38 protein-coding genes and 1 tRNA gene (1 of these 39 running past the window's edge) are annotated in these 57,671 nt (G+C 54.4%); 9 read left to right on the top strand and 30 right to left on the bottom strand.

What is annotated here, in order from left to right:
* Positions 1-80 precede the first annotated feature (80 nt).
* From FHS27_RS18935 to ftsY, 6 genes are all read right to left on the bottom strand, one after another.
* Positions 81-1,049, bottom strand: coding sequence for a type I-G CRISPR-associated protein, Cas3-extension family (locus FHS27_RS18935; protein ID WP_184306444.1), 969 nt, complete (start codon positions 1,047-1,049; stop codon positions 81-83).
* Positions 1,046-4,240: a type I-G CRISPR-associated helicase/endonuclease Cas3g gene (gene cas3g, locus FHS27_RS18940; RefSeq protein WP_184306445.1), complete on the bottom strand. Its 3,195-nt coding sequence runs from the start codon at positions 4,238-4,240 to the stop codon at positions 1,046-1,048. Before cas3g ends, FHS27_RS18935 begins: the two co-directional genes overlap by 4 nt.
* Positions 4,237-5,886, bottom strand: a complete 1,650-nt coding sequence (gene csb2, locus FHS27_RS18945; protein ID WP_184306446.1) for a type I-G CRISPR-associated protein Csb2 — start codon at positions 5,884-5,886, stop codon at positions 4,237-4,239. Before csb2 ends, cas3g begins: the two co-directional genes overlap by 4 nt.
* Complete coding sequence (cas7g, locus tag FHS27_RS18950) at positions 5,883-7,154, bottom strand: type I-G CRISPR-associated RAMP protein Csb1/Cas7g (RefSeq protein ID WP_221225213.1); 1,272 nt, start codon at positions 7,152-7,154, stop codon at positions 5,883-5,885. The genes csb2 and cas7g overlap by 4 nt, the downstream gene beginning before the upstream one ends.
* A gap of 78 nt (positions 7,155-7,232) precedes the next feature.
* On the bottom strand, positions 7,233-8,219 hold the full coding sequence (locus FHS27_RS18955) for a helix-turn-helix transcriptional regulator (RefSeq protein ID WP_184306447.1): 987 nt from the start codon (positions 8,217-8,219) through the stop codon (positions 7,233-7,235).
* Between the two features lie 481 nt (positions 8,220-8,700).
* Positions 8,701-9,726, bottom strand: coding sequence for a signal recognition particle-docking protein FtsY (gene ftsY / locus FHS27_RS18960; RefSeq protein ID WP_184306448.1), 1,026 nt, complete (start codon positions 9,724-9,726; stop codon positions 8,701-8,703).
* Between the two features lie 207 nt (positions 9,727-9,933).
* Between ftsY and FHS27_RS18965 the strand changes: the two genes are divergently transcribed.
* From FHS27_RS18965 to FHS27_RS18990, 6 genes are all read left to right on the top strand, one after another.
* The gene (locus FHS27_RS18965; RefSeq protein WP_184306449.1) at positions 9,934-10,608 is read left to right on the top strand and encodes a DUF6882 domain-containing protein; all 675 of its coding nucleotides are present in this window, start codon (positions 9,934-9,936) and stop codon (positions 10,606-10,608) included.
* A 34-nt stretch (positions 10,609-10,642) separates the two neighbouring features.
* Positions 10,643-11,155, top strand: coding sequence for a hypothetical protein (locus FHS27_RS18970; protein WP_184306450.1), 513 nt, complete (start codon positions 10,643-10,645; stop codon positions 11,153-11,155).
* Between the two features lie 165 nt (positions 11,156-11,320).
* Positions 11,321-11,830, top strand: a complete 510-nt coding sequence (locus FHS27_RS18975; protein ID WP_184306451.1) for a hypothetical protein — start codon at positions 11,321-11,323, stop codon at positions 11,828-11,830.
* Positions 11,831-11,993: 163 nt separating this feature from the next.
* Positions 11,994-13,259 carry a serine hydroxymethyltransferase gene (locus FHS27_RS18980; RefSeq protein WP_184306452.1) on the top strand — a complete coding sequence of 422 codons (1,266 nt, stop codon included), beginning with the start codon at positions 11,994-11,996 and terminating at the stop codon, positions 13,257-13,259.
* Positions 13,259-13,687 (top strand): response regulator, encoded by a 429-nt coding sequence (locus FHS27_RS18985; RefSeq protein ID WP_009099335.1) that lies wholly within the window; start codon positions 13,259-13,261, stop codon positions 13,685-13,687. Before FHS27_RS18980 ends, FHS27_RS18985 begins: the two co-directional genes overlap by 1 nt.
* A complete protein-coding gene (locus FHS27_RS18990; RefSeq protein WP_246420156.1) occupies positions 13,638-14,813 on the top strand; it encodes a hypothetical protein in 1,176 nt (391 codons plus the stop codon). The genes FHS27_RS18985 and FHS27_RS18990 overlap by 50 nt, the downstream gene beginning before the upstream one ends.
* A gap of 144 nt (positions 14,814-14,957) precedes the next feature.
* On the opposite strand, the gene FHS27_RS18995 is transcribed toward FHS27_RS18990, so the two are convergent.
* The 5 genes from FHS27_RS18995 to FHS27_RS19015 form a co-directional block, all read right to left on the bottom strand.
* Positions 14,958-16,520, bottom strand: a complete 1,563-nt coding sequence (locus FHS27_RS18995) for a sulfatase family protein (RefSeq protein WP_390853954.1) — start codon at positions 16,518-16,520, stop codon at positions 14,958-14,960.
* Positions 16,521-17,595: 1,075 nt separating this feature from the next.
* Complete coding sequence (locus FHS27_RS19000; protein WP_184306453.1) at positions 17,596-17,802, bottom strand: hypothetical protein; 207 nt, start codon at positions 17,800-17,802, stop codon at positions 17,596-17,598.
* A 125-nt stretch (positions 17,803-17,927) separates the two neighbouring features.
* A complete protein-coding gene (locus tag FHS27_RS19005) occupies positions 17,928-19,220 on the bottom strand; it encodes a DUF1559 domain-containing protein (RefSeq protein WP_184306454.1) in 1,293 nt (430 codons plus the stop codon).
* 207 nt (positions 19,221-19,427) lie between these two features.
* Positions 19,428-21,590, bottom strand: a complete 2,163-nt coding sequence (locus tag FHS27_RS19010) for a serine/threonine protein kinase (protein WP_184306455.1) — start codon at positions 21,588-21,590, stop codon at positions 19,428-19,430.
* Positions 21,591-21,650: 60 nt separating this feature from the next.
* The gene (locus FHS27_RS19015) at positions 21,651-22,271 is read right to left on the bottom strand and encodes an RNA polymerase sigma factor (protein WP_184306456.1); all 621 of its coding nucleotides are present in this window, start codon (positions 22,269-22,271) and stop codon (positions 21,651-21,653) included.
* A gap of 411 nt (positions 22,272-22,682) precedes the next feature.
* Between FHS27_RS19015 and FHS27_RS19020 the strand changes: the two genes are divergently transcribed.
* A complete protein-coding gene (locus FHS27_RS19020; RefSeq protein WP_246420159.1) occupies positions 22,683-23,741 on the top strand; it encodes a glycoside hydrolase family protein in 1,059 nt (352 codons plus the stop codon).
* A gap of 273 nt (positions 23,742-24,014) precedes the next feature.
* On the opposite strand, the gene FHS27_RS19025 is transcribed toward FHS27_RS19020, so the two are convergent.
* The 19 genes from FHS27_RS19025 to FHS27_RS19120 all read right to left on the bottom strand — a co-directional run bounded on the left by FHS27_RS19025 (position 24,015) and on the right by FHS27_RS19120 (position 56,624).
* Positions 24,015-25,367: a putative glycoside hydrolase gene (locus FHS27_RS19025; protein ID WP_246420161.1), complete on the bottom strand. Its 1,353-nt coding sequence runs from the start codon at positions 25,365-25,367 to the stop codon at positions 24,015-24,017.
* Positions 25,368-25,378: 11 nt separating this feature from the next.
* Complete coding sequence (locus FHS27_RS19030) at positions 25,379-26,992, bottom strand: sulfatase-like hydrolase/transferase (RefSeq protein WP_184306458.1); 1,614 nt, start codon at positions 26,990-26,992, stop codon at positions 25,379-25,381.
* 149 nt (positions 26,993-27,141) lie between these two features.
* Positions 27,142-30,864, bottom strand: coding sequence for an alpha-L-fucosidase (locus FHS27_RS31785; protein WP_246420164.1), 3,723 nt, complete (start codon positions 30,862-30,864; stop codon positions 27,142-27,144).
* A gap of 125 nt (positions 30,865-30,989) precedes the next feature.
* Entirely contained in the window at positions 30,990-32,846 is a 1,857-nt protein-coding gene (locus FHS27_RS19045) for a sulfatase (protein WP_184306459.1), read from the bottom strand.
* 177 nt (positions 32,847-33,023) lie between these two features.
* A complete protein-coding gene (locus tag FHS27_RS19055; protein ID WP_246420167.1) occupies positions 33,024-35,168 on the bottom strand; it encodes a sulfatase-like hydrolase/transferase in 2,145 nt (714 codons plus the stop codon).
* 1 nt (position 35,169) lies between these two features.
* Complete coding sequence (locus tag FHS27_RS19060) at positions 35,170-36,588, bottom strand: sulfatase family protein (RefSeq protein ID WP_246420170.1); 1,419 nt, start codon at positions 36,586-36,588, stop codon at positions 35,170-35,172.
* Positions 36,589-36,813: 225 nt separating this feature from the next.
* The gene (locus FHS27_RS19065; protein ID WP_221225214.1) at positions 36,814-40,152 is read right to left on the bottom strand and encodes a putative glycoside hydrolase; all 3,339 of its coding nucleotides are present in this window, start codon (positions 40,150-40,152) and stop codon (positions 36,814-36,816) included.
* A complete protein-coding gene (locus tag FHS27_RS19070; RefSeq protein ID WP_184306460.1) occupies positions 40,149-41,900 on the bottom strand; it encodes an alpha-L-fucosidase in 1,752 nt (583 codons plus the stop codon). Before FHS27_RS19070 ends, FHS27_RS19065 begins: the two co-directional genes overlap by 4 nt.
* A 221-nt stretch (positions 41,901-42,121) precedes the next feature.
* A complete protein-coding gene (locus FHS27_RS19075) occupies positions 42,122-43,705 on the bottom strand; it encodes an alpha-L-fucosidase (RefSeq protein ID WP_221225215.1) in 1,584 nt (527 codons plus the stop codon).
* A gap of 53 nt (positions 43,706-43,758) precedes the next feature.
* Positions 43,759-45,660 carry a sulfatase gene (locus tag FHS27_RS19080; RefSeq protein ID WP_184306462.1) on the bottom strand — a complete coding sequence of 634 codons (1,902 nt, stop codon included), beginning with the start codon at positions 45,658-45,660 and terminating at the stop codon, positions 43,759-43,761.
* A gap of 446 nt (positions 45,661-46,106) precedes the next feature.
* Entirely contained in the window at positions 46,107-48,020 is a 1,914-nt protein-coding gene (locus FHS27_RS19085; RefSeq protein ID WP_184306463.1) for a sulfatase, read from the bottom strand.
* A 480-nt stretch (positions 48,021-48,500) separates the two neighbouring features.
* Positions 48,501-48,644, bottom strand: a complete 144-nt coding sequence (locus FHS27_RS19090) for a hypothetical protein (protein ID WP_184306464.1) — start codon at positions 48,642-48,644, stop codon at positions 48,501-48,503.
* 290 nt (positions 48,645-48,934) lie between these two features.
* The gene (locus FHS27_RS19095) at positions 48,935-49,339 is read right to left on the bottom strand and encodes a DUF2513 domain-containing protein (protein ID WP_184306465.1); all 405 of its coding nucleotides are present in this window, start codon (positions 49,337-49,339) and stop codon (positions 48,935-48,937) included.
* A 225-nt stretch (positions 49,340-49,564) separates the two neighbouring features.
* Positions 49,565-50,800 carry a DUF2971 domain-containing protein gene (locus FHS27_RS19100; protein WP_184306466.1) on the bottom strand — a complete coding sequence of 412 codons (1,236 nt, stop codon included), beginning with the start codon at positions 50,798-50,800 and terminating at the stop codon, positions 49,565-49,567.
* Positions 50,801-51,282: 482 nt separating this feature from the next.
* Positions 51,283-51,606: a hypothetical protein gene (locus FHS27_RS19105; RefSeq protein ID WP_184306467.1), complete on the bottom strand. Its 324-nt coding sequence runs from the start codon at positions 51,604-51,606 to the stop codon at positions 51,283-51,285.
* Positions 51,596-52,228, bottom strand: a complete 633-nt coding sequence (locus tag FHS27_RS31675; protein WP_390853964.1) for a nucleotidyltransferase domain-containing protein — start codon at positions 52,226-52,228, stop codon at positions 51,596-51,598. Before FHS27_RS31675 ends, FHS27_RS19105 begins: the two co-directional genes overlap by 11 nt.
* Positions 52,229-52,230: 2 nt before the next feature.
* Positions 52,231-53,070 carry a pentapeptide repeat-containing protein gene (locus FHS27_RS19110; protein WP_184306468.1) on the bottom strand — a complete coding sequence of 280 codons (840 nt, stop codon included), beginning with the start codon at positions 53,068-53,070 and terminating at the stop codon, positions 52,231-52,233.
* Positions 53,071-54,408: 1,338 nt separating this feature from the next.
* Positions 54,409-54,492, bottom strand: a tRNA-Leu gene (locus FHS27_RS19115).
* Positions 54,493-54,746: 254 nt separating this feature from the next.
* Positions 54,747-56,624, bottom strand: coding sequence for a TolC family protein (locus FHS27_RS19120; protein ID WP_315854625.1), 1,878 nt, complete (start codon positions 56,622-56,624; stop codon positions 54,747-54,749).
* 99 nt (positions 56,625-56,723) lie between these two features.
* Here FHS27_RS19120 and FHS27_RS19125 point away from each other — a divergent pair, with 99 nt between their 5' ends.
* Entirely contained in the window at positions 56,724-56,915 is a 192-nt protein-coding gene (locus tag FHS27_RS19125; RefSeq protein WP_184306469.1) for a hypothetical protein, read from the top strand.
* A gap of 137 nt (positions 56,916-57,052) precedes the next feature.
* Positions 57,053-57,671: the 5' portion of a peptidase domain-containing ABC transporter gene (locus tag FHS27_RS19130; protein ID WP_184306470.1), read on the top strand. The gene runs 1,625 nt beyond the window's last position; the window shows 619 of its 2,244 coding nt (coding positions 1-619); its start codon is at positions 57,053-57,055; the stop codon falls past the right edge of the window.

Genomic DNA, 57,671 nt, shown 5'->3' on the forward strand with positions numbered 1-57,671 from the left:
CCCAAACCTGCACCACGAGGCCAGGAAAAATAGAACGAAACAACCGACTTGAGAAAAAACGTGGACGTGGGCGGTCGCGGCTACTCCGAGTTAATGGATACTGCGACTGCTGGCGTCATGTTTCGGAACTTGCCAACAGTGATGCGTTGAGATCTGAATACTGTCGCGATGCCGCGAGATTTCAGTGCTTGAAACTTCGTTGGGTCAGATTCTGAAAACAGATCGGACAACTGCAATGTGCTTTGCACTGCAGGTAAACTTGCATCGACACTCCAAATTGGCCATGACCAGAACGTGCCACGATGAGACCGGAATCCAGTTGTTTGCAAGTTTCCGTACATGGGCGCCGTTGTAAACATTGGGATTGCCTCGATCGCCAAACGGTTCGCACCACGCATCGCCTTTGACGGATCTTTGCTAGGCTCCTTCCAACGCAATGCATGGCGACGGTCGTCACTTGGGTCCCACCGTAAATTCAGCCCGCGTCCTTCGTCGGTATATCGCCACAAATCAAACAGTGACGATCGCAAGTGCTTCACCGACGTTTGTGAAATGATCTTTCGCATGGACTTAAGGAAGTGCTGATTTCCCGCTCCGCTCATCGTGCGAAGCGCGGTGTCCTGCATCAACTGGCGATTTTTGGAGTGCGATTGGTGTGTCGCATCCGTTCCAAAGGCCGCAAGAAATGCCAGCGAGACAAGTGCAGCAGCATCACCCTCTTGCGCTTTCATTAGTTCCGTTCTTGAGAATCCGGAAAACGACTTCGGCGATATTGTTAGGTTATCCCCGAGAAGTTCTAGCAATGGGATCTGAGGTGCTTCCGAGAGCCAATCATCAAGTCGTTCGCAAAGACTGTCTTTAGTGAATCCCGGTTCTGAAGACGCGAGGATCGGTGTCCATGATCCCCCGACGATTTCCCAACGCATCGTTGTGTGGGAATTGGGAGAAATTATCGTCCAACTTCTTAACGCTCCAATTGCCGCCAGAAACGCGAGCGGATTCGATCCGTCGAGACCACGTAGTGCGATTTCACTTCGATCAACGGTCATCTTGTGACTCCGGTTGGTTCTGCGGGGGTGCGTTGGTGGGAATCATTGGATTGGATCCAAGACTCCATTTGGCTGACCTGTTGATCAGCGAGTCGAAGAGATGTTTCAAGACAAGCCAGCCCCCACCATCCATACTTTCGTGTTAGTCTCCAGAACCGATCAACAATGGGCGAGTCGACTCGGTGGTAAGCAACCTCGGATCGCGTTTGCTCGTCAATTTCCACGTCGGACAGACCGATGCGATGCAACGAAACCAGCTGTGGCGAGGTGTCCTCGCATACGGGAGCCCAAGGCCTTGCATGACCATGATGACTAGCGACGAGATGCAGAAGCAATTCCGCGTCCTCGACCTCTGACACTTCGGTCATGTTGTGTTCCACTATGGCAACGCTTAGTAGCTCGTGTCTGAAATGCCGCGGCAATTTACTCTGATCGTGGAGACGCTTCCGCGCGCGGGCACCACTGATCAGCGAAGCTGATTTTGCATACAAGCGATCTTCCCAGTGAGCAGCGAGCAAATCTCCACCAATCAGCATGGCTTGGAATCGCGGATCCGCCTTGCCCCAATCGTGAACCTCGGCGGAGCGAACGATCGTCTTCTCAAACGCGGACGCCGGAAAGATGGTTGCGTTCCACTGCGCCATGCGAGCAACACGGTTCAGGTGGGCTTTCAGTTCGATTGGTTTGCCCGCATGAATTTGTGACAGCGAATCGTCTCCGTCGTCAGTCAAACCAGGCGGGAAGGAGGTCGAAGCCGTGCTTGCAGCCAACGCCGTTACGGCCAATCGCGGGACGGATCCATATACTTCGCATCTCAGCTGGGATGGACGAACATTTTCAAAGCTAGCTGCAACGCCTATAGGGAGCTGGCAAATCAGTTCGTGAAGTTCTCCACGAGTGATGTGGAACTCACTCCCTTTTTTCATTTGATCAGAGTAGAGCGAGGTTAAGGCCGCGTCATTGAGCAAGTTCGGATGCAATCGAACGCAGGCCTGGTCCCGCGACTGGGCGAAGGCACTCGAGCCGATATCGATTTTGGCCAAAAGGTCAAAGTCGTCGCGATCCATTTTGACTTGGCTTTCGTCGCTTAACGCAGCGTCAAGCAGTTGCTGCCGCACAGAGCGTCCCAGTTCCGCGTGATCGCCATCTTCACCAGTGGACGGGATGTAGCCCAATTCATTCCAGCCTCCTGCAGTCACGGGGAAAACGAGTGTGTCACCCGGTTTGATTTCACTTAATCGCTGGACGACGACGCTATCGCTTGGGCCCCGCCACGCGACTGGACGCAACGGCACTGGGATCGCGTCCCGAGAGACCTTCGCTTCATCAGCAATCGATGGGATGTCTGCGGATTGATCGTTCTCCAGCTTTTTCGTACTGATCAAAGAGCCCAGCCAGGCAAAAAGTCTTCGCATCGACACGCTCAGGCATTCCGGCGATGACGGCGGGCAAACACTAATTGCATGAACCCGGTCGTTTTGTGCTTTGGGTGAACCGAGGCGTGGAACCGACAGCATGGCTGCTCCTCCGGCCGACGTGACCACAGAATCCAAGTCTGCACGCCAGCAAACCTGAACGTCGGGTTCGTTGCGTTGCGGTCCATGAAGCCAATATGAAACATCTGGGCTCGGCCAAGGGTCAGTGGATGTTTGGCAAAGCAAGTCAAGGTGTGCGGGCAACAACACAGGCGCATCCTCCGACGACGTTGACATGCGATTGCGCTGATCCGAATCAAGACGCGATACATGCTGCTTGAAAGCAGAAATACCAAAGTCAATCTTCTGATCGACCGCGATGGACTGAAGCCAATTCCACGCAAAACTCATCGCGTTTCCGTAGATCGGATCTTGGTACTTGAATGCCTTTTCGTCGGATTCCAACAGTTTGTCCGCTTTAATGCGGTCTTCTCGCATCACGACATGTGCTGTCGCGGTGATCGATCGCCCTCCGCGATTAAGACGCCCAAACCTCTGAGTCAACGCATCAACAGGGGCGGCTTCGGTGATAAGCACGTCAAAGTCGTAGTCAGCGCCAACCTCGATGCACTGAGTTGCCACCACAAAGATGGGCTCGTCTGTCGGGTGCCTTTCAACGCCGGTGGCAATTTTGTCACCAATTACTTTGGCTTGGTGATCCCGATCGATTGGGCGCATCGCACCGATGACAAGATGAACCTGTTGTCGTGAAATTCGCTTGTCCTTCAACAATCCTTCAACGGTTCGTTTAGCGGTGTCCACCATGTTGCACATGATGCCAATCGCGAGAGCTTTGCTGTCCTCCGAGAACACTTCATTCGTTGCCTTCTCCACAAGGACTTTGGCAAGTTGTGACGTCGCTTGGGTCCCTTTCGCCTTCGTGGCAACATCGAGTGTTGTCAACTTAGACGTATTTACCAGATGCCCCATGCGGGTGGTCTTGTCTGCCAACTCTTTTTCGCTGATCTCGAGCCTGACGGCACCGGGGGCGTCGGGTGGAGTGGCCGTCATTTGGACCACATTCATTGGCAACGAAAGAGGAATCTCGCTCCATTGCTTCGCTTGATAATTGCGGACCGCCGTGAGTGTCTGCGAGAACGGCTTCGATATGTGTGCTTCGTCCAAAATAACCAAGCTGTCATGCGCGACCGCCGTCGCCTGAATCGGACGTGCCGACCGAGAAACACCGTAACCCCGAAACAGTAAACGCGAACCCACTTGATCAACGGTGCTAGTCACAATCATCGGTTGCGTTAGCGACTGAAACCAAGCTGGATCTCGAAAGATTCCGCCTCTCAACTCGACGACCCTGAGCGGAGCACAATGTATTGAATCTGGACTGTAGTAACACAGGCGTTCAGCGACAGTTTTGAGGATGCCGTCCGTTGCGGTGTAAAGCCTGTCTCTCAAACGCTTCGCTCGCAAAAAGGCTTCGCTGACGACCGTTCGTCGATCAACGACCAGGAAAGTTCGCATCGGTGCGGTGCGTTTATCAGGAGACAATGTTGCCTGAACCGCCAACGCAAATACCGCAATTTCTATGGCTGATGTTTTCCCGGCGCCAGTGGGAACCGAAATATGCGTTGGCCACTGGCCTTCGCATGCAGCGGCTGCCAGCCTGGTCTGCCATTTCATGGGAGCAAAGGGCGTTCCCTCGTGATCGTGGTACAACGCACCAAAATAATCGTTGAAATCGCTGAAAGTGAGCTCGTTCATTTCGCACCTCGACATTCACTACCACGGGAATGATTAGGGCGACAGAATCCGTACCCGACAAACCGTCCCGCGCCGATCGAGACAGGCCCCTGGACCAATGTGTCAAATTCGATTCTTGCGTGCACCTGATATCGACTCGCCTTGCCATCTCTCGCACGCATTGTTGGGAACCCGCCGCCACTGGGCCTCGCTTTCAAAGTGCCGTTGATAAACGGGTTGTGGTGCACGTCGATGCCGATTGGATCCGGCAAGCCGATGTTACGACAACTCGACGCGATGATGCCGGAAACTTCTTCGTTCCACTCCTCGCGGTTGGCCAGGCGATCAGTCTTTGGAAACCGATCCAATGCCACTGGAGTCACGGTTTCCCAAACAGAACTGGCCTCTGTCCACGTCATTGCGAGAAGAGTTCGTGGCGGATTGAGCCTCATTTCCCGCACCAAGCGAATCGGAAGAGACGCAACCGTTCCGCCGGTAAGTTTCCGGAAGTGGTTCAGATTAAGGTTCAGCACCCATTCGTCAGTATCAGGGTCTCTCTCGAAAATCTCGCGAATGGCAACAGCTCTCTCACGCTCGTCGATACTCCGTGGAAATGCGATTGCGATTCCCATTAGATGACCGTCCGCATGTTGATGCGCGACGAATGGCAATGGCAGAACCGCTACATGCGCCTCGACAGCGGGGGCGCCATTGGCTTGGTGGCCTCCGAGCCACTCAGGGCTATGGCGACCTACAAAATTGTCATGGATCTTTTTCCGCACGGCGCCCGCCAACTGAAGCGTCGACTCAAGATGAATTGTGGGCGTGTCATCAAACGCCAGCACCATCATGTTCTCGTCGAATACTGTTTGCCGAACGTCTCGTTCTGCCGCCATTTTCTTTGCGTACCCTCGGGAGACCGCCCCGCGAGGACGAAGCGACTTTGGCCTTCCCTCAGGGAACTTCTCTTCGAGTTGTTGTTTCAGTGTTTTCGTTGCCTTTCCCTTGCTCTCAAGGATTTCCGTTTCTAAGTGAACGAATTCTTCGACAGCGTCAGAATTGAACCGCAATTCCATCGACTCCAAATCCCCAACCGAAATAATCCGCATCTGACATGTCGAGACCTCTGTGTTCGCCGACGGAGCCCAGTAGTTGAGTCTGCCACGATGTGATTCCAACTCGAAGTTCCGCTGGATCCAGACCCGCACAAGTGAGCTTGAGTGGCCGAGTCTCGACACGTGAAACGCGATGCTCTCTAGTTGCTCAGCCACTTTGTCGGGGATCGTTCCCTGCCATGCAAAGTGAATCACTTCGTCCTCAGGAATCGACGTTGGGAAAAAGCGTGGCTGTCGACTTCGGCTGGTTGCCAACAACTGATCTGCCTTAACTGAATCATTCACAGGAACAAACACCGTGACGGGAGTTCGCGAAGACGCATCCGAGGCCAGGATCTCTGGATCCTGCTGAGCTTCCAACCAATGCATCGCGTCGCGACGCGAGGCTAGCAATTCTTCGGAATCTTCTGGGTGGGATGATTCAAAAAACGCGGCGACCATCGCCATGTAAAGTCGAGCCGGATGAGGTGGCCATTCAGGCTTGTCCCATTTGCCGGTGTCTGTCGCAACGCAAACGCCGCGTAAGAATTCAACGCTGATGGACCACATCATTCGTTGCCCTCCGAACCGACCGAAGCGGCAATTTCTTGACTTCTCTGCAGCAGTTCGACCAACTGCTTGCCGGGAGTCAGCTCGATTGGATCGGTGTTGTAAGGGAGACCAACATCGACAGCTGATATGACGGCAGCTTCGTAGAGGCTGATGGCTTCGTCGGCCGAAATTTCAAACTTCTCTGTATCAGTACCGGGTTTGCCAAGTAACTCCCAGGTCGGGGCCTCACTTGGCCAAAGCAGACAGCGGCTGCGAAGATCTTGCCCACTTTCCGCCGCAAGCGTGACTGCGACAAGACCAAGTGAAAGCAGCACTGCTTGGGCGGCGTGATCGTATTCAACCTTGTACTGACCGTCGATGGGGAATTTCAGTTTCCTAAGTGCGGGCACCGAAATCACAGTTGTTTGTTCCGCGCGGCTGACGGTCACACCGCCAGCATTTGAGTCAATGGTTGGTGGAATATTTCCATGATTAACTTCACTGGGTGACTTGCCGTCTTTTGCACCCGCCTTTGCAAGCGTCCATGTACTGTCCTTTTTATTGATTTTCACTTTCGCCCCTGCGCGAATTTGCAACGGGTCGATGCGGCTACCCGTTTTGACGCCGGGCTTGACGTCGTAGCCAATGATCTCCGACACCAACGCTCGAGCGAACTTTGCGCCGAGGCCGCCCTTGGGCCCAGTGGAGTCCCAAACGCCAAAAACGAGAGCCGTGGGACAAAGCGAAAACAACGGTGTCGCATTGCGGATGCTCACGTTGTCGATTTGCTTACCCAATTCGGACTTGCGAAATGGAACTCCCTGGAACTCCGAATCTCGCAAAATTGCATCGGCGATCCTGTGCGGCGCCTGCAAGCTCGTGATTTTTCCAATCGGATCGATTAACGTAACGTCGGAGAAATCGACGGCGACGATAGGCAGTTGAATTTTCCCGTAATCGAGTGCATCTTGAAGTGCGTCTTCCATTCTGTTGGCCTGCGACTGAACCGAATCCAGCAATACGCAGGGAACCGATTTTGCCTCGCCATCGACCACAACGGTACGGTCTTCGCACGCATACTTAGCATCAAGGTAAGTCGGCGGAAACACTTTGTCGCCTTCTCCTCCCGCTGGCTGCAAAGTGAAGCGGCACCGCAGTGCAGCGGACGAGGTGATGATTTCGGTAATTTTAGACGCAGTTAGTTTCGTCATGTTTGATATGCTCTCGAAGGGCGCAGAATTGAAAAAGAAGTCGGAATAGTCAGTGGAAATGACGACACCAGGCTTCAACGTAATGTGGCTTGCAAATTTTTTTGTTCAGGGTGGAAGCGGGTTGCATCGCATTTGATCTGGCGAAGATTTAGATACTCACTTCGTCGCCTCGGCGGATTCGTATTGGGCGAGGGATTGCTTGAGTTCTTCGATGATTTCTTGTTGGAGCTCTTCGGGCTCGAGGACTTCGGCGGCCGGGCCGAAGGATTGGATCCAACTTTTGATTTCCAGTGTGCTGGTCAGTCGGAAGGTGGCTACCGCCGTGCCGTCTGTGGCGGTGACGACTTGTTGGCTCGGGTGCATCAGCTTTTCGGCCGCATATCGGGCGGCTGAGCCGGTGAATCGCACGCGGACCGTGACGGGGGTTTGGCCGCTGACTACCCCGAAGGCGCCTTTCATGTGTGTCTTGATGTCGAAGCCGGCCGGACGCACGAAGGGAACAGGCGTGACTTCCGCGTCGCTGATCCGTTCGACTTTCCATGTTCGGATTTCGTGATGCTCGCACGAATGGCCTACGACGTAGAGCGTGCCCTGGTGCTCGGCCACCGCGTAAGGGTGGATGTCGTACGTGACCGGTTCTGTGGATCGGGCACTGTGGTAGCTGATGAAGGTGGCTTTGCGGGACTCCATCCCGATCATCAACGCGTCCACAATCTCACCGTGCTGCGTGTAGTCGCCGCCGACTGAACGTTGGTGCACTTTGGGGAGCATCGTGGCTAGGTAGTCGGCGGCGACGGTTCCCAAAGAAGCCTCGATTTTCTCGAACGCGGCGTCTGCTGCCTGGCCGAGGGAGGTGCCCTCAAACGCGGTCGCGGTGCCGCGACATAGCATGATCGCAAACGCTTCGTCGTAACAAAAGTTCACGCGTTGTAGAGCATCTACCGCAATTGAGTACGTCTTGCGTCCGTGCGCGTGGACTTGATCGGTGATCGGAATGCCGAGACGGCGCGCCGCCTCGATGTCCCGCCTGACCGTCTTGACGCTAGACGACGTCTCGGCCGCGATTGCAGCAACGTCGCATTCGCCTCGGCCCAGGCCGATTATTCGTGATAGTGTGATGATTCTTTCGATCTGATTTGGCATCTTGCCTGCCCCTAGTTCTATCGCCCTTTAACCGTTGCCACCCAGTCGTTTAATCAACTGATGATTGCAAAGCGAGTCTAACAGCAGGTGATAACATCTTGTCAGTAGATGGGCACCCCCCGTCCAATCTGGAGGAAATTATTGGAAATAGTTTCGTGCCGAATCGGGGCGAGGGCAAACGGAAGCCGACCTCAGACCTAACGGGAGGAAATGTTCACCGAAGCTGAGTTGAAAAACGAAGCCGAAGAGGAGGCGGTGATGAACGGTTCGACCGCTCCCGCTTTTGTGCGTCCCTTTTGATGAGCAAAGTGATGATCCAATAGCGCACGCCAGCGAAGTACGTGGAGCTCAAAGCAGAAAAAGGGGGCAAGCAAATTTTGAGTCTGTAGAACCTGGACGTTTCGGATCACTGACGCCAGACACGCAGCGATGTTGGTCCGCGAACGCTGGCGAACTCGGCTGCATTGTCACGAGGATCTCGCTAGCCCTTCAGCAGCGCGTCGGCGAAGGAGTCAGGGTCGAAGGCCGCCATGTCCTGCATGCCTTCGCCGAGTCCCACGAACTTGACGGGTAATTGGAACTGCTCGCGGATCGGCAACACGACGCCGCCCTTGGCAGACCCGTCCAGTTTCGCCAACACGATTCCGGTGCATCCGGCTGCTGCGCTGAAACCTTTCGCTTGGCTGATCGCGTTTTGGCCGGCGGTCGCGTCGAGCACCAACAGCACTTCGTGTGGCGATCCCGGCAATCGTTTGTCGATGACCTTGCGAATCTTTTCCAACTCTTGCATCAGGTTGCTTTGCGTTTGCAACCGTCCGGCGGTATCAATGATCGCGTAGTCCGCACCGACTTCGATCGCCTTGTCCACGGTTTGGTAGGCAACACTCGCCGGGTCCGCGCCGCTTTTGCCGGTCACGATTTCACATCCGATCCGTCCCGCCCAAATCGTCAACTGTTCCACCGCCGCGGCACGAAACGTGTCGCCCGCGCCGAGCACGAGGCTGTGTCCGTTGGCATGCAGGTGGTGGGAGAGTTTCCCGATCGACGTTGTCTTGCCACTGCCGTTGACGCCCACGACGAGGATCACCGTGGGTGGCGAATCGGACTTTGTCAAACCGCCGTGATCTTGCCGCAGTTGCGATCGAATTTCCTCGGTGATCGTTTGGATCACTTCATCGAGATGCACGACGCGGCCGCGATATTGACGTCCGACCTCTTCACGGATTTTGTTCGCCGGTCCCGTGCCCATGTCCGTGCGAATCAATCGTGCGAAGAGTTCACCGAGGAAATCCTCATCGACGAGTCGCCCTTCGCTTTTGAAGAGGTCACGGATGTCGGTTCCGAGCACACGGCGTGTTTTTTGCAGACCACCGGTGATTTTCGAGAAAATCCCGCCACCTGCGGCCTTGTCGGTTGCGGGCTCTGCTGCAGGTTCGCTCGTCGCGGGATCGAGGCCTTCGTTCTCAGGGCCGGATTCGTTCGTCTTTTTTGATCGCCAAAACGCCATCGTGATTCGTTTCCGCAGGTGAATGTTGGTGATTGCGTGAGTCGGTATTTTGCACCGATTGTGTCCTGCGAAGGCCAAAACTACCACCGGGTATCGAGGCCGATTGTGGTGACGCGGGTTCGGGTCTGTTAGTTTGGATGAATCACCCGCGAGTCGTGCTGGGCGACTCTGCGCCGATCAGGCTTCCGACGTTTTGGCGAGGGCACCATGTCAGTGACGTTCGATTCACTCTTTTCCGATCACGTTCTCGCTTCGTTCGACAAGCAACTGCGACTGGCCGACGCTCACGGCGACGACGATTGGGGATTTGACATGACCAGCGGCGTGATCACGTTCAACGGTTCGGTCGACTACCAGATCCAAATCCTCGGAACTGAAGACCACACGGCCGAAACATGGATGTGGGGGTGGGCCAATCACGCGAGCGGCATTCCGGAAAATTTGCTGGTCGCCAGCAACCAGCTTCTCGCGATCGGCGAAGAACACGGCGTCGATGAATTGACCACGTCGGTGTTACCGATGGACGATCTCGAAGGCCATCGCGTGGGACTGATCGCCAGTGGCATCGCTGGGGCCGAAGCGTACTATCGATGCCCGTACGAGGGCGGGGCTCTGTTCGTGCTGATTACCGATTCGAGTCTGGAACTCTCGGTGGACGACGAACTCGTGCGAGCGACCCGTGTCATCCCGCAGGGGATCTCGACTTTCGAAATTTCGGATCATCGCCGCGCCATCGCCCCGTATTTGACTCATCTCGGATTCGAAATCAAAGACGTCGGCGTGAATCTGGAAGCGCAGACGGAAGGCCGCTCGGTGATGACAGCGAAATTCGATCGGATGAATCGGCTGACGAAACTCGAGTCGGCGATCGGGCCGCGTTAGCAAACCAAGCCGGGTGAACGAAAGGAGACTGCAGATGGCTGGAAATGCATCCACCGACGAAAGTAACTCACACGCGGAGCACGCGTCCCACGGCGAGATCGCAACCAGCGGCGAGATCGGGCTGACTTACCAGGGCCGTCCGCGAACGCACGGATTTCGGCTTTCGCTCGTTGATGCGTTTGTCGTGTTGTTGGCGGCGGTGGTGACGTTGGCAACGATCGACGCAACGGGTGGATTTTCGTGGTTGTTGCTGTTCGTCGTGCTGCATTTTTTCTTGTTCTGCAACGTGTTCCGCGTTCGTCGGGCGCCCGAATTGGTGTGGGCGTTTACGTTTCTCGCGAATTGCGGAGTTTGGATCGCGACCGGTCATGTGGATCTGCTCGGGATCGTCGGTTCGCAGTGTTTGATCACGCTGGGGATTTTGATCAACGAGATGCGTTCGCCGAATTATCACGGGATCTTTGCTCGCAGAATCAACTCGCGGTTGGACGATTATTTGGCCGGTCGGGCCGACGTCGTTGAGCGAAACTCGTTGTCGAAATCGTGACGCTCGCCGGTCGTATTCGGCACAATCCTCACAGGCGTCTGTTTTTAGTGGGCAGAGTGCCGCGCGGGTGAAATTTTCTCGTCCTCGTAGGTGCAATTGAGCTACCTATTTCGATGCGAAACTACTTTTCTCCACCTTTTCTCTTCGCCCCGGGGAATGTACCAAATGGTCGCTAACGCTTCCGATTCCGAATTTTTCCGCTGTCCGATCACGGCTGAAAACAGCTCCGCATGGCTGCGAATTCGTCGCCGCCGAGTGAACGTTCAATTGCAGGAAGCGTCGATTGATGGGTTCACGATTTTGGTTCGAGCACTCGATTCCACCCAGCTCCGGATCGGTGAGCCCTGGTTGTTGTTGCATGACGGCGCGACGCTGGAGGTGCAGGCGCAGTGGTTCTTCCAGGCGGCCGATGGTCGCGTGCAGATCGGATTGCGACGGCTGCGGGATCTGACCCCTCCGCCGGTGATTGGTGGCTGGCTCCCGAACATTTTCGCGCGGCCGAAGATGCCGGATTATTCGTCGAGTTCGCTGGTTCTGACGTGCGGCATTTTGCTCATGTTGCTAAGTTTGGCGTTGCCCGGCGTGGGCGACAAACTGGGCACGTCGACCAGGATCAGTGCGGCGATCAACAGCGTGTTTGGGGGGATTCGCAGCGCGTTTGGAAATTGGTTGTAGGGAATAGGACGACGGCAATTCGCCGGGCGGGCCAGCAAATCACGGGACACGCGGTTTGTTGTCATTGACGCTCAGGGGCGTGGGACCGACAATCGGGCATTCGATTCGCGTTGGCCGAACCGTCTGACCAGCCCATCCCCTCAAAAAAGATCCAAAACCTTCGATGAGTACGATCCAGTCGCAAGATCCCGTCCTGTGGGAAGCCATGCAAGCCGAAGCCGCCCGCCAGCAAGACGGGTTGGAAATGATCGCCAGCGAGAACTACACGAGTCCCGCGATCATGGAAGCAGCCGGCAGCGTGCTGACGAATAAGTACGCCGAAGGTTACCCGGGACGTCGCTACTATGGCGGCTGTGAACATGTCGACGTCGTCGAGCAATTGGCGATCGATCGGGCCAAAGAACTGTTCGGCGCCGAGGCCGCTAATGTGCAACCTCACAGCGGATCGCAGGCCAACACGGCCGTCTACCTCGCCGCTCTGGAAGTCGGCGACACCGTCATGGGGCTCGACCTCGCCCAAGGTGGTCACCTGACCCACGGGATGAAACTGAACATCAGCGGTCGTCTGTACAACTTCATCAGCTACGGCGTCGACGAGAAAGAACACCGTCTCGACTTCGACCAAATCGCGAAATTGGCGCGTGAGAACAAACCGAAACTGATCGTTGCCGGAGCCAGTGCCTACCCCCGCGAAATCCCGCACGCGAAGTTCAAAGAGATTGCCGACGAAGTGGGCGCGAAACTGCTCGTCGACATGGCCCACTACGCGGGTCTCGTCGCGGCGAAGATCCACAACAGCCCCGTCCCGTTCGCCGACTACGTCACGACCACGACCCACAAAACCCTTCGCGGCCCGCGAAGTGGTTTGATCATGTGCAAACAAGAGCACTTGAAATTGGTCAACCGCAACGTGTTCCCGGGCACCCAAGGCGGACCGTTGATGCACGTCATCGCGGGCAAAGCGATTTGTTTCGCCGAGGCAATGACCGCGGACTATCAAGCCTACGGACGTTCGGTCGTCGAGAACGCCAAGACGCTCGCCGAAACACTGATGGCCAACGGCCTGCGATTGGTCAGCGGTGGTACCGACAATCACTTGATGTTGGTCGATGTCACGACCGTTGGGCTGGGCGGCAAACGTGCCGAAGCCGTGCTCGACGCGTGTGGCATCACCGTCAACATGAACATGATTCCGTTCGACAAACGCAAACCGATGGACCCATCCGGTGTCCGGATCGGAACGCCCGCTCTGACGACACGCGGAATGGGCGTCGATGAGATGAAACGGATCGGCAATTGGATTCATCAGTCGTTGTCGAATCCTGACGATTCGGCGTTGCACGAATCCATCCGCGGCGAAATTCGCGACATGTGCTCGAGCTTCCCCGTACCCGCTGCTGCGTCCGGACAAGCCTGTGGTGTTGCCTGATGAGTAATCGCATTTTGATCGCCGACGACAACGTCGCAAACCGAGAACTTCTCGAAGCGTATCTCGCCACGGTGGACTGCGAAATGGAAACCGCGGTCGATGGCGCCGACACGCTCGAGAAAGTCGAATCGTTCAAGCCGGATTTGATCCTGCTCGATGTCATGATGCCGAAACTCAGCGGGTTTGAGGTGTGCAAACAACTCAAGGAAAACGCCGCGACCAGCAACATCATGATTTTGATGGTGACGGCGCTTAGCGAATTGGGCGACATCGAACGTGGCGTTGCCGCAGGTACGGACGACTTCCTCAGCAAACCGGTTAACCGGATCGAATTGACCAAACGCGTCGAAAACATGCTCAAGCTCAAAGGCACGACGGATGAGCTCGAGCGTTTGCGTCAATACATTCAAGAAATGGAAGAACGCTAAGTTGCTCGAATCGCTCTGCCTGATGCCCCCACGAATCGGGCAAGTACGTCGTGGAATTTCACCGGCACCGACGGAAACGTTGCTGCAACGCACCGAAGGCGTGCCGGTTCTCTTACCCGTCCCCTTGTTTTGGGACGCGCCACCCTGGCACACGTGGCAACCGATCATCGCCCAATCCATCTTCTTGGCGATGCAGTCGCGTGGTGTGCTCGTCTCGGCCCTCGAGAGCGAACTCGGACGAACGCTTGCGACCTCGGATGCGGCACCCACCGCCGCAGACGGTTCGTCGCCGGCCAGCGATCCACCGGACAGCGAATTGGGGATTCCTCGTTTGCTGCCGTATCGAAACGAGCGATATGGGTTATCGGATGTCGACTTTGATCACGCGATGGTCGTGGACATGCACCTCTCGCCACTCCGCGACGCGTCAGGGCGATTTGCCTACTCGGCCGCTCGGCTAGGACGCTGGGAAGCCACCCCCGAGGACCAGCCACTTTCAGGTGGTGGATGGATTCCGGCGATGACCCTGCCACCGGATGTCAGCGAATTGAAAACGCTGAGTTCCAAAGTCGAACAACTTCGCGTTCTGGCACCCCATGCCGCCGTGGTAATCAGTGTCACGCCGGAGTGGATCGACGAACATCTCAACGATCTAATTGCCGCCGGGCCCGATGCGATCCTGATTCGATTGGGACAAATCAGAATGACGGGAATCGCGTTCGCGCAGTTCACCCAGCGTTTGTCGCACCGAGTCGAATCGATCAAGAAGATTCCGATTTGGTTGGTTCCACCGAAATCGCTCGCAAAGAAACCACTCGGGGTCTCGGACTCGATCAAGACAATCGCGTTGGGCGTGTCCGCGATCGCGATCGACAGTTGGCTCGATGGGGTGATCGAAGAGTTCAACGAGATTTCGCACCCGGCCTCGTATGTGTCCGATCCGATGCAAACGGTGACGATCGAGGTCGAGGAGATTCTGCAGCGACGGTTCGATCCCGACCTCGAAAACTTCCTGGGGCTTTTCTCGACTCTCGTGCACGACCGGCCCAGTGATTTGTTGGGAACGTTCGATCCCGAAATCGCCGAGATCCTCAACCTGCCTTGCGTCGGCCGACTGTCAACCTAACCCCGATCGCATCAAGCAATGATCACGGGGCCGCAGATTCCGAGGTCACTCCGTGGCTCAAAACAGAGTTCGTCCGACGCAGTGGTGTGCAACGTTCCTCCCAACGAGCAAGTTGAGTTCGGACGAGCGTTGCGTTCGGCGTTCTCACTTCGCTTTGAAAAGGACGTTGGGTCTCTTCTCGTGTGACGACGGATCACGGAAAACGTACGGTGTCCAAATCGCGAGTGCTTTTTCCCATTCTTCTAACGTGCGTGTGGGATACCAACTCGGGTATCCGTGTTTCTTGAAATCGTATTTCGATTCGTTCAACGCAACCCATTCGCCGACGGTGGTCGTTGGGCAATTTGCAGGAAACACTTCCGTGGCGCGAAAGTCATCCGTGACGCCTTGATCATCAATCACGTCCGTTCGCCAACGCTCGAGTTCTGCCATTAGCTTTGCTTTCACCGTGGCGTATTGTGGATCGTCGGCGACATTGTTGATCTCGTGTGGATCGTCTCGGAGATTAAACAGTTCGACGTCCGCTTTTTTCGGAGCCATGAAGATCGCTTGCTCAGGCGTCAACATGCCTTTCATGTTCAACACGTTCATTTCTGCCATCATCGGATACGCACCCTCCTTGTAACTGCTGTATTGGCAGTAAGCCCGTTCCGGCATCAGGTTCAATATCAGCTTGAATTCCTTCGAACGGATGGACCGCATCGCATCGTGTGTGTTACCCATCCGGTCTCTCGCCGCGAAGACATACTCGCGATCCTTCACACCTTCGCCGAAAAGACTTCTGCCGTGAAGCGGCACCGGCGGGGTGATGCCGGCGACGTCCAAAATCGTTGCACAGATATCCAGCGAGGATACAAGATCCTCATTCACTTGGCCCGCCTCAACTTTTCCAGGCCAACGCATCACCATCGGAATGCGCAACCCTTCGTCGTAAAGAAATTGTTTTCCGCGAACATGACAACGTCCGTGGTCACCGATGAAGAACACGAGCGTGTTATCGGCCAGGCCCTCATTCTCGAGACGGGCTAGCAGTTCACCGATTTTGCGATCGACGACTTGCATCGATTCTAACCCGTTCGCCCAATCACGCCGCACGAACGGAGTGTCCGGATAGTACGGGGGCAGTTCGACATCTTCAATCGCGATCGGGCGGACGGGATCACGATGAAAGGAGCGGTGTGTTTCTCCGTAGGTGATTCGCGCAAAGAACGGTTGTCCGGCTTCACGTTCCGACCAATCCCCGCCCATGAACAAATCCGGTTTGGAATCGGGTAAGAAGTTGCAGTCCGTCTTCCAACTCAATAGTGCGGTGTAGTAGCCCGCCTCCGCAAACAAGTGTGGGATCGGTTTGATGCCGTGCGGCAACGGTTGTTTGTCGTACTCACGATGTTGCTGAGCGTTGATATAGTTCTGATGGAAGCCGGTCATCATCGCCGAGCGTGACGTCGAGCATACTGGCGACGTTGTGAATGCACGCTCGAAACGAACGCCTTCGGCCGCGAGGCGATCCACGTGCGGTGTCTCGATCCCTTTCGTCCCATAGCACGATAAATCGGGTGACCAGTCCTCGATCGTAATCAACAAAATATTGGGACGGGAATCGGCGGTATCCTCTGCCCCCATCGTGGTAAGGCATGGAAATAGAAACAGAGCGGCAAGGCAAGCCCGCAAAGCCACTGCGACGGAATCGCACTTCGTCATAGTCATCAGCAATCGAAAGGAAATGAGTCATCCGTGATCGCGGAACGGCGGATGCAGTCCGGAATTCGGTGTCAAACAGCGGCACGCCCGCGAAGTCTCGTGGACGAAAAGCGCTCCGCGTAATCGATGAACAGCAACGATCCGAGCACGCGGTTGCACTACCAAAGGATGTTGCCTGTGTTCTCAGACGATCTCTCGAGCGGAGCAATCGAATGTCCCGAACACATGTTCGACATTGTAGCTAATCACGCAGACACGATTAGCCATTCTTGCTGGCAACGCCGATCCGTTTTCGAAACTTCAGCGAGCGGTTCGTCGCTCGAAGTCTGTGGACTTGCGAGTCTGCGTGCCAAGAGGGTTTGCAGGCGAAGGAATCGTATCAACCATACGCCAACGCGTTCCTCTCACCAAAACGATAGGCTGTATCAATCCAATCGCACGCCGTTACAACTCCCCAAGTTCATCGGCACTTTCGACGTTGGTTCCGTTGCGAATTCGATTCACGCTACTCGGAGACGGTGGGCGGTTCGGAGATCGACCGTTCAGCGAACTTTCCGTGGAGGGGCGAGCTTTCCGTGGAGGGCAAACGTCAACTTAGCAAACTCGTTGAAAATCGTTTCCCATCCGCCCTTAGCAATGCGAGAGACGAACGCAGGTTGCTCGCGTCTGCTGCTCGGCAAATTGACCGATACGTGATCGATCTACACAACTACTATCAAAACGCATTTATCCTAAACCGTTGCCTGTTGCACATCGAGGCAACCACGAATGGCATCAGGGCTTTTCGGCAGGTTCGCTCAACTCGAAAAACGGAACTTGCGGTTGGAAAGCTGAACGCGAGAAGAAGGCGGACGTCGTGGCCGCCGGCCGAGTCATTCACAACCCACCAGACCGCATTGTGATTGTTGATTCAGTCACAATACGCGTGTTCATGCGGGCATACCAAGTTTGACGCGAACGAGGGCGGATCCACGAAATGCATTGCTGCGTCGCGGGCTAGTCAAGCAACTGCCCGCGTTCCACATGGAGTGCCTAAACGCTGAACCGCGTAGTTCAGGCAGTCGCGGCAAGTCGGTCAGGATTACAGACCCGAGTCGACCTCTTCTTCCTTGACCTTTTCTCCTGCATCTTCTGCTTGTCGCGCCAAACCTTTGGCTTGCATCTCTTGCAGTTCTTCAAATGTCATCGTGCCTTGATCCGTCACGAGTCCACCCTGAGGGGAATCGCAAGCGGTGAAACCGACCAGACAACACAGAAGGCAGAGAAGAGGGAAGATTCGTTTTGTCATTTGTCGTTAGTCCAAAGAGAGTGTTTTCAATCGGGGAGATTTCCGCAGAGTCCTCCCTCACATCGGATCGATATGGGGGAGGCTTACGCGCGGGGTAGCTTGCTCGACGGAGTGCCGAGCGGTTTCTAGAATTCCTCTTCGATGGTTTCCTTCGCGGCCCGGGTTCCGAGGGCTCCCCAGAGACCGTAAGGGCTCTTCGAGCCGGGGGCACTGATTCCGGTACCGAGCTGAGCAACTGGAGTCGCGTTCTGGTTGCCCGCTTCGATCGAGTCGGTAATGAACTTCACCGCACCGTCGCCCATCAGCACGTGGCATCCACCCTGGTGCCGACTGCTCGCCGAAAACACGCCGGATCGGTTGTAGACATTGTTGGTTCCCTGTTCATTCGCAAACTGAAAACAAACGGCAGTATTTGGCGGCGACATCGTATTGATCTGACTGAACACGGGGAAACCACTCGCCCATCGATAGCCGCGAAGATTGTCCAGAACAATTCCGCCCCAGATCACCGAGAGAGGAGTGGAGGCGCTGCTGCTCCAAAACTGTGGCCGTTCCGGGTCGACACCCGCGTTGCCTGAACACTGAGCAGGCGATCCTACCGGTGCTTGGGCATTACCACCCGACTCGGCGCGAAGCGTCACGGCACTGTTGTTGGCCAAGGGATCCGTTCGCGTGTCTCGGTCACCCAGGTCAGTGGCAATCTCGCCAGCCATGACGGTATTTGCCAAGCCGTCAAGGATGTCGCGAAACGCCGTCTTTTGACGAGGCACGTACACACCTCGCTGGCTAGCACGAACCATTTGGGCGCGAGCCGCGTTTCGGTTTAGGTTTTGATCGGCTGCACCAACACCGCCGCGGAACGGGCTGTCTCCGGTGCAGGCTGCGTAATTGGTTCGACCGTAGGCAGGAAGTCCCACACCTGGATCGCTCGGGCACCGCAGGGCGGGCACGGAAGTCAAGTAAGGAGGGTAGTTCGCTACGTTGGGCGATGGCCCGAATGCAACCCACGGTTGCCCCACCGATCCCCAACCAGAGTTCCCGCCATCAGTACGACCAACCAACGGATTTGAGATCTGCTCCCACAACGCTTGCTGTTCGAAGAACGGCAAAAGTCCTACAAAGATGCTGTGCCTCTCTCCGTTGCCGTTGGTTCGGTTCGGGTGCGAGCCGGAATTGGTTCCGTGACCCGTTCCGGACATCTGAGTCGGCAATTGGTTGTAGGCTGAATGATAATTGTGAACGGCCAGCCCAATTTGTTTGAAATTGTTGCTGCAGCTCATCCGTCGTGCTGCTTCACGGGCGGCTTGGACGGCGGGCAACAACAGGCCCACCAGCACACCAATGATTGCAATCACGACTAACAATTCCACTAATGTGAACCCCTGTGCAGATCGTGAGGGGCGACTCAATTTGGGCATCTCTGTACCTCGGTTTCGAAGGAATGCGGTCAATAACGAGAGAGTTGGAAATTTCCCTCAATGACTTCTAACCGAGGTCTATGCGCTGAATCTGAACACTTCGCGGAAAGAATGTTCGATTTTTTTGTATTCGCGTCGCCTTCACCTCACAAAACACACGGAAAACGAGGCATTCGAGACCCGGAAATTTTTCACAACCACGTTCACCTAATCAGATGCTGGCCCGAGGTGTGTGTCACGGTCCCCCCGGATTACCTCGATCGACTCTGGCAGGCTTGCGATCTGAGATTCCGGAATCGCGTCAGGATCCAGATAGAGCCGCCGCAGTGTTCGGTTGTTGAGCAACGGAGAGAGGTCCTTGACCGGCGTTTGGCGAATATCGAGCTCCAGGAGTTGCAAACTGCGCAGCTCGGACAAGTCGCGAATACTCGTCTCCCGGAGATCCAGCACTTTCGGCTTGAGCACGTGTAGCAGGCAAAATCGATTCGGGTGACGTTTGGATGCAGCGGCGAAGGTGCGGTTGAGATGCTTTACGCCGATGCCCCGTAATCGCACCGTTGCGGAATCGGGATCATAAGACAGCTCTTCACCTTGCCAATTCGGGTTGTTGAGTTGCACCCATGCCCGTGTGATCGCGAGTTTGTCTTCGTGCGTGCGGTCATGGATTCCGTCGTAGAGCATCATTTTTTCAGCGAGAGGTGCACGCCAGCGATCGATCGTCACCAAGTCTTGCATCAAGGAAATGAAGTGAGCGGTGTCTACGAACCCGTCCGCATTGCGATGCGGTAGATACCGTTCGGCGAGCATGACGAGTTCGGGCGTAATTTCCTTCCCGGCTGCGCTCAGATCCAGCGCGGCTTCAAAATCCTGAATCAGGAAAAGATTCCAGAACTTTTGATTCCACGCAAACGAATTGGGCGGCGGATCAAAATCGAGGATCGAATCTAGCTGCACGAGTGCGAACTGCAGAGCAGATCGCATCTCGTCGTCGCGCTGCATGGCGGCGTCAATGACAAATTCCGAATGTCTCGCCGCGGCAACGATTTGGGAGTAACGGCGTCGGTCGGATTCTCTCTTTTCTGCCAGGTACTTGGCCAAAGATGCTTCCGCTTGGCGTTGTGCTTCCTCTGCACGCTCCAACGCGGCAGCGGTTTTCTGTTGAGCATCCTCCGCGACTTGCTTCGCATCGATCGCTCTACTCTGTGCTTCCTGTGCGTGCGCGCGTGCGTCGACGGCGACGGCTTTGGCGGTCAATGCTCTTTCACGGCTTTCACTAAGCTGCCAAATGAAAAACGTGACACACATTGTTAAAATAGCGAGCGATCCTAATGCGATTGAACATGCGTCGCGGTGCCTACGATAGAACAACGCTGCCTCGCGGCGCAAACTCGCTCGCTCGACCGAGGTGCTGTATCCGAGTAGGAAACGCGAGATGTCTTGCCGCAGCAAGGCGACCTCTTGATAGCGATCGCTCGGATGCATCGCCATCGCCTTGGCAATCGTCGCCGCCAGCGGTGGATCAATTCCGGAATTCGCGGACTTTGATTGTGAGGGGGCTTTCAGTGTCAACAGTTCCTGCAACAGACAGCCAAGAGCATAGATATCCATCTGAGGCGTTTTGTGCTGCCGCGTGTCCTTTTGTTCGGGAGCCATGTAGATCGGCGTCCCACTGACCGATTGCAGGAGCGACCCATAGAGGTCAGGATCGAGAAGGACAGCGGACTCGCTTTCACCTTGCTCGCGAGCCATCACGACGCCCATGCCCCAATCACAAACCTTTACCTCGCCGTAATCGCCTACAAAAATGTTCTCGGGCTTGATATCCAGATGCAGAACGCGGCGTGAATGAGCGTAGGCGACCGCATCGCAAACTCGCAGGAATAGCTCCAAACGTTGATGCAGCGGAATTTCGTTCTTAGCCGGATCGTCTCGCAATGACCGGATCACATCGAGAAGCGACTGACCGTGCCTCAATTCCATCGTGAAAAACGGCCGACCTTGCTGGTCGATGTCCATGTCGAACAGGTCGATGATGTTCGGGTGGTTCAACCGCGCCGTCAGATGTGCTTCTCGCAAGAAAGCGTCGTACTGATCGCTAGAAAACTTCGGCAGGGGTTTGGCCATCGCAACGTGACGCACTGCTCTCGCGTCATAAACCCGATAGACCTCTTTCATCCCACCCCGGCCAATCAACTCGGGGTCCTGGTAACGTTGTTTGATTCGTGAAATCGAACAGTACAGAGGACAGATATCGTCGTCTGACTCCAGATTATCGTCGTACGCCTGTGAGGGATCACCCTGATCGAACAAGTCACTCAATATTGGCTTGATTCGCTGTAGATCTTCGTTTCGTCCGCGGCTGTTGTTCATCAGGTTGTTGATGTTGCTGAAATTTGGTGAATCAAAAGTGCTTCCTTCGCGGAACGAAAATCAAGGCGTGCCATCGGGGAGTTCCAGTTCTCGTCGCAACTCGCACACGGCACGAACAAGGCGTTTCTTAACACGATGTTTCAACACGTACACGCTTTCCTCACTGATGTTCAATTGTTTGCTAATCTCGGCGACCGACTCTCCCTCGACGCTGCGAACAAAGACATCCACGGCGTTTCCCGAGAAAATCGATTTCAATCGTTCAAGAGCCAAATCAACAATATGCTCTTTCCACTCCGCTTCGATCCTTTCCTCGAGTTCAGACTGATCAATCATCGCTTGCTCGAATAAGAACGAATCCGAGCCGACGACGAGTCGATCACGCTGTTGTTGCCGGTGCCAATCCACCAACGTGCTGTGAATCAGATAAGACAGCCACGTGCGAAATCTGGCTTGGTGTGGTTTGCGTTGGTAGTTCACCAGATCTTTCCATAAACGCATCAGCACCAATTGGCAGACGTCATCGACATCCGATCGCGGAACCCCCATCTGCGACAGAATCCGGCTGATGAACGGTTCGTAATAGCCGAGGAATTCCTCCCAAGCCGGGTGATCTTTCCCCGACTGGGCAAGCTCCAGCAACGAAATCCGAGTAAGCAAGTTCTGTGATTGACTGTTCATCAGGAGTTAAGGCGAGTTTGCTGAAACGGCGATGGAGTTGGCGTTGGCGAGTTGATTCACGTCATTGAAATAGTTTTCCACGTTCCGCCACCGACGCAAGACGCGAAACATCGCTATCCGGTCAGTTTCGACAGACGCCCGTTTTGATCGCCAAATCCACGACGCCTTCGTTCCTATGAGGCAAAATCGAGTGGGAATCGGCGCGGCCGCGTGCTGGGCTCTATCGGCGTGACTGTTATGCAATGTTGTTTATTTCCAACGGACGTCGAGTTCAAAAGGAACTCCAAATGAACGTTGTCTCCAGAAATACCGTAGCGTTTGTGTCGCAGGTTGCGTTGATTTGACGGATGCCTGATTATGCTAAAGTTCCTCGTTGAGGGAGTCCTATTTTCTGAGTTTGGGAAGAAAGCAATGAAAATTCTGTGGTTGGCGCTATTGGGGTGCGTCCTTTCAATTCGCTGCCTGGCACAACCCTGCGATTTTCAATTCGAATACGTCGGCCGCGCTGTGCAAACCGCAGGCATGCATGTTTGGGGCTCTTCGCCCGTCATCGGGCCGGACGGGAAAGTGCACCTCTACGTAGCCCGATGGTCGATGACAACGCGGAACGATTTCAACGGGTGGTATCGGGAATGCGAGATTGCTCACTACGTCGGCGAGCAACCGGAGGGGCCGTTTGAGTTCGTTCGCGTGGCCGTACCCGATCAAGATGGCAATTTTAATTCGCCGCACAATCCGTCGATCAAGAAAATCGATGGGAAATACGTGCTCTGTTTCATCGTCAACGAAAACGACGATTTGAAAACACAGCGGATTGTCATGTATGTCGCCGACGATCTTTCCGATAACTGGACGCCAGCCGCGGGTGCCGAGTCCGACGGAACGATGGTGCGAAAATCTAACAAACGCACGGATTGGAATTACACAGCCCGATTGGGCGTCTCCAATCCCTCGTTGATCAAGCACAACGGAAAATATTTGTTGTACGTTAAATCCGTCGTCTTCCCATGGGCCAACTCAAAGAAACGCAAATACATGTACGGTGTCACGGTCTCAGACACTCTCGAAGGTCCGTACGTGAATCACGCAAAATACGTTACCCCAGCAACGATGCCGCTCGAAGACGCCTACGCGTTCAGTTCGGGTGACTCGGTTTATATGCTCAGTCGAGACTTTGGTGCGTCCAAAGGCTCCAGTGGCGGCGGGCTGTTGTGGAAATCAAAGGATGGATTTCATTTCGACAAGAAAGACGTCGCGCGTGCCTACGAAGATCTCGCACATTACGTCGGTGAAGACTCCTTGCAAGATGGCACTGCCTATCGGGGGAAGCTCGACGGCCATCTCGAACGTGCTCAGGTGCTGGCGATCGACGGCCAACCGGCGTATCTGTACTTGGCAACCGGAGTCAACACGACTCCCGGACACGGCAGTTGCTCGCACGTCTTCCGGATGAAGAAGCGGGACGACTGATCGAACGGGAAGTTGTTCGAAGGTGATGGGAGTCGCTTCCGAAAAACCAGCCGGTACGTCGGAGTGAGTGATCCGATTCGATTTCGATTCATTCAACAATCGCCGACAATTTTCGCTTCGACGCTCACCGAACGAAACGGTAAAGCAGTAGGCCGGAGCGGCGTCGCTATGCTCCTTGATCCGACCTACTTCTGCGAAGGGCCGTTGGCAACTTGGCGGCCTACCGGCATTCGGCCGATGCTTACAAAGTGAGATCCGCTGGAATGAAGGGTGTCAATTCCACTGGACCTTACCTTCACTCTTTTCGACGTCGATCCACACCGATGCGTGCTCGAATTCGCGGGTATAGCGATAGCCCTCTTTCACGGCGGGACCCTTGGGAGGACCGAGTCGCTTGCTGTATTCGGGCAGAGACTTTAACCAGAGACCGCTCTGGCAGATTTCGCTTTTGCCTCGCGTGTCGACGCAGTAGCCGTCGTTCAAAAACAAGTAGCTGTATTTCTCCGCACATATTAAAAAGAGGGCGAGCTTGAAGTTGAGTTCGTCCTGTTGGATCTTTGAAACGTCGTCGATTCGGGCGTGTACTTCATCGACACCGTCCGACACGCTGCTTTCGCCCATGGCCATCGTCATCGCGATGATCTTTCCCTGCCGTGCAGCCTGCTGCGTTGCGTTGATTCCTCTGACGAGATAGTCAGCCCTACTCAGGTTCGTCCCCGCGGGCGTGGTAAAGCACTCCAGATACGAACCGTCGAAATAGTTCGTGAACTCAAGTCCCCCGTCTTCAAACCGGGCTCGGATGATATTCGCGAGCATCAATTTTTCGGGGCCCAGTGCTGTGCGTGTTTCCGTCATCATCTCGTGGAAACCGTCGACGGTCTGTTGTTTCTTATTCGGCGGCAATTGCCGCTCCAAGAATGAAGACAACACTTTGATGTTGCCGTCGAGAAACAAACCGTCGACGTAAGGGCTTTTGCAAACGTCCGTCGCGGCCGTTACCCACCAATCGCGAAGCTCGGCGTTGGAGGTGTCGTAAGCCCGACTTTTGCCCCGGATCAATTTGTCGTTTCCGCGTTTGTCTACCAAATACCAATTGGGAATGTCGGCAAGTTGCTTGTCGAAGCTGTACGTTCCGTAGTGGACGATGACGTTGCGATAGAACAACACTTTCGCCACCGGGTTGATTTGCTTGATCGCTTTGGCCGCTTCGATCGTTCCCTCGTCGGTGGAACCGTACGCTCGAGATCCTGTGGTCTTCTCCAAAGTGATCAGCGGGAAATCGGCGAGGTAGTTCAACTCCTGGTCGGTAAACGCATCCACTTTCCGAATGTGCATGTAAAGAGGAATCGTGTCCCAACTAAAAGCGGGCATTCGCGATGAGGTGTCACTCTGATTGACGTCATTGAGGGCGTCCACGGCCAATTTCTGTGATGCTTCGGAGAGCATTCTGATCGGAAACGTGAATTGTCGCCCATCCGACCTTTTGACGGTGAGTTCGTCGGCGTTCAGTTCGAGCACATCGACTTGAATGGTTCGGCCGAGTTTGTCCACCAAGTCGACCGCGGCAACAGACTGCACCAGGCTGAACACGAGAACCCATGCCGTGAAAATTGCTTTGAAGGTCATCACACTATCCTCTACTTGGCTAGCTCGGTGACGAGTTCCTGGCAACGGTTACGATATCTCGCAAGCACTGCTTCGTACTCTGGATTGGACGCGAGGTTGGTCTGCTCCTTGGGATCGTCCTTGATATGGAAAAGCTCCTCGAACACGGGCTGTTCTCCGTTGATCGATGCGTCGGGGAGGTATTCCAGCCGATCGTTTTCTTTCGAAAAGTATCGGATGTACTTCCACTCGCTGCTTCGAACAGCTTCCATTCGAGGGTAGCCCTGGTCGGTAAAAAGATTCTCGCAAAAGACCTCCTTCCGCCATGAGATCGCATTGCCTTGCATCAGTGGAACCATGCTCTTGCCCTGGTAGGTGTCCGGCACGCTTAGACCGCACATTTGCAAGATGGTCGCCGGCAAATCTTGACCGACCACCAATTCATCCACCGTTGTGCCACGCTGCCGTTCGGTGAGAAACGGAGAATAGAAGATCATCGGAATGCGGACGCACTCGTCGTACAGAAACGTTTTTCCGCCGAGCCCGTGCTCACCGAGCAATAAACCGTGATCGGAGGCAAAGACGATGATGGTGTTGTCTGCAATCCCCATGTCGTCCAATTGTTTTCGTAGTTTGCCGAGCATCATGTCGATTGCGGTGACGGCGCGTGCCATCTTGGTCTTCTTACTTAACAACGCGGATGGATTGGTCGTGCGATAATAGCCCATCAACTCGTCCTGGCGAAAAACCGTCTGCGGCAGCGGCACGTTGATGTTCGGATAACCTTCAGGGAAAACGAAATCGTCTTTCCGGTCGCTGTACAACGTGCGGTACATCTCAGGGTCGGTGTCCTTTGCTCCCATGCCACCGATGCTGGAGGCGTGAGGTAAATTGACGTTCAGTGAGAGTGCGAACGGTTTGGTCTGATCCCGGCGGTGCAGGAAATCTGTCACGGACTGGTGAGCGGTATCGAAAAAGTAGTCTTTGTCTTTCCCTGGTCGCATGAATGCTTCGGTCGCCTCGAAAATGCCTTCGATCTGAGAACTCTGCTTGAGGTTTTGGAACTCTTTGTGATTCATCAAATCAAAACCAAGGTGGCCTCCCTTCATGTAGCAGAAGTCGATGTTCTCTTTCATGTAGCGATTGCGTTCCTTCGCCGGACCAATCGTCGCGTGATGCTTTCCGATGTAACCGGTGAAATAGCCTGCGGACTTCAACTGCATGATCCAACTGCGGTCGAACACGTCGTGCGGAATATGGTTCTTGGAAACGTGATAGAACCCCTGCCGGTTTTTACGCTCCCATTGGCCGGTGAAGAAGTTGCTACGACTCGGCCCACAGATTGGGCTGGTGATGAAGGCGTTGCGGAAGAAAACACCTTCCGCCGCCAACTGATCAATATTCGGCGTCTTCGTCACCGGATGCCCGGTCATGCTAAGCGAATCGAATCGTTGGTCATCGGTTTTAATGAAGATGACGTTGGGCTGGATCGATTGGCTGGGGGTGGTCGACGCGACCAACGTGTCAGCTTCTTCAATCGGTGCTTTTCCTGAAAGCCCGGACGATCGATTCGGCCGTTCGGCCGCGAAGCACTGGGCCGAGATCACAACGAACAAGAGCAGCCATCGACTATAAAACGAATTCATGTTTCTTTGGTCTCCGTCGGCATTTGATCGTTCACCCGTAGTGCAGGCTGCCAGCCTGCAAGCTAACTAAAAAATGCGTCATTTGTGTCGGACGCTGCAGGCTGGCAGCCTGCACTACGTCGGTGTTGAAATTTACGAAGTCGGCAGCGCTAGTTGGCGGGTTGTTTGCGTTTTTGTTCTTTCGCTTCATTGCTGCTGATGTCTTGCGATTTCGAAACGTTCGTTTTTTCCAAGCCATCATTCGGCTGATCAGAGAAACGATAGGGATCAAAGTGTTTGCGCATCTCGTCGAGTAAGAGCTGCTTCATTTCGTCGAGTTTGTCAGCATACGTCGGATCATTCGCGAGATTGGTCTGATTCGGGTTAGGCGTATGCCCGGCTAACGCGATCACCTCCGGATCGTGGTGCTCGGCCAACAGTTCATCTGGGTTCTCGGCCAAGTTGAATAGTTGCGTTTCACTCACGCCGTCTTCGGTGGATTCGTATCGAATGAGTTTCCAATCGCCATTCTTAACGCAGCGCATGCCAGGTTTGGCACCACCGCAATACGCGCCATAGAGCACGTCGCGAACCGCGTTTTGCTTTCCTTCGAGAACCGGTTTGAAGCTAATGCCTTCGCTGGTTTTCGGTGCTTCGATCCCGGCGAGGTCGCACAGGGTCGCGAGCGCGTCGAGATGATAGATGTTCCCGGCAACACGAGATCCAGGTTTGATGCCCGGCCCTTTCACGATGTAGGGGACACGGAAGGTGTGTTCGTAGAGGTTCTGTTTGCCTTGCAGGCCGTGCCTGCCGATCGCCATTCCGTGGTCCGACGTGTAGATGATGTAGGTGTTCTTCAGTTCGCCCATCTGTTTGAGCTTTTCCAAAACGGCACCGATCTGGATGTCAATATTCTCGCTACACGCAAACTCGCGACCCAGCTCATTGCGAATCGTGCGTTCATCGCGATTGGCCCACACCCCGCTAACGTTCACCTCGTCGCGTACGTTCATGTCAGAATTGTTGAAGGGATGCTTCGGAAGATAGTTAATTGGCAGCTTCGGCTGTTTCGGATTGGCAGGCGGCAGGGTCTTTCGGTCCCGATGATTCACCGCGCCATATTTGCCTAACAACTCCGGCTTGCCATCCCGCGTGTCGTGGGGATGCGAAAAGCCGAAATAGATCAAGAAGGGATCTTGGTCGTCGGCTTCTTCGCGTTGATCGAGATAGGTGAGGACCTGCTTCGCGTGCCATGCGCTACCTGACTCGTCCGTGCCGCCTCGTTTGGTGGAATCATGAACCACCGTGAACTTTGCGTTCGCGGCCGCGTAACTATTCCCCTTCTTGCAGGTTCGCATCGTGTCATAACCTGCCGCGTTGAAGACCGCTGCTAAGGTATGGTCCGCAAGATCTCGTGGCACATGATTCGGATCCGACTCCAGCGGATTGCGGCCTTGTTTTGGTTTATCCGGCACATGCCAAACCGTACGGCCGGACATGATCATATGTCGCGATGGGGTGCACACGCCGCCACACCACGCACCCATCTGATGGGCTCCATCAAACACCAAACCCTCGGCGGCCAGACGGTCGATCACTGGCGTATTGAGCGTCGATTCTGGATTGTAAATTTTGAGGTCAAAGGGTGCTTGGTCATCAGCGACGATGAACAAAAAATTTGGTTTGTTGGATGCCGCGGCGTTTCTCGATTTGACAACCTCGACGGCGAGTTCCTGGAACGCCGTGTTTTCTCCACCCTGAGTTTCGGTAACCGGGGACACGGCCCAGACGATCCAGCGAAATTGACCGAGCGACTGACCCGGCGATGCTCGCAAAGATGCTGCCGTGAACGCCTTCTTCGTTTTACCTTTCGTATCAATCGTGCCCAGCGGCGTGAAATCGGAGAGATCCCAACCCGGATCAGTCGCCACGTCACTGCCGTACAGAACGAGTTTCTGAGCACCGCGGATTCCTTTCCAATTGTGGGACCAACTGGTGATGGCCGAAACGGACTGCACCGAGCCCAGATCCATTTTGTACGCTCCGCCACGAACGCCATTTCCGAACACCGGCCCGATTCCTGTGGCAACGTTTCCGTCTGTCAGTGATTTCAGCGGATCATTGCGAGTTGCCTGATTCGCGGTGACCTTCGCGACGGATGCCCGGGTGGGCGGCAGCTCTTGAAAGCCATCTGCACTCGATGCGGTTTCAATTACCACGGTTGATCCCGGCAGCACGAAAGGTTTCATCGCGGGATGCGCAGGGCCCATCGGAACGACACGGCTCGTCGTATCATGCCCTTCCAAGTTGACTTTCTGTGTGCCTTTCAAAGCCTTGGAGGCGTCCTTCTGAATCGCGTTGCGAACGTGCTGTTCGCGATCCGTAACGATTTCAAACGTCCATGCATGTTTGCTCTGGCCGAGCATTTTCGGTGGCGTGATTTGCACGCCTTGCGGAGTCATTTCCCACGCTGGCTTCGAGTCGGAACCGAGCAGCCGAACCGACGTTACCTGACTCGCGTTCCATCCCGCCGTGCCGGTGATCGTAAAGGGCTCGAGTGGCTGCGTCATCTTGATCACATACAGATTCTTGCCCTTGGTCGTAAAGACAAGGTGCTCGTCCGTCTGGTCGCTCAGTTTCCAATATCGAGATCCGTAAATCGCATCGCCGTTGATCCGCAGCCAATCGCCCATCGCGTGCAATCGTTCCAACTGCTCGGGAACAATCGTGCCGTCAGCCTTGGGGCCAATGTTGATCAGGAAATTTCCATTACGGCTGATGACTTCCACCATCTCGTGGATTACTCCCTCGACGGTCTTGTAGCTGTCGCCTTCGAGGTAGCCGAATGATGTTCCGAACGTCGTGCAGCTTTGCCATTTCGGTCCGATGACCTTGAGCTTCAGGTTGTCCTTTTCCAAACATCCGACACCATCGGGCCAATTGCGGTTTGCACCTTTGTTGTTGACATAGACATCCTGTCCACGCGAGGCACCGTCATTCATGAAATCCGTAATCATGCCACGCAGCGAATCGTCCAGGTACTGGATCTCTGGCTGCATCTGGCCTTCCCGCACACGATTGCCATCGCGGGTGTAGATCGGAAAGTCGTCCATCCAAAGAAAATCAGGTTGGTACTTTGTTTGAATCTCTTTCCAGCGAGCGACGTAGTCATCAACAAACGCTTTGTCATAGCTGAAGGGACCGTATAGCGAGGCGGCTTCGGGAACTCGATTGATCTCTTCGACGATATCCGGTCGCGGCTCACTGTGAACGACGTACTTTTCTTTCGCGAAGAAGCCGGTGTGGCGTTCACGGTGAAACGACGGCGCGTACTTGAGTCCTTGCTTCCGAACTGCCTCGCCTAGGTCGCCAACCAAATCCCGCTTCGGCCCCATGTCGACCGCGTTCCAGGGCGTCAGTTCAGAATCCCAGTTGGCCCAGCCGTCGTGATGCTCGGCCGTCAACACGATATATTTTGCACCGATGTCCGCGAACAGTTTCGCCCACGCGTCAGGATCCCAATTCTCGGCCTTGAATTCGGGGATGATGTCTTTGTAGCCGAACTCAGGTGGATGCGCTCCCCAACGCTGGTCCATGTACGGATAATAGTGCTGTGCATCGTCGTAGAGCAATTTCGGCACATGTTCTGAGTAACCGCGGCCGCCCTTTTTGTATCCGATCGTACTGTACGGTCCCCAGTGAATGAAAATCCCGATCTTGCCGTCATCAAACCAAGCCGGCACTGGCATTTTCTGCAACGATTCCCAACTGCCATCGTAGGGCGGAGTCGCGGGGGCTTGGCCAGTGGCAGTGTTGCCGGCATGCATCAAGGACGCGACGATTGTCAGCACAACCATCAGTCGTGCAGTCTTGATCGCTATGAAACGTGACATTAGATCGGAGGTCATTGTTTTCTTTTTCGCGTTGGGATGGCAGTGGTGTAGAAGCAGTAGTGGGCTGCGGTCGTTTTTGGAATGTTCTGTTGCCCCGAAAGATGAGAGCAACAGTTGTCATGCGACTACCGAGCGATCTGAATGTCGCTGAACGTTTGGTAGTCGTTTTCGTCGATCAACAGAAAGCAATAGGCGTCGATATCGTCTGGGATTTGGGCGCTGACCAAATGGCCCGAGGCGGCGATCGTAGCGGGGGTTTTCATGCCGAGACGCACATCAAATGATCCCTCACCGCGTCTTGCTTTCTTACCGTCGCCCCCCGGCGGTTGGCGATAAATCACGTAGGCGGTTTTGATGGCTGGGCTGTCGTTTCTCAGTCTCACGCTCGCCCGACGGCTTTCCTCTTTGAACGCCAGCTTTTGGATGTCGGCGGATGGCTTTGTTTTGCCCTTGAACGCTGGGTTGAGGTATGGGCCCTCGACCTGGTTTTCAACGAGATGCTGTTCGAGGTTTTCTGAAAGTCGCTTGAGGACGGGAGCGTATTCGGGCTCTGCTGCGAGATCGTTCATCTCTTCGAGGTCGTATCGTTCGCCATCCTGATAGAGTCGATACAAACTGTAGTCACGAGTTTCGTAGTTTTTATAGAGCTTGAAATCCCCCTCACGGATCGCGGCTTTCATCGCGTCGATGCCGTGCGGAAAGTGCCAAAAAAGGTTCTCTCGTTGCGTGCCGTTCGAATCAACAATCTGCTGGGCACCGTCCAGCAGGACGGGAGTGATGTCCAAACCACTCAACTCTTTTTTCGCGGCCGAATCGATCTGAGAGCGAGTGAGGTTCAGGATTGTCGGGAAAAAATCAAGTTGGTTTACCAAACCAACAAACTGTGTTTCCTGCGGAATTCCTGGCCCCGTGATCACCATTGGGACCCGGATCCCGCCTTCTTCGTCATGAGCTTTCCCGTACTTCAATGGATAGTTGTCGGAGATGATTTCATTGGCATGCTTTTCGGCACCACCGTTGTCCGAAGTGAACATCACGTAGGTCGTTTGGATAAGCTTCTTGCCAGGGCTCCGCGGATCATCCGTCTCGTTGAGATAATCGACGATTCGCCCGAGGCTCCAATCCACCGTGGTCACCATGGACGCAAAGTACGGATTCTGCTGACCTTTCAAGGTCACATCTCCCGGTTCGGGAGGAAAGGGTTGTCCCAGTTTGTCGCAGTAATGCTCGAGCAACTCACCGTTGCGCGTCATGACGGGCCAGTGCACCATCCAGTGAGCGAGGTAAAGGAAGAAGGGCTTGTCATCGCTCTGTTGCATGAACCGCACCGCGGACTCGGTGACGTCATCATAGGGGTACGAAATACCGTCCGGTTTCTTATCGCTGACGGGCGGGAATTTTGCTTCGCTTAGCGGATATTTGGGATCATCGATTGTTGCAAACCCCTTGGTTCGATCCTCTAACTTACGATGCACCCCGCGTTCCTCGTGGCTGAACTCGAACCCAAAAAGAGACGAGCTCAATCCCAAATGCCATTTTCCCACGTGGCCGGTCGCATACCCATTGTCCTTCAGCGCCGTTGCCAACGTGAGCGCATCCATCGGGAGGTGCGCGCCGAGATAGGGTTCAACGAACTCCTCCGTCGGTCTGCCTTTCGGGATATTGGCAAACGTGACATGAGTGTACCTGAGCTTCCCGGGATGCTGGCCCGTCATGATGCCGGCTCGCGAGGGAGCACACGTCGGCGCGGCGGAATACGCTTGGGTAAAATTCATACCCTGCTTCGCCAGCTTGACGACATTCGGCGTTTCATAAGGACACGGATCGTCCAAGTCGTTGAGCTGGACGTCCTGCCATCCGAGATCGTCGACATAGAAGATCAGGATGTTGGGTCGTTCGTCTGCTTCAGCAGACGACAGAGAAAACGCTGCCGCCGAAGCGAATATCAGCAAGGCAAACAATGCGGTCGTACGTCGTTTCATGTCTAATTCACAAAGGTTAAGTATTGATTCGATTTTTGACGTCCACTTCGAGCGTCAATGGTGTCGTGGACGAGTAAGCAAGTCTCAGGATCTTGGATCAATCAAAAGGGCTCGTAGCCTCGCCCGCTCGTTTCGCACCGAGTGGCGAAAAAGGGGGCAGACGATTAAGGCAGGCGTTTAAGGCAGAACGGCATCAATCGCAGCTGCAACGGCCTTGCCCTGCAGTTCCTGGCCAGCACGGTTGAAATGAACGTTTTTGGGGTGTTGGAGTTTATCGAGCTGTCCTTCACACAGTGCATAAAGGTCGTTCACTTCGATGCCGTTGGCACTCATGATTTTGACCGCGATGTCGTTGTACACCTTGGCGTTCGCCGGAAGCCGAGCCGGCTTCACGCCATCCGGATAGGGTGTTGTCGTGGCAAAGATCAGTTTCGCTCCCGTGGCTTTGAGCTTGCCGACCAGTGCGGTGAGATTCTCTTTGTAGGTTTCCGGGGAGGCCTGCTGCGGATCGTCAAACGAGTTTGAATTTCGACCGGTCTCTGCACGTACATGCTTCAAGTCATGCAGTCCCCAGTTGAAGTGAATCACATCCCATTTCTGCCCGGCCAGCCAGTCATCGATCTTCTGAAGACCTAATGTCGTTCCCTGGCAATTTTCTGCTTTTTCTCCATTTCCAATGTGCGGGCGGAAAACGTTGGCCCGGTTCTTGAGATGATCGCGTACTTTCAACGTATAGGCGATGGAGATGGAATCGCCGAGTATCAAAACATTGGGCAGCTCGGGGTTCGGCTCGATTGCCCAAACACCTGTTGTTTTTTGCTCAACGTCAGAGCCCTCTTCGGCCTGATAGGCCGCCGCGTTCCGCCCAACGTTCGATTTCTCCGTCCCGCGTTTTTCTTTCAAGTTGGGATCGTCCAACTCTTCACTCAATGCGGTGAGCGCGGCACGCAGCTCGTTGAGTTTCGGAGCCAGTTCCGGATTACCGGCCAGGTCGTTCATCTCCTGCGGGTCGTCCGTAAGATGATAAAGACGATCGACCCCGATGGTCGGATACTGAACCAGTTTCCAGCCGTCCTTGGTGATCATGCGCTGACGATTCATGTACGCCCCGTAGATCTCCGAATAGCTCTCTGCTTTTTCTCCACGCAGCAACGGAAGAATGCTTTGGAAATCCACACCGTCGGTCTCCGCTCCTGCCAGTTCGAGCGAGGTGGGCATCACGTCTTGCAAATAGATAGGCGAGCTGATGGTGGAACCAGCTTTGACGTCCGGCCCGATGACGAGAAACGGAACCCGCACGCTGTGATCGTACATGTTTTGTTTGCCACTGAATCCGTGGTGCCCCACGGCCAGTCCGTGATCGGCCGTGAAGACAATGTAGGTGTTGTCGGCCTGGCCGGTATTCTCCAAGGTTTGGAAGATTTTGCCGATCTGATCATCCATGTGCGTGATGAGCGCGAAATACTCTTGCCGGTTCACCTTCACCGAGTATTCGGTGCGTGGATAAGGCATCAGCTTTTCATCACGTAGCCTCTTGCCACAGGCTGCTTCGGCATACGGATATTCCGGCAGCATGTTTTTTGGTACCTCGATACGGTAGAGCGGATAGCGATCGATGTATTCCTTGGGAGCTTGTCGCGGGTCGTGGGGCGCGTTGAAGGCCAGGTACATGAAGAATGGCTTGTCGTCTTCGGCTGCCTGCTCAAGAAACCCAATGCTGTCGTCGGCGAGCACTTCGCTCCAGTGTTTCCCACCGCTCCAGTACCCACCGTGTTTGGTATCCCACGGCTTCCATCCGTTTTCGTAGTCCGCCTCGTCCTTCGGGCGGTTGTATCCGGCCGGTGTTTGCAGCGGCATGCCTGCTCGCACATGCTCAGCCTCATCAAATATGGCCGGCGCGCTAGTGGGAACGTGCCACTTGCCCGATAAGTAGGTGCGATAACCGGCCCCACTCATCCGCTGTGACCACATCTGGTTGTCGGAGACCAACTGATTGAGATCTGCCTGCTGCGCCGCCCACACAAATCGGCCGGTATTGAGCATGCGGCGGCTGGCAACGCAAACCGCTCCGCCCCACGCGCCCATGTTGTAAGCATGTGTAAACGTCGCGCCACGGAGGGCGAGTTTGTCCAGGTTGGGCGTGTCGATATCGAGCATGCCGTGTGCGCCGATCGTTTCGTAGCTCATGTCATCGGCAAAGATGAAAAGTACGTTCGGCTTTGCCGTATTGACGTTCGGTTCGTCTGCCGCGGCGAACGACATGGATGCCACTGCTAAAACTAGCGTGCAAAGTGTTATCAGCTTCATGTTGGATTCTTTCATGTTAATAGTCCCCGCCCTGATCACTGCGGACGCAGGAATCACGCCATGCAGCTAACTGCTTTGACATTTCTGCCACTTGTTCAGGGTGGGCGGATGCAAGATTATTTTCCTCGGAGGGATCGCTCAGAAGGTTGTAAAGCTCCCACGTTTTTCCGGCGTTCTTGCTGTAGAGCTTGTACTGTTGGGTCGTCCATGCAAGCTGTCCTTGTGACTCAAACCCGATGGACTGAGCTCGCTCCGTCTGCGTTCCGGCCAGTACCGGAAGCAACGAAATTCCGTCGAGTGGACGCTGGCCCGTGTATTCGACTTTCAGTTCGTCAAGAATCGTTGGCAGATAATCGCTGGTCACCGCGGGGAACTCGGTTTGGGTTCCCGCCTTCACGCGGGCGGGCCATTCCAAAATGCCCGACACGCGAACGCCGCCTTCATACAGCGAACGTTTTCCGCCGCGGAAGTGCCCTACACTCCCCGGCGCCCTGCCTGGAGCCAACGCCCCGTTATCGGAGCCGAACCACAGCATCGTGTTCTCGGCAACCCCCGCTTGCTGCAGCGTCTCACGCAATCGCCCCACCTGCTCATCCATGGCGGTGACGCATCCGTAGTAATTTCGCTTGTAGGTATCGTACCGCGAATACATTGCGGCATATTCCGGTCCAGCCACCACTGGCAGATGCGGAGCATGAAACCAAATCACCGTAAAGAATGGCTTGCCGTCTTTCGTCGCTTTCTCAATGAACGGCACCGCCCGATCCATGATCACGCGTGAGTCATCGCCATCGAGATTATCGCGGACAACTTCACCCTTCTCGTTCCAGTAGTGCGTTCCGTACGCAACCGCCGTCGATTTGTCCTCAATAAAATCCCAGCCGTTGTGGTTGTCCTTCAGCGGCTTCAGCATTGGATCCCACGTCGGCACCTTTGATTCGGTGGAAAAGCAAACCTCAAAGCCGTTCTTCCACGGCGGGGAGAATTCCTTGGTGTTGTCCGGCTTGCCCCGGTTGGCATCTTTCATCTCAGTCGTCAACGTGCCGAGGTGCCATTTACCGAAATGCCCGGTGGCATAGCCATGCTTCTGGAGCAGTTCGGCCAACGTCAGCTCTTCGCTTTTTAGATGTCCTTTGTTGGCAAAGTAGATGCCGTAGCGAAACGGATGACGTCCCGTCAGGCACGAACCGCGTGTCGGACTGCAAACGGGCGATGAAGAATAGAAGCGATTGAACTGCAATCCCGCCGCCGCCATGGCATCGAGCTGCGGCGTTTTAATCGGCGACTTAGGGTTGAAGCAATGAACATCACCCCAGCCGAGATCGTCCGCCATCATCAAAACAATGTTGGGCCGCGCCGGCTCAGCTTGCACCGTCCCGGTCAACAGCGAGACAGCGATCAGAAGTAAGCAACCAATTCTAATTTGATGTCTCATTAGACCACTGTAGGAATGCACCGGAGGCAGATCAGAATGCAGTGCCGGGGGGAGGTTTTTCGTTTTCAATTCCAGAATCATTTCGATATCGTCGATCGTGTCGCGGTACGGCTTGGAACTCTTGAGTCGAAACGGTGTGGGGCGTTCTGATTCGTTGTCATCAACGCACCAGCGAAGCGGTGTTCAATGATCATGTCATCATCCTTTCACGCACCGATCTACTCATCATCGCCAGCTAATCTTGGCCTGCTTGGTTTCGGTATTCACCCAAACGCTCGCGTGCTCAAACTCGCGGGTAAACGTCCATCCGTTCGGCGTGGTGCGGCAGTAAGGCCCCTTGGGTGCACCCAGCGGTTTTTGGAGCTCGGGAAAGTCGTATAGGGAACCGGATGAAAGCGTCCAGCCCCATCCGTATTGGAAATAGGAATAGGGCTGTGCTCCGATTAGGTAGCAGGCGAGATAGTATTCAAGCCGCTCTTTGGCAAATGAATACGAGGAGCGATCCGAGGATCGGGACTTGCGTCTGTTCCGAGATTCCGGGTCGTATTCAACGCCAATGCGAAAGATCGACATCTTCCCGGCACGGGCGAATCGCAGCATGTCATCCCAATCCTGAAGCAGTGATTCTTTGGTCAACAGCTTGTCCCCATAATGCTCAAACATGCTCGCATCAATTACGGGGACAACATGTTTTGCCAGCGATTGATTCGCGTTGTTGCCCAAGAGAATTTTCCCGGGCCCCATTTTTTCTTTCAGCAGGGCCATCATTTCGCCCATGGCCTTTTCAACCTCATCACTCCTGTCTTTACGGAGCCAAGAAAAACCATGCATTTGATCGATGAAGGCCCCGTCGCATCCAGACTCCGCGACACCTTTCGCAACCGTGGTGGCCCACCACTCGCGAAAGTCAGCGTTCAGAACGTCAAAAAAGAAGGTGTTGTTACGATGCGCGAGTTCGCCCGTTTTAGAATCCACGATCAAGAACTTCTTCAATTCAGGATTCGTGTCGATTTTGCTCGGCCTAAACGCTTTGTTGTACGAAGTAAACGGCCAGGCATAGGCTGAGTTGAAATAGAACAAAACCTTCATATCGGGTTTGATCTGTTTAAACGCCTTCGCCTCGTGCTTGGCCCCTAACTCGGCAGCGCCGAGTTCTTCATAGCCATGCGATTTTTCGATACAGATGAAGTCTGTTCGTGCCGCAATGAACTCCACTTCCGCGGGCGTCAATGTTCGCTGTATGTCGCCGAACATCGAATACATCGGCACCGTGTCCCAGCGGAAATTGGGATAGTAGTCTTGAGGCACAAAGACACTTCCATCGCTAATGCGGAATGGATTGCGTTTTAGCCGCCCCATTATTGATACATCCAACGCTTCGATGCCCAAGGCCAATGCCGGGCTGCCGGGAAGGAAACTGAAATCGCCATTCTCAGAATCCGCAAACATCGGATCCGCGAAAAGACTGGCCCTTTCCTTGCCTACCGCACGCATTTTTGACAAATGCTCATCCACCCAATGCGCGTCCTTCGGATGAAAATAGAGATTCGAGTCCATCTCTGTTTCCTCGACACGGGGATCACCGTCTTCCGTTCTCGCAAGCGGTGTTTCGCCATACGCTTTTCCTCCGTCCGGATGAGACACGAGAATATTGTGCCGCACCTTTGATCCATTGACTCGGACCCATTCAAAGCTGATGTAGCCCTTCTTTGGCGGGGTGAGAGGATTCACGATGAAATTGTTCGTGATGTCGTTCACGCCTTTCGAAGCAATCCCGGCGGCAAATCCAAAATTGTTATCGAGGACGTTTCCATGAATGAGCGTTTCATGCTGGTCATCATCACAGCGAATGGCCGCCGGCAGTGAATGATCCAAGTTATCGTGGATGTAATTGTACCGAACGATATTGCCCGTTCCGGCACCGGACACATAGACCGCATTTCCATCGGAAAGCAATTGCACGCAATGCGAGATTTCGTTGTATTCCAACAGGTTGTGCCGAGCATGATTGTACTTTTCCCGGACCTTCCAATTTTCATAGGTCTCTCGAACACCCGCTTTGACGGCTTCGGGAATTTCATTTTGTCGAATCGTTTTTCCGCCTTCTCCGTTTAAAGAGCGATCCGGTTCAACCCGGTTTGTAATCAGGACCGCGGTATAGCCGCTATGATGCAGCTCATTGTGGGCAATCTGATTGCGACCGCTTTGCCACGCCCAAATACCCGGAGAATGCCACGTGATCTCGCTGAAGTGGTGAATGTGATTATCGAGAATGGTGTTGTGGTGATGCACATCCTTGGTCCCCGGGCCATAACCCGCCAGCAAAATGCCTGCTTCGCCCAAATGTGCAAACTCACAATCGGCGATGCGGTTACGTTGAGCGTGAAGGTCTAGTCGAACTCCCGTGCCGCCCGAATCAACAAAGCGGCAATCGTTTACCACACAGGCTTCGGCTCCCCGGAAACGTAGCAACGCTGTTGGTCGATCAAATAGATCCCAGTCATGCTGCATTCCCCAACCCAAACGGGTTTCATCGTTCGTCCACGCGTAGCGGTCGCCGTGGGTAAACGTCAGTCCTTCGAATGCAATGCCTCGCACCGGCGTGTCGGCGGGCCCGTCATAATCGATCTCGCCTTCCACGCGAATGAGCTCGCTCGTGCTCGGTGCCAAGATCCCTTGCGGCGATCCATTAGAAGCCGGATCGGAAGGCCACAAATAGACTTTGCGAGTCTTGGTATTGACGACCCATTCACCGGGTTCATCCAGCCCCTCCAACGTATTTTCAACCCAGACGTTTTTGCCGGAAGGATTATGCACCCAGCCGGGAATCGGGCCCATGGCGTACGTCGAAGAAACGCTGGTTTTCGCTACGCCCGATTTTTCATCCACCGACGCCAGCGGAAGCATGTTGATTACCCAGGCACGCGATGGCCGGATATTGATCTCCACGTCCGTTAGGTTATCCCAGTTCTTCAACGCATCGTTCGGAAAGTGCAACGTTCGAAGATCGCCCTTTCCTGTGACCAAGAAACCACTGTCACGGGCGCGTTTGAGGCGTCCGTTGCCGTCATAGAGCGTGTAGAACCGCTCCATCCCTTCGGGCATATCGGCCACCCAGACCTTGCCCCTGGATTTTCCAGGCAGTGCATCCGGTGCGGACTCGAGTCGCTTCCAACCGGTCACCGGCAGTCCCGAGCTGACGACGGGATGCTCGCCCGGAAAGGCCGCAATCGTCAAATAGGCGGGGCTCGAGATCTCACCGGATCCATATGATTCAAATGGTTCGACATCGGACGTTGGCGCACGCCCGTCTTCCAATCCGAGCACCAACGTTTGGGTGACTTGATGACGTCCCCCGCGAAGATAAATCGTCGAAGGCTCCTGGTTTCCGGATTCCCGCAATGCTCTCAAAGCCTCAACGGCTGCTGACAGCGATTCCATGGGTTTTGAAATTGTGCCAGGATTCGTATCGTTCCCCGCCGGACTCACATAGAGAACCGCCGCCTGCACGGAAACGATCGCGGAAAGAAAACTCGTCGTTAGAATCAGTAGCCGTGTCTTCATTGGTTCACCACGCTTTTTGCAGACTCTTTTACAGGAATTAGCTCGACGCCTTTCAACCGAAAGTTGTTAAACCATGAGATCGTATCCTTGGGATATGCGGTTATTTGAATGACGCCCGTCTGGTCGATTTTCAATTGCCCGAGCGACTTCTTTGTGAGTTTGCCCACATTCCCCTTTGGATGCACAACGATCCCGTCTGTCGGCGACTTCAATTCGTAGCTGAGCGTATCATCGCCGTTGTCTTCACTGATGACTTCAAAAACGCCAGGCGTTTTCACGTTTACCGTCCAGACCAAGCCCTGGTTGGTTTTCCCGCCCCAGTTTCGGGTCGTTTGTTCGTCGTAGTCATAGCTGATTCGGCGGACGGCGTACTCGCAGTGAGCAACAGGCAAGTGAATGGATCCATCATCGCCCTGTTGGATGGTTTCATCCACGACCTGCGCAATTTGATCGTCGAGTTCCAGCACGATGACAGTCACGTGCGGCTGTTTGAGTTCATCCGGCAAGGTAACGTTCAAGTGCGAACCTTCCTGCGCAAACGACAGTGCACTGTGTGATGGATCAGCGAGGGCGTAGGCCTTCTTCACCGTCGATAACAGGCCCTCGAGTTCGACTTGATTACTCTCGAGGTCCTTCAGTTGAAGATATACCTTGCCCGGCTTACTCGTGATGGCATACGGTGGGAATTTCAGTGGACTTGGATCGGCGCCGTAGATCGCTTCACCGTTGACTTTTAGCCAATCGCCGATGGCCGTGATGCTGTTGATTTGTGATTCCGGAAGCGTGCCATCCGGTCGCGGTGCGACATTCAGTAGATAAACACCGCCGTGACTGACGATACGGCACAGGCTGTAAATAAAATCGGCGTATTCCTCTGAGCGATCGTTTTCGGCTCCATACGAAGTGTATCCCCATCCGTTTTGGGTTACCGATTCATGCGTTTGCCACGGCACTTTCAGATCCGGGAGCCACGTGGCTTTGCTGACGCTCGGGCATTTACCATTGTCCATGGAAACATCAAAGTGCCCGTATCCTTTGCCGAGCCGTGAGTTCACCAATGCGCCCGGTTGATTCTCTTTGACAACGTCCATCATTTGCTGGCATTTTGCATCGTCCATCTGCACCGGCGTATCAAACCAGACCATGAAGATATTGCCATAATTGCGAGTCAGTTCGTTCACCTGCATCACCGCCTTCTCTTCAAAATAGGCATCGAACTTATCTTGCGGTTTCAGGTTTCCTGCAAAGTCCCAGTGATTTCCGAACCCGCCCTCTTCATGCCAGTCCTGACTCTGTGAATAATAGAAACCAAGATTCATCTGTCGTTTGGCACACTCCTCGGACAACTCCTTCAGCACATCTCGCCCGAAGCCGGCAAAGTCAACCAAGTTGTAGGGGTGCTTCGATTCGTACATGGCAAAGCCGTCATGGTGCTTTGCGGTAATCACGATAAAACGCATGCCAGCGTTCTCTGCAATGGTTACATAATCAGCTGCATTGAATTTCGTCGGCTTGAATTTTCCAGACGCCTCCCGTTCATAATCCTTTACCGGGATGAAGGCTCGCTTCATTATCCATTCAGCAGAAACCTCTTTGCCGTCCCAGACACCTTCGAGTTGGGCATAGGGGCCCCAATGAACAAACATGCCAAATTTGTCTTCGTACAACTTCTTCATGTTCTCCCGAATCTCGGGCGTGTAGATCGAAACGCCGGCCGATCCAAACTCCTCGCTGTCCGAGATCTTCACGACTGAATCAACGGTGCTCTGTGCATCTAAACCCGACGCACATAAGAAAAGCGATGTGATTGCAAAAATCGCTGAGTGTGTACGCGTCATTGTCGAATAGCTCCGCGGTTTCTCATTTCGGGGATGCCGTGTTCTTTAGGTTGTTTGTGATCGCGAATCTCCCCCGACTGATCATTCGGGCCGACTCTTCGCGAGTTTTCATTCTTCATGCACTTGATGGTCTATTCGCGAAAAACGATTTTCACCATATCCGGCAGTTCGGTTCGCAGTGCCTCCGGCAGAACAATCCGAAGAGATCCGTCCCGATATTCAAAATCAATCGACTCTCCCGTTCGCAGCGACGTGACCGATGCGGGGCGTTGGACGTCTCGGATGAAGACAACGCCTTGATCGTTGGGCAGTGAATAAAAGATGTTTCCGCGTTTCGTTGTGAAATTCTGCGTCTTGTCCAGCGTGGGGAGTGGCGCATCGAGGTCGACATCCACAACCGCCTCGCGGGAATGCTTCATCCAGCCTGCCATTTCATCGCAAACCTCGTAGTACCAGTCCATCATTTCGCCGTTACCGCGCGGCGGGATATTCACCAGCAGGTTGCCGCCCAACGACCGACAGCGGACTAATTCCGTCAGCAGCTTATTGGTGTCCCAATGGTTGGTCTCGCACTGCACCCCATAGTGCCAGTTCGGGGTAAAGCTGTTTTCCGATTTAATGCAAAGCTCCCACCACCATCCCGCTTCGTTGGTCACCTTCACGTTTTCGCTTTCTCCATGATGCATGCCTTCCGGCGTAGCGATCAGGCCCCGAGCCACAAAAATATTCGGCTGCAGTTTGGCGAGCTCTTGCGGCGTCATGATGCTGTTGCCGTCCCACCACATCATGTCGATCGGGCCATAATTGGTCATCAGTTCCCTTACCTGACCTTCCGACTGTTCCTTTTCAGCCGGACCGCTGCTGGCCATCAGAGGCGTCAGCTTGGCAGACGTGTCGACCTTTTCATGTTGGTAGTTCATCCGGAAGTTCTTGCTCGGCGGATGCATGAACTCTCGGTTCTTGTAATCGAAATGCCAATTGGGACCGGAATAGTACAACCCGACGCGCAGTCCGTGTTTGCGTGATGCGCCGACGTAGTCTTTGATCAGGTCGCGGCCGTTCATATGGTCGCCGGTATCCCAGGTTCCATGCTCACTCGGCCAAAGGCAGTAGCCGTCGTGGTGGCGCGAAGTCAGCACCGCATAGCCGAAGCCCGCTTCGGCCGCCGCGGCCATCCACTTGTCAGGATCATATTTCTCGGGATTCCAGGTCTCCGCCACGGCAAACATTTCCTCGGGAAGCATCATCTTGCGTTTTGCGTTGGCCTTTGCCTGCGACCAAACCATCGCCCACGCGTCCCCGTTATTGGGCGCGACACTGGGAGGCCCCCAGTGCAGGAACAGTCCCAGTCCCGACTTGCGAAACCAATCCCATTCAGGATGCGAGGCCGCATCGATCTCTTTCCCGATCAGCTTACGGTGCAAATTCGTTCTGGCCCACGCCTGCACCTCTTTAGGCGTCTTGCCGGCCCAGGGACGCTCACTGGTCGATTGATGCCGCGTCTGTTCCAACGCAAACGGATCTTCCGCCAGTGACTTCTCCTGCGCATGGGCAGTGCACGCAACCGCCAGCAAGCCGATCAACGCCAAAGTGATCTGTTTCATTAACTTTCGAGAGTCCTCTTTGATCTCTTCGAAGGCGACCGATAGCGAAATCATTGCTGGTGAGGGAGCGGGAATCGGCAAAGAAAGACCGATTGTTTTCAGTGGATTCATTTTCGTGTTATCGGCCACATTCTAAGAACTGAAGCTGGTTGGATTTGACGACCTTACGGTGACACACTCAACGCATCTGCTGAGTACGGGTGATTCTTCATGTAGTCCAGTTGGCTCTCTATCACTGGGTAGCTCACCAAGAAATTGTTTTCATCGATAATGTTGAAAATGTAATGCGTGGTTCCCGTTGGAAGGGACGCGACGACCGTTCCTTCGAGAACCTTCGCCGGCGCGGAAAACCATTCCTCATTTCGATCGCCACCTAACGTGGTATACATCAACTGGGCCCGAACAACCCGTGCTCCGTTTTCTTTGAACTCTGCTTGGACCACGTCGCCGACTCGTGTGTTTGATGTGACCGTCGGAACGTTCTCTTTGTTGGGTAAGTCGCCCATGAAAGACGGGTTGAAATAGGCGTAGCTGGCATCCATTTCTGCCAGCATTTCGGTCAACTGGGCGTTGAGTTGTTGAGCCTTTTCCGGCATGGAGGATGCCAGGTTTTGAGATTCTTCAATATCGGCGCGCTGTGAAGTTCCATCACGAGTCTCGTAAAGCTGGTAGAGTTCCAACTCGCTATCGATTTTTGGATTGTTGATGGTGTCATAGTTTCTCACCAATTTGAAATCGCCGACCCTGAGTGTGCTGTACATTGCGACTCCGTGGGGAAAGTGCCACATCATCGCTTCGCGGACGCGTCCATCCTGGTGCTTGACGAGCGTGGGGTCTTGAGGAGACCGAGTGAGCAACGGCAACAAATCACAACCGTCGAAGTGATGGTTTTCTGGGGCCTCTGTTCCTGTCATCGACAAAATCGTCGGAAAGAAGTCCAAGCCGCTGGCCATCACATTGGTTTGCTTGTTGGCAGGAATCTTCGGCCCCGTGATGATCAACGGCACCCGAGTTCCCCCCTCTTCCAAACGGATCTTACCTCCATCGAGCGGATAGTTATCCGTGATCACATCTCCTTTCAGTTGCTCCATGGCTCCATTGTCCGAGGAGAAGATGATATAGGTGTTCTCGCGAAGTTTGTGACCAGGCCAACGCGGGTCATCGGTCGCATCGAGGTAGTTCAGCAAGTCGCCGACGTATTTGTCAAACTCCTCCACCATCGCGCAGTAATAAGGGTTCTGCTGCCTAGGCAATGCGATCGGCCCCGGTCCTTTTGGGAAAGGCTGGCCAAGTTTCTCGCAGTACTTTCGCAGCAACGCTTTACTGCGGGTCTGGATCGGGGCGTGCACCAAACGCGCCGCACAAAAGAGAAAGAAAGGCTGCTCTCGATGTTCTTCCATGAAGACCACCGAATCATCGAAGATGCCGTTTTTGGGATATCCATTCGCGTCGATTTGCCAAGGATCATCGGCAGCGTCGGATGAAAATCCTTTCACGCGGTTGGGGATCATGTCTCGCGCCACCCCCGTGCTTTCACGCGACCAACCGAAGCCTACGTCTTTGGGAAGCGGTTTCGATTTCGGCGTGATGTTCACATGCCATTTTCCGCTGTGACCAGTCGCGTATCCGTTTTCCCGCAGGACTTCGGCGATCGTTTTTTCATCCATCGACAGGCGTGCGGTTTGCCAAGGCGGCATGACTCGCGAGCCCGTCAGATGACGAGGAGCAGGAGGCGTACCACCACGGACATTGGTTTTCTGAGCGCGGGCTGGATGCGTTCCGCTCAAGATGGCGCAACGTGACGGGGCACAAACCGGAGCCGGAGAATATCCTTGCCAGAACATGACGCCTTCCTTCGCGAGGCCATCAAGATGGGGCGTCTCGTAAGGGGAAGGTTCGTCGATGTCATAACACTTCAAGTCTTGCCAGCCGAGATCATCCGCCAGTACGAGCAAAACATTTGGCTGCTCAGGTCTGCCATTGCCGGCACAGGCAACACTCGCAGTAATCGCAACAACCGCGAACCAAACGCCACGAATGATCGTTGTGTCGTTATCTCGTTTCATGGTGGCGTTTTGTCCAATCGGTTAACGGTTGCTTTTCCGAAGACCTTCGCTGCAGCGTTCTGATCGAGCGCCGGCAGGCTGCGTCAAAGTGCCTCGGTTGCTCCGCCTCACCGGTGGCGCGAAGTTCCGAGAATTCGCCATTATCGGCTCACCGCGGCACGTCCGACGTTTTGCAAAGACGACCTATTGGCAGCGATGACTGCCTTAGACGCTGTCTACAGGCTCCAGGGTAAACGAAGCGTGGTTCAATGGAACGGACGCTTGCGTCAGGTCACTGATGATTTGCGACATGCCGCGGACTTTTTTGGGCAAACACCGTGCAGGTATTTGCGGAGAGTCTCCGACCTGGGAGCGTTCGGCCACATTCGGTGCGGGCTGTCGTCGCGACTCACGATGAGCAGGATGATTTCGTGAGCGGAGAACAGATCTGGCGAGAAACGAGGCTGCTATTTTGCGAGCAGTGGTTCGCTGCTGTGCAAGAAATGATTGGTGTCCACGAGTAGGAATCGGTAGGCAGAGATTCCTTCGGGGATCACAGCACTGATCGAGTGTCCATCCGAATCGATCGTCGCTGGTAACCTCATCCCGATCAGTTCAGCGACGTGGTTGGTTTGGACGGGCGGGCTCGCTTGTCCCCTTCTCTGCATTTTTCGCTCGAGCCGTTTCTTTTGTTTCTGCTCTTCCTTCGAAAGTGGTGCTTCGGCGGACGCACCCGCGTAGATCACGAACGCTTGCTCCACGGCCGGTCCGGATTCTTGCACGGCAAGCGTCGCCCGCCGGTTGGAAGCACTAAACGAGGAGCGTGTGATTTGAGCCGACGGTTTTGTCTTCCCCTGAAACGCCGGGTTCAGATAAGGGGGCTCGGCATCGTTGGCCGACAACTCCGCGTCGAGCGTCGCAGCCATTCGCTGAACGACTGATGCGAACTCGGGATTCTTGGCGAGATCGTTCTGCTCTTCCAAATCCAATCGCTGACCATCCCGATACAGACGGTACAGCTCATAGTCGGCCGTGTCGTAGCGTTGGTACATTTTGAAGTCGCCTTCGCGAATCGCGGACTTCATGGAAAGCGGCCCGTTGTGGGGGAAATGCCAGAAGAGATGTGTTCGTTCTTTGCCGGCGTGATCGCGGATCGCTTGACTCTTTCCAATCAAAACCGATGAGATGTCCAGACCGCTCAACGCGTCAAAGTTTTCGGGCGAGATCGAAGACTGAGTCAGCGCCAGGATGGTCGGAAAGTAGTCGAGTTGATTGACGAGTCCTTGGAATCGGCTGTCGCTTGCGATACCGGGACCCGTCACCACCATGGGGACACGAATGCCGCCCTCTTCGGGATGCTTCTTGCCGTATTTCAGCGGTGCGTTGTCCGAGATGATTTCTTTGCCGCGAATCTCCGCGCCACCATTGTCCGATGTGAAAAAAATGTAGGTGGTGTCGATCAGTTTCTTGCCAGGGCTGCGGGGATCATCGGTCTGTTGGAGAAACTCGACGAGTCGACCAAGACTCCAGTCGACCGTTGTCGTCATCGCCGCGAAATAGGGATTCTGCTGACCCTCGCGAGTCATGTCCCCGGGCTCTGGAGGAAATGGAAAACCGAACTTGTCACAGTAGTGTTCGAGCAGTTCGCCGTTGCGCGTCAGGACGGGCCAGTGAACCATCCAGTGGCATAGGTTTAGGAAGAACGGTTCTTGCTTGCTGTCGTCTATAAATTCGATCGCGGACTGTGTCACTTCGTCGAAGGGATAGGAAATCCCATCGGGGTTCTTGTTGCTCCGTGGTGGGTATTTTTGTTTGCTGAGGGGATACGTCCGGTCATCAGCCGTGGCGAAGTCTTTCGTGCGGTCGTTCATTCCACGGTGAATGCCTCGAGTTTGGTTTACAAAGTCGAACCCATAGCTCGCCGCCGTCAGTCCCACGTGCCACTTGCCAACGTGACCGGTGCGATAGCCGTTTTGCTTCATCGCATCGGCTAACGTCATCAGATCGAGATCCAAATGCGATTGCAAATAGGGAGCGATCAGTCGTTCTGTCGCACGCGCGGTTGGGACTTTGCCAAGATCAACGTGCGTGAGTTTGATCTTCGCGGGATGCTGGCCCGTGATAATGCCGGCTCGCGAAGGAGAACAGGTCGGCGCAGGTGAATACGCTTGGGTGAACATCATTCCCGATTTTGCCAGCTTGATGAGGTTCGGCGTTTCATAGGGACAGGGGGCGTCAACGTCCTCGATCTGGACGTCCTGCCAACCAAGATCGTCGACATAGAAGATGATCACGTTTGGCGGCGGGGCTGAACTCGCCGGGCGGATCGAAAAGAGTAACAGCAGAGGGCACAGCAGGATCGCGATGGGCACGTACTTCATAACGGTTTCGACACATTACAAACGAGTTTCGGGCACTGCGCCTGAGGTAGGCACGGCGTCTGAGGTAGAGGTGGTTCAGGGGGAGGGGGGCGTGAGGCGGAGGTGGCTCAGGCGGTCGTCTCACCATAATAGGCGGGCGGCTTCTCTCTCGCATTGTACATCGATTGCCGGGGAGGTTGTCGCATTGGAACTGCCCACTGGAGCGTATGAAACGCTCCATACTTGGATTTGTGCTTCATGGCGAAGCCTGCTTCGCCGTCAATTGACAATCCAGCAGGGAGAAAGGAAACCGCCCCAAGTTAGCAAAGACTTGCTCTGGGCATCGCGGACCACGTTCATTGCCAGCGGGAGATGTCAGCACCAAGAGCACGATGCGACAGTAGAAAAAACGCCACTGGAAGGCAGCGATTTACTCGCCAGGGTTGTCAATCGAGTTCAAGACATCATCGTGTGTCTGTGGCAGGACAATGACCTCGAAATTCATTGGCCGTACTTGGCAACCAATGCACCGTCGATCTTTTGGAACGCCTCATCGATCGGCATTCCCTCACCCGCTTCCATTTGGCGGACACCGTTCTGAATTGCCTGCAAATCTTCGCTTTGCCGAAGTGCTTCCATCGCCATACGATGAGTCTCCCCATCAACAACGAAATAGACGTGTTGACCCGTTGGGTCTGGTGCATTCCAGCACTACTTTTTGGTGCACTCCAGCACTACTTTCTGGGAAGTCCGGTGCTCACGATCTAAGGTCGGATCCGGGGAGCACTGCATCATTTCAATCGTCGAAGACAGAGTATGTAGAAGAAAGGAGATTTTTACGGCGTCGGCCGCCGGAGAGAGTTTGGTGATCGCATCGACTTGGTCAACCAGTATGCAATCTTCTTTATTTGTCCGTGAGTTCTCTGCAGTTCGCACTAATTTAATCCCAAAGACCTTCCTACAACGTCGGACGCTATTCGTGCCCACACGCTGAATGCAGCTGCTTTCAACGAGGAATCCGAAATAACGTTTTTAACTTGCTTCCAGACAGAATAATTTACCACACTGTCAATGAAATCATGCCCTGCCCATGTGAGCTCAAGTTCGTAGTAGTCGTAACGGTTGCCAGCCGTACCAGTCTCTATACCACTCACCAGCCCCGCCTGGACCATCAAAACGATGTGTTTGTATACGAGCATTCGATGGTCCGGAAGATCGTACTCATCACCACACACTGACTCTCCGCAAATCTGATTGGCGACGTGTGCACTTGATGGACCAGAATTAATGGTGCGAAGCACCAGCATAATGCTTCGTATCATATCCATGTCACGTACCATTTTCTACTCGTTTTGAGTTCGGCAATATGATTAAAGGTCCGTCAGCATGCTGCAGGACACAGCGATAGCACGTAAGTCGGGAACCGTTCCGGTCGTTGAAACCAGGGCTGGATGATCACGCATTTATTTTTACACATCACTTCCGTCGACTGCGTCAGAAGGCACATGTTAAGACTTTGGGAATTATGGCCAATTTCCACCTATATATGCAGCCCAATGCATACTTTAGAGCTCGTCCTCGTAAGGAACGAACTTTTTCGACTTTTCCGCAATCTCTTTCGCTAGCGATCTAATTCGTCTGGACTGCGACGGTTTCAGGTCACCCAAACGGATGAGCGGCAATCGTCCGTCAAACGAGGGCGACTTCGGGTTAACTGTGCCGATTGGCTTGATGGTGAAGTCAAACTTGTCTCTGACTTGCTCAGCTTGAAAAAGGCAAACGTCACCATCATGGGCTGATGACTGCATCCAGTGATGGCAGCATATACAGACTCGTCCCTTTTCACGCGGTGACATTCTTGCACCACAGATGACTCCAATGAAATTGTTGATGTCTACCGAAAGAACACGATCGTCTGGGGCAAGGGAAAAAAAACTTGGGAAGAAGGCTCGTACTTCATTTTCGTATCGCCAATCGGTGGATTTGACGAGTCCCACTAGACTTCCTTCTTTTTCACTTGCTTCGCTCATAAGCAATTCGGGACCGTCATAGTGCTCCTCTCGCTCACTGAAGCGAAACTGAGGTACAAGCTCACGGAGCGCGTTTGCCGTTGGCGGCTTGGCACGATACTGAACGGCCTTGAGCGGAATTGCAAGTTCATCGTATATGCCGATCTCATAAACATGACCGCTAAACAAATCGTCAGTCCTCTTCTTGAACCCATGCAGATTCTTCACGCATGATTTGAGAGGAACTCTTCCGTCTTTCGTCGAGTACACGAGAACAAACCCTTTTTCAGCTGCCGCGTAGTGTCCCCACATCGTTGGGTTGGTTGCTTCCAAGGAAAATGATGAGAGATACCTGCTTTCACTAAGAAACTTTGGCAATTCGTTCCGAACGAAATTCGCGACGGCGTTTGCAAAGAATTCGAAAGTCGATTCCTCCATCACACTGCAGAGCGGATCGCGAGAAGTTTCTATGAACATCTGCTCAAGCTCTTCCAGTCCCACATTTCGGTTCTTGGCCTTTCGTTTTAGACCACTTCCTATCTCTTCTGCTGTTTCGAGGATTTCGCCAACAAGCTCTGGCTTGCCACCCGATAGTCTTTCGTTCCCCAAAATAGTTTTGTCCAGAATCCAGGAAGCAAGCCGCTGCCAATGCTCCAGATTTCCGTGCAAAATCCAGCGGGGACGACATTCGTTAGCATCATTTAGTTCCGAGGGAGACGCAAAAAAGATCTCGCCCCGGCGCAGCATTCCAAATTCTAGATTTCCGGCTTTCTGAAATTTGTAAAACAGCATTGGTCATTCTTCGCGATAGGTGATTCAAGTCGGCTAAATGGTATACACAACGGAACCAACCGTGTTCGTCATGGGCATCAATCGAGGAAATACTCGATGATTTGACGTCCTCTATACACCTCCGTTACGTCAAATGAGCCGTTGCAATGACCGACGCAAGTTCTGGCACTTCCAGACTGAAGGAAATTGTACAAACCGAGATCAGTTTCGAGACTACCGACTTGACGTTGGTGTCGCAAATCGTCGCGAGAATCAGTCGCTTCGGCAGTTCGCTCCGGCGGCCGACAACGGAACGTCTCCCGGTCGATGAAACCGGAGCATTCGAAAAGGTAAGGAAGAAATTTCGCCGTCAGCCGCCGAAGCACTTCGAGGCCGACCTCGCATCTATCGCAACCACGTCACAACGACCACTTTACCTTTTTCTTCGTGGTGAATCGGCAACTGTAAAGTTTTGAAAAAACGGCTAATAAAGAAGGTAGAGCTCATTCGAAAGAAGACTCTGAAGAGCCGAATTCCATCAAAGTCGCTTTCAGCTTTTGCATGTCGGCCTCTAATTCGATTTCGACGTTTTCTTTGTCATCGACTATGGCGACCTGACTTCTAGTCGCAAGAAATCCCAACTTTCGCGAGATTCTTGTTAATGAAACAACGATGGCAGATTCGTCTGCAAGGCCACTTGCAACAGCCCATCGGCTTATAGCGTTCACGGACAACCCGCAAAGCTCCTCTTTCCAACAGTCTTGCGAGTTAACAACCAACAGAGCCTCACGCATCAATTCGATTCGACGATAGAAATCAACTTTCATACTTGGTGATTTCCGTAAGGAGGTTGGTCATCCATTCCAAAATTATTTCATACTCGGAAATTACGATCGAGACTTGGGTGGGGTTGATTGTGTTGCCAAAGCCGCGTGTGCAAAGCATCCTCGCTCGTTCGAGAACGTCGAATGCATTCGGTTCGATAGTGAGCGAATAGACGCCAAGCTGTCGAGGTGATCGACGCGAAAACACGCCCGCCGACAGTCGGCCAAGTGAAAAACAGGTAGCGAAGTTGCGAATCGCAAGAAACGCATTCGACAACTCGAAAACGGGGCTTGGTGTCCCTGCTCTGAGTTGTACGAACGAATGTTCAAGCAGTTTCAAAAACCGCGTGCAATCATTCACAGCGCAGCTATATTGCGCAGGTCGTCCGAGATACGTAAGGGGGTTTGACCCATCTCCCGAATACAACATGGTCGATTCGGCAAATAGGTGCCACGCGAACGGATTACCACGGCCCCAGATTTCGCGAATCCGCTTCAGCGAATAGACCGAAAATCTATTGGGGTCGATTTCCGGCGAGTCTTTTTCGCAAATCGCAAGCAAATCAATATCAGACGCGGCGTCGATTTCACCGCGGCAGATAGAACCGAACGCATAAATGTGCATCGTTACCGCCTACTAAATTGACGGACGATAAGTGTCATGAATGAACCGAAGACCACCAGCCTTACGACGTAAATCATGGCAAGAAGACTCGCCGAATAGCTTGCTGGTCGATCAATGCCAAAGAAAACGGAGGGGCTTTGAACTAAAATCGCCTCCAAATAAGTATTCGGACTACTTAGACTCCCACTTTTGAACAAATGAAGCATGGCGATCGCAACAAGTGCAATCACCATCACAACAATCGGACGCGACACTTTGAGCCCGTTTCCAAAAACGAGGTCTGTGAACCAAAAGCCAACCCATTGAAAAAACGCATTGGCACGGGCAAACCATTTGAAATTGGTACGGTAGTACGACTCATTCGACTTCCAGGCTTTCCGTAGGTGTTCCTCGGTCGCTGCGAGTTCCGTAGCAAAGGCTTTATCTGCAGCACCTTTATCGCCGATTGACTCGTAGTTTTTGCGGAGACTTCGCGCAAAGTGGCGTTTCACATTGACCCACCCAGGACAATTGTTCTTCAGGATATCGCTTGTGATATCAGTTTTATCGAATGTTGCGTACTCGAACTTGCAGCCGTCAAACGAACTGCCGTGAAAGTTGGTGTTGACGAATCGGCAACCAGTAAACTTGCACTTTTTGAAGAAACAGTCGCGAAAGTAGCAAGCGTCAAACACCGAAAAACTAAAATCGACATTGCATAGCTCCTTCTGTTTCGCAGAAACGCGTGTGAAAACACTATGCATAAAATCATCACCATCAGTATCTCGACTGAATTGGTGATCCGCATAGTGCTTTCGTTCAAACGGTTGTAGCGGCTGGTTTTCTGACGCGATCATACGCATTTGGGTGTGTTTGGGATGGCTACTGAAAAGAGGCCCAACATTGGAGGAAAGAGGGCGACAAATTCCATGTAATCACAGCTTTCCCAGTTGAACAGGGCACTTGTTTTGTATTTTACGTTTGCCATCGCCTCAGAATTCTAAGTTATTGAAACGGTTGCGTAACCATGGTAGCCGAAGGAGAATAACGTCTCCATGCTGCCGAAACGTCGGTTTACGTTCGAAATACGTGACCGGGAACATGGGTACAGCCGAACCGCAGGCCATGGAGGCCAGAATTGCTGCCGGTGACGAAAAGGGAAATTGGATCGGTTTACGAAGCCGACGGCCATTTTTTCTTTCCCCTTGTTGCTGAATCCCCTTTTCTCGGCTGGGCACCGGTGTGGCAATTTTGCTTGTCTTGTCGCTTAAAAGGCGGGGGCCTTGTTCGTTGTTTCGATGCGCAGGCCCCGAGCAAAAACAACTCGGTCCAGTCACTGCTGTTTTGGTGAGCGGCGTGGCTGGGAATGTGCCGAGTGGTTTTGGATACTTGATCGATGAATCGAAAGATTCTAGCGTCTGGAGGGGCGTCTCGGACTACGCTCTTACGTTCGTTCGCCTTGTTTCCCTATTCCATCAAACAAGGCAGATGAGCGAGTCGCACTCTCTCTGTTCGCGCTGACCGATCCGGGCACGGCGCCGCGTGCGAACTCGCCGATATGGGGTTTCGCGTTTTCCCGTGCGATTCCTTGGCTGTTACGCGATGTTCCTTTCCTGGCTAATGCGATTCTCCGGGGAAGCATCCGCGAATCGCTCGTTACCTGGATCTTGCGACACGCGAACTGAAAAGGATTAACGTCTTGAGGAAGCGGTGGCCGGACGCTGGAATTGGGAGCTGTCCCGACAACCAACTCGGTTTGGATGTCGATGGATGAAGTGGACACGCGTAATTTCACGTGCGTCTCAGAAAGCAGCGAGCCACTCCACTATCACGTCTGCTTCAGGTTGCCTCCAGGAACGCGGCTATTGAACAAGCTTCAACGCGGACGATCAGGTCCTGAACCGGGCGTGAACAGCGAGGTTCGATGAGACCAAGGACTAGTGCCGGTGGCATCTGCACCGGGGCGCATCGAATTGCCGCATCGTTGGCAAGAATAGAAATCAGCCAACGAGCACCGGGGCGGGCAACAGACTTCGGGTCGGTTGCGTCGCGAGGTGACCGCTCATCCGTCTTGTTGGCCGTTCACGGAAGAGACGAACATCTTTGCAGTAGGTCGTATCGACCGACATCTAAAGTGCAAAAAAAAGCCTGGAACGGATGTTGTCCGTTCCAGGCCTGTCGTAGCCATTTCTGACCACTGATACCGAAGGAGGGACTCGAACCCTCACTGGATTGCTCCAACTGGATTTTGAATCCAGCGCGTCTGCCAATTCCGCCACTTCGGCTTGTGAGGGGGGATTATTGTGGACCGGCCGATTTCTTGCAAGTGCGGTAACGGGGCTCGCTCGGGCAAAACAAATTTTGCATCTGCATAATCGTTAGGGCAGCTAAAAACACTTGTATTCGGCCCGGATTTGTAGATTTCGCGGTTCCGATGGTGCTGCCGAGATGCCCATGTCGAGACTGACGGGGTGGACCGAGAATGCGGCAATTCTTCGCGCGGGCAATCGGGTGCGAGAGCGGGCGTTCGGCACGAAGCCTAGAACTGCACGGGGAATTCGTAGGCGAGTGCGGCGGTGTAGTCGGCTCGGGCGGCGAAGTATTCGAGTTTGGCCACGACGAGGTCGCTCGCCGCTTCGATGGCAATTTGTTCTCGGAGAAATACCGCGAGCAGGTCGCTTTCGCCGAGATCGAATTTTCGCCGTTCGACGGCCGCGAGTTGCTCGGAGATTTCGACCGCGTCGGTGATTTGCTCGACACGTCGATAGGCGGCATCGAGAGCGGCAACGGCCGTTTGGACTTCCGTCGAAATCTTCTCCAACGCGAACTGGCGTTTGGCGGCGATCTGATTGAGTTTCGCTCGAGCCGACCGCATCTTCCCCAGCCCTTTTCGGCGTTGGACGGGCATTTCGAATTCGAATCCGATCTCGAGTTCGAGTTCCGATTTATCTCGTTTGGAACTGGTGGGTTCGCCGACGTCTTGCGAAACGTTGGAGAACGCGTCGAGTACCGGAAGGGTTTGATTGCAGGCTTCGGCAAGGTCGACTTGCACACGCCGTGCCTCGGTATCGAGGGCCGTCAGTTCGGGACGCAATCTCGCTGCGTACTGGATGTCGGCGTCGAGCTGCGTGACGTCGTACGGAGCGACCTCGGGAAAGCCGGGGAGTTCGTCTTCGCCGGGAACCCGTGGCGTGGACAGTCCGTCGCGAAGGAACAGCGACAGCTTCACGGCCGTTTGCGTTTGCTTGCGTTTGAGGTCGATGAGTTTGCCTTGACGCTGCATGATCGCACGTTGGTTGTCGGCGAGCACGGGATCACCCAGGTCGCCTTCTTCGACGCGTCGGGCGACTTGGCGGTTGCGTCGTTCGGCGAGTTCGAGTGCGGCCTCACCGATCTGCACCTGACGGCCCGCGGCAACCCAAACCCAGTACGCGATTGACGCGTCGCGAATCGTATCGATCACGGCACTTCGGATCTGCGGTTCGGCCATTTGACGGTCGTAGGTGGCCCGCCAAAGATCGGCACGTCGCGCGTCGATATTCCTGTCACGCAGCAGCGGAAGTTGGAAGCCGGCTTTGAACTCGCCGCCCTCGTTGGTTTGTCGTTCCTGATACCAAGGCTCGAAGACGCCTCGGCCGATACGGTAGCCGCTGTAGATTTCGCCACCCCGGTACAACGGCTGGTACACACCGGCGCCGTTCTGATAATTTTCGTAAAAGCCCAGCGGTTGGCTTTCGGAACGTGCTTTGAGTTTGGTGTCGAATTCTCCCCAGGCGGCGAGTTGGTCGCCGGACGTGCGATTGCGTTCTAGGTAGGCGATCTGCAGCAACGGGAAGTAGCTCTGCACGGAAGCGACGACGTCCTGCAGCGGCAATCCACCGTCGTTGTTTGTCACGCCGGCGAGCGAGGGGGCTCCGGCGAGTGACGGGGCGAGAAGCTCGTCGAAGCTGGCGTCCGCATTCGCGGTTTCTGAATCCGTTCGCGCGGAGGTATCATTGGGCGCTGACGCATCGTTGTCGGTGCCCCGGTTGTCATCTTTGCTGGGCTCGATGGCACTATCGGGTTCGATGGCACTATCGGGTTCGAGCAAAACGTCGGACTCGATCAAATTGTCCGATTCGATTGCGGGGATCAGCTCGGCGCCGTCGGTGATCACTTCACCCGTGAGGTTTTGCCGGGCGGACGCGAGTTGAACGACCGGTGTGGTCGCGGCGACGGTCGTGGCAGTGGACGTTTGTAACGCGGTGGTGGTGACGTCCGGCACGGCGGTGTTCGCGGTGGTCGATCTCGGGCCATCGTTGGTAGCGCAGCCGATCGTGAGCAATCCTCCGGCCGCGATCATGCATGCACGCCTGATCATCAGGGGGGCCTCGGTGGATGGCGGAAACAGGAAACGCAGTTGGAATGGGAACGACACGTCTGAGAGTCCGTTGGAACGTGGCACGGCCGACACGCCGAGCGACGGGTAGCTGAGACGGGGCTGTGGTGCCGGTACGGCGGCCGATTGGCCACTGAAATGAAACGCGTTTTCGCTTCATTCGGCACGACAGCGTTGACCGGCGTGACGGTGACCACCGGTGCAACCGGCATCTTAGGTTTCGACCGACTCGGCAGCGAAATTGCTGTCTTTTACGTGGAAGGGGACGTCCGCGCGCCGTATCGGTCCGGTCGCCCCCGTCATAGCGATTGTGCGGATTTGGGGGTGTAGGGTATTTTGGTCGAGCCGGTCGATAATCCTGAATTTCGTTGCTTAATTTGACTTGTCGTGTCGATAGAAATAGCTAAAGTGCGTTAAAGCATTCACGACAAATGTTTCGTGTATTGAGTTCTCAGGCGATCCATTCCATGGCCGATTCCTTCCATTCCTCTTCGATTCCCGTCGCACCGGCCGCCCGCCGAAGGCTCGCGGGTGAGGGAGCCGCTACGCTCGATCGGTTGGTTCGCGATCGTGTGAAGATGGAACGCACGACAATTTTGCGTACGTTTCACCTGACCCTGGAGAGCCACGAGGGGAGTCTGCCGGGCGATTGGTGGCAGATATTTACTGACGCGGCGACTGCTCTTCAGTTGCGTCCGGCGGTTTTGGATTGTTCGATCGATCAGGTCGTGCGGTTGATCGGTGACGGGGCCGACGTTGTCACGTTTTATCACGGCGAACATGAAGCTGTTACGCCGGAGAGTGACGGGATTGACCATGCGGCCGGCGGCGAATTCCCGCGATGGTTGTTGCTGCACCAAGACGAGAAGTCTCGCACGCATTATTGGGCATCGGATCGCCGCGACGAATCAACCATCTCTGAGCGAGAACTTCGTCGTCGCTTAGAACCGTTGGCCGAAGATCAACGCATTCGATGTATCGCATTTGATTGGCGGGAAACGTCCGTCACGGGAGGACACAGTTCCTCCACCGGACCGATGAAGCCGTTGACTCGTTTGGTCCACTTGTTACGTCCCGAGTGGTCGG

Source organism: Aporhodopirellula rubra (assembly GCF_014192335.1).
GTDB lineage: Bacteria > Planctomycetota > Planctomycetia > Pirellulales > Pirellulaceae > Rhodopirellula > Rhodopirellula rubra.

Coding starts and splice junctions, on each gene's coding strand:
- ftsY (WP_184306448.1), bottom strand. CDS start 9,726: ATGGCGTTTTGGCGATCAAAAAAGACGAACGAATCCGGCCCTGAGAAC.
- FHS27_RS18955 (WP_184306447.1), bottom strand. CDS start 8,219: ATGCCAAATCAGATCGAAAGAATCATCACACTATCACGAATAATCGGC.
- FHS27_RS19060 (WP_246420170.1), bottom strand. CDS start 36,588: ATGAGACATCAAATTAGAATTGGTTGCTTACTTCTGATCGCTGTCTCG.
- FHS27_RS19025 (WP_246420161.1), bottom strand. CDS start 25,367: ATGACCTTCAAAGCAATTTTCACGGCATGGGTTCTCGTGTTCAGCCTG.
- FHS27_RS18985 (WP_009099335.1), top strand. CDS start 13,259: ATGAGTAATCGCATTTTGATCGCCGACGACAACGTCGCAAACCGAGAA.
- FHS27_RS19065 (WP_221225214.1), bottom strand. CDS start 40,152: ATGAAGACACGGCTACTGATTCTAACGACGAGTTTTCTTTCCGCGATC.
- FHS27_RS19015 (WP_184306456.1), bottom strand. CDS start 22,271: ATGAACAGTCAATCACAGAACTTGCTTACTCGGATTTCGTTGCTGGAG.
- FHS27_RS19020 (WP_246420159.1), top strand. CDS start 22,683: ATGAAAATTCTGTGGTTGGCGCTATTGGGGTGCGTCCTTTCAATTCGC.
- FHS27_RS19055 (WP_246420167.1), bottom strand. CDS start 35,168: ATGAAAGAATCCAACATGAAGCTGATAACACTTTGCACGCTAGTTTTA.
- FHS27_RS18995 (WP_390853954.1), bottom strand. CDS start 16,520: ATGACTATGACGAAGTGCGATTCCGTCGCAGTGGCTTTGCGGGCTTGC.
- FHS27_RS19125 (WP_184306469.1), top strand. CDS start 56,724: ATGAAACGCGTTTTCGCTTCATTCGGCACGACAGCGTTGACCGGCGTG.
- FHS27_RS19005 (WP_184306454.1), bottom strand. CDS start 19,220: ATGCCCAAATTGAGTCGCCCCTCACGATCTGCACAGGGGTTCACATTA.
- FHS27_RS19100 (WP_184306466.1), bottom strand. CDS start 50,800: ATGCTGTTTTACAAATTTCAGAAAGCCGGAAATCTAGAATTTGGAATG.
- FHS27_RS18975 (WP_184306451.1), top strand. CDS start 11,321: ATGGTCGCTAACGCTTCCGATTCCGAATTTTTCCGCTGTCCGATCACG.
- FHS27_RS31675 (WP_390853964.1), bottom strand. CDS start 52,228: ATGCACATTTATGCGTTCGGTTCTATCTGCCGCGGTGAAATCGACGCC.
- csb2 (WP_184306446.1), bottom strand. CDS start 5,886: ATGATGTGGTCCATCAGCGTTGAATTCTTACGCGGCGTTTGCGTTGCG.
- FHS27_RS19010 (WP_184306455.1), bottom strand. CDS start 21,590: ATGAACAACAGCCGCGGACGAAACGAAGATCTACAGCGAATCAAGCCA.
- FHS27_RS18965 (WP_184306449.1), top strand. CDS start 9,934: ATGTCAGTGACGTTCGATTCACTCTTTTCCGATCACGTTCTCGCTTCG.
- FHS27_RS19000 (WP_184306453.1), bottom strand. CDS start 17,802: ATGACAAAACGAATCTTCCCTCTTCTCTGCCTTCTGTGTTGTCTGGTC.
- FHS27_RS19085 (WP_184306463.1), bottom strand. CDS start 48,020: ATGAAGTACGTGCCCATCGCGATCCTGCTGTGCCCTCTGCTGTTACTC.
- FHS27_RS19110 (WP_184306468.1), bottom strand. CDS start 53,070: ATGCGTATGATCGCGTCAGAAAACCAGCCGCTACAACCGTTTGAACGA.
- FHS27_RS18935 (WP_184306444.1), bottom strand. CDS start 1,049: ATGACCGTTGATCGAAGTGAAATCGCACTACGTGGTCTCGACGGATCG.
- FHS27_RS18970 (WP_184306450.1), top strand. CDS start 10,643: ATGGCTGGAAATGCATCCACCGACGAAAGTAACTCACACGCGGAGCAC.
- cas3g (WP_184306445.1), bottom strand. CDS start 4,240: ATGAACGAGCTCACTTTCAGCGATTTCAACGATTATTTTGGTGCGTTG.
- FHS27_RS18980 (WP_184306452.1), top strand. CDS start 11,994: ATGAGTACGATCCAGTCGCAAGATCCCGTCCTGTGGGAAGCCATGCAA.
- FHS27_RS19045 (WP_184306459.1), bottom strand. CDS start 32,846: ATGAAACGACGTACGACCGCATTGTTTGCCTTGCTGATATTCGCTTCG.
- FHS27_RS18990 (WP_246420156.1), top strand. CDS start 13,638: ATGAGCTCGAGCGTTTGCGTCAATACATTCAAGAAATGGAAGAACGCT.
- FHS27_RS19105 (WP_184306467.1), bottom strand. CDS start 51,606: ATGAAAGTTGATTTCTATCGTCGAATCGAATTGATGCGTGAGGCTCTG.
- FHS27_RS19075 (WP_221225215.1), bottom strand. CDS start 43,705: ATGAATCCACTGAAAACAATCGGTCTTTCTTTGCCGATTCCCGCTCCC.
- FHS27_RS19095 (WP_184306465.1), bottom strand. CDS start 49,339: ATGGTACGTGACATGGATATGATACGAAGCATTATGCTGGTGCTTCGC.
- FHS27_RS19080 (WP_184306462.1), bottom strand. CDS start 45,660: ATGAAACGAGATAACGACACAACGATCATTCGTGGCGTTTGGTTCGCG.
- FHS27_RS31785 (WP_246420164.1), bottom strand. CDS start 30,864: ATGTCACGTTTCATAGCGATCAAGACTGCACGACTGATGGTTGTGCTG.
- FHS27_RS19030 (WP_184306458.1), bottom strand. CDS start 26,992: ATGAATTCGTTTTATAGTCGATGGCTGCTCTTGTTCGTTGTGATCTCG.
- FHS27_RS19090 (WP_184306464.1), bottom strand. CDS start 48,644: ATGGCGATGGAAGCACTTCGGCAAAGCGAAGATTTGCAGGCAATTCAG.